Origin of the sequence: Streptomyces sp. SA15 (assembly GCF_002291145.1) — a bacterium.
GTDB lineage: Bacteria > Actinomycetota > Actinomycetes > Streptomycetales > Streptomycetaceae > Streptomyces.
This window is the reverse complement of sequence record NZ_NTGE01000043.1, coordinates 1-41,945: the sequence shown is the minus strand read 5'-3', so window position 1 is coordinate 41,945 and position 41,945 is coordinate 1. Positions and strand designations below refer to the sequence as shown.

General features: G+C 70.7%; 37 protein-coding genes, 1 pseudogene and 1 riboswitch. Of the genes and pseudogenes, 10 read left to right on the top strand and 28 right to left on the bottom strand.

Going from position 1 to position 41,945, the window contains the following annotated elements:
• Both CLM62_RS08365 and CLM62_RS08360 read right to left on the bottom strand, forming a co-directional pair.
• Positions 1 to 269, bottom strand: a pseudogene (locus CLM62_RS08365) (ATP-binding protein); the annotation flags it as partial.
• Positions 270 to 615: 346 nt separating this feature from the next.
• Positions 616 to 1,887, bottom strand: coding sequence for an MBL fold metallo-hydrolase (locus CLM62_RS08360; RefSeq protein ID WP_095749223.1), 1,272 nt, complete (start codon positions 1,885 to 1,887; stop codon positions 616 to 618).
• A gap of 190 nt (positions 1,888 to 2,077) precedes the next feature.
• Here CLM62_RS08360 and CLM62_RS08355 point away from each other — a divergent pair, with 190 nt between their 5' ends.
• Positions 2,078 to 3,256 carry a glutamate dehydrogenase gene (locus CLM62_RS08355; RefSeq protein ID WP_095749219.1) on the top strand — a complete coding sequence of 393 codons (1,179 nt, stop codon included), beginning with the start codon at positions 2,078 to 2,080 and terminating at the stop codon, positions 3,254 to 3,256.
• A 48-nt stretch (positions 3,257 to 3,304) separates the two neighbouring features.
• Entirely contained in the window at positions 3,305 to 3,964 is a 660-nt protein-coding gene (locus CLM62_RS08350) for a TetR/AcrR family transcriptional regulator (protein WP_179382001.1), read from the top strand.
• 211 nt (positions 3,965 to 4,175) lie between these two features.
• Here CLM62_RS08350 and CLM62_RS08345 read toward each other — a convergent pair whose 3' ends face one another.
• The 4 genes from CLM62_RS08345 to CLM62_RS08330 all read right to left on the bottom strand — a co-directional run bounded on the left by CLM62_RS08345 (position 4,176) and on the right by CLM62_RS08330 (position 9,542).
• Positions 4,176 to 4,961, bottom strand: coding sequence for an SGNH/GDSL hydrolase family protein (locus tag CLM62_RS08345; protein ID WP_095749217.1), 786 nt, complete (start codon positions 4,959 to 4,961; stop codon positions 4,176 to 4,178).
• A 144-nt stretch (positions 4,962 to 5,105) separates the two neighbouring features.
• Positions 5,106 to 5,825, bottom strand: coding sequence for a DUF6250 domain-containing protein (locus CLM62_RS08340; protein ID WP_179382000.1), 720 nt, complete (start codon positions 5,823 to 5,825; stop codon positions 5,106 to 5,108).
• A gap of 233 nt (positions 5,826 to 6,058) precedes the next feature.
• The gene (locus CLM62_RS08335; protein ID WP_095749215.1) at positions 6,059 to 7,003 is read right to left on the bottom strand and encodes a LysM peptidoglycan-binding domain-containing M23 family metallopeptidase; all 945 of its coding nucleotides are present in this window, start codon (positions 7,001 to 7,003) and stop codon (positions 6,059 to 6,061) included.
• A gap of 4 nt (positions 7,004 to 7,007) precedes the next feature.
• A riboswitch (cyclic di-AMP (ydaO/yuaA leader) is annotated at positions 7,008 to 7,166 on the bottom strand.
• 306 nt (positions 7,167 to 7,472) lie between these two features.
• Positions 7,473 to 9,542, bottom strand: coding sequence for an alpha-galactosidase (locus tag CLM62_RS08330; protein ID WP_095749214.1), 2,070 nt, complete (start codon positions 9,540 to 9,542; stop codon positions 7,473 to 7,475).
• Positions 9,543 to 9,723: 181 nt separating this feature from the next.
• On the opposite strand from CLM62_RS08330, the gene CLM62_RS08325 reads away from it, so the two are divergent.
• Positions 9,724 to 10,521, top strand: coding sequence for a tyrosine-protein phosphatase (locus CLM62_RS08325; RefSeq protein ID WP_095749213.1), 798 nt, complete (start codon positions 9,724 to 9,726; stop codon positions 10,519 to 10,521).
• Positions 10,522 to 10,557: 36 nt separating this feature from the next.
• Here CLM62_RS08325 and CLM62_RS08320 read toward each other — a convergent pair whose 3' ends face one another.
• The 18 genes from CLM62_RS08320 to CLM62_RS08240 form a co-directional block, all read right to left on the bottom strand.
• Positions 10,558 to 11,976 carry an aspartate aminotransferase family protein gene (locus tag CLM62_RS08320; protein WP_095749212.1) on the bottom strand — a complete coding sequence of 473 codons (1,419 nt, stop codon included), beginning with the start codon at positions 11,974 to 11,976 and terminating at the stop codon, positions 10,558 to 10,560.
• Positions 11,977 to 11,995: 19 nt separating this feature from the next.
• On the bottom strand, positions 11,996 to 13,891 hold the full coding sequence (gene dxs, locus CLM62_RS08315) for a 1-deoxy-D-xylulose-5-phosphate synthase (protein WP_095749211.1): 1,896 nt from the start codon (positions 13,889 to 13,891) through the stop codon (positions 11,996 to 11,998).
• Positions 13,892 to 13,918: 27 nt separating this feature from the next.
• Complete coding sequence (gene ispG / locus CLM62_RS08310; RefSeq protein ID WP_095749210.1) at positions 13,919 to 15,076, bottom strand: flavodoxin-dependent (E)-4-hydroxy-3-methylbut-2-enyl-diphosphate synthase; 1,158 nt, start codon at positions 15,074 to 15,076, stop codon at positions 13,919 to 13,921.
• 4 nt (positions 15,077 to 15,080) lie between these two features.
• Positions 15,081 to 16,103 carry an adenosyl-hopene transferase HpnH gene (gene hpnH, locus CLM62_RS08305; protein WP_095749209.1) on the bottom strand — a complete coding sequence of 341 codons (1,023 nt, stop codon included), beginning with the start codon at positions 16,101 to 16,103 and terminating at the stop codon, positions 15,081 to 15,083.
• Positions 16,104 to 16,108: 5 nt separating this feature from the next.
• Positions 16,109 to 16,750 carry a 1-hydroxy-2-methyl-2-butenyl 4-diphosphate reductase gene (locus CLM62_RS08300; RefSeq protein WP_095749208.1) on the bottom strand — a complete coding sequence of 214 codons (642 nt, stop codon included), beginning with the start codon at positions 16,748 to 16,750 and terminating at the stop codon, positions 16,109 to 16,111.
• Positions 16,750 to 18,747: a squalene--hopene cyclase gene (gene shc, locus CLM62_RS08295; protein WP_095749207.1), complete on the bottom strand. Its 1,998-nt coding sequence runs from the start codon at positions 18,745 to 18,747 to the stop codon at positions 16,750 to 16,752. Before shc ends, CLM62_RS08300 begins: the two co-directional genes overlap by 1 nt.
• 116 nt (positions 18,748 to 18,863) lie before the next feature.
• Positions 18,864 to 19,928 (bottom strand): polyprenyl synthetase family protein, encoded by a 1,065-nt coding sequence (locus CLM62_RS08290; protein ID WP_179382002.1) that lies wholly within the window; start codon positions 19,926 to 19,928, stop codon positions 18,864 to 18,866.
• A gap of 71 nt (positions 19,929 to 19,999) precedes the next feature.
• The gene (gene hpnE, locus CLM62_RS08285) at positions 20,000 to 21,427 is read right to left on the bottom strand and encodes a hydroxysqualene dehydroxylase HpnE (RefSeq protein WP_095749205.1); all 1,428 of its coding nucleotides are present in this window, start codon (positions 21,425 to 21,427) and stop codon (positions 20,000 to 20,002) included.
• Complete coding sequence (locus tag CLM62_RS51240) at positions 21,424 to 21,564, bottom strand: DUF6380 family protein (protein WP_257003734.1); 141 nt, start codon at positions 21,562 to 21,564, stop codon at positions 21,424 to 21,426. The genes hpnE and CLM62_RS51240 overlap by 4 nt, the downstream gene beginning before the upstream one ends.
• Positions 21,564 to 22,514: a presqualene diphosphate synthase HpnD gene (hpnD, locus tag CLM62_RS08280; protein ID WP_095749204.1), complete on the bottom strand. Its 951-nt coding sequence runs from the start codon at positions 22,512 to 22,514 to the stop codon at positions 21,564 to 21,566. Before hpnD ends, CLM62_RS51240 begins: the two co-directional genes overlap by 1 nt.
• The gene (gene hpnC / locus CLM62_RS08275) at positions 22,511 to 23,413 is read right to left on the bottom strand and encodes a squalene synthase HpnC (RefSeq protein ID WP_095749203.1); all 903 of its coding nucleotides are present in this window, start codon (positions 23,411 to 23,413) and stop codon (positions 22,511 to 22,513) included. Before hpnC ends, hpnD begins: the two co-directional genes overlap by 4 nt.
• A 387-nt stretch (positions 23,414 to 23,800) precedes the next feature.
• Positions 23,801 to 24,580: an ABC transporter ATP-binding protein gene (locus tag CLM62_RS08270; RefSeq protein WP_095749202.1), complete on the bottom strand. Its 780-nt coding sequence runs from the start codon at positions 24,578 to 24,580 to the stop codon at positions 23,801 to 23,803.
• Complete coding sequence (locus tag CLM62_RS08265) at positions 24,573 to 25,502, bottom strand: ABC transporter permease (RefSeq protein WP_095749201.1); 930 nt, start codon at positions 25,500 to 25,502, stop codon at positions 24,573 to 24,575. Before CLM62_RS08265 ends, CLM62_RS08270 begins: the two co-directional genes overlap by 8 nt.
• A gap of 93 nt (positions 25,503 to 25,595) precedes the next feature.
• On the bottom strand, positions 25,596 to 26,441 hold the full coding sequence (locus CLM62_RS08260; protein ID WP_095749222.1) for a glycosyltransferase family 2 protein: 846 nt from the start codon (positions 26,439 to 26,441) through the stop codon (positions 25,596 to 25,598).
• Positions 26,442 to 26,491: 50 nt separating this feature from the next.
• On the bottom strand, positions 26,492 to 27,271 hold the full coding sequence (locus tag CLM62_RS08255; protein ID WP_095749221.1) for a CDP-alcohol phosphatidyltransferase family protein: 780 nt from the start codon (positions 27,269 to 27,271) through the stop codon (positions 26,492 to 26,494).
• Positions 27,249 to 28,310 carry an iron-containing alcohol dehydrogenase family protein gene (locus CLM62_RS08250; RefSeq protein ID WP_095749200.1) on the bottom strand — a complete coding sequence of 354 codons (1,062 nt, stop codon included), beginning with the start codon at positions 28,308 to 28,310 and terminating at the stop codon, positions 27,249 to 27,251. The genes CLM62_RS08255 and CLM62_RS08250 overlap by 23 nt, the downstream gene beginning before the upstream one ends.
• On the bottom strand, positions 28,298 to 29,050 hold the full coding sequence (locus CLM62_RS08245) for a sugar phosphate nucleotidyltransferase (protein ID WP_095749199.1): 753 nt from the start codon (positions 29,048 to 29,050) through the stop codon (positions 28,298 to 28,300). The genes CLM62_RS08250 and CLM62_RS08245 overlap by 13 nt, the downstream gene beginning before the upstream one ends.
• The gene (locus CLM62_RS08240; RefSeq protein WP_095749198.1) at positions 29,047 to 30,855 is read right to left on the bottom strand and encodes a DUF5941 domain-containing protein; all 1,809 of its coding nucleotides are present in this window, start codon (positions 30,853 to 30,855) and stop codon (positions 29,047 to 29,049) included. Before CLM62_RS08240 ends, CLM62_RS08245 begins: the two co-directional genes overlap by 4 nt.
• Positions 30,856 to 31,144: 289 nt before the next feature.
• On the opposite strand from CLM62_RS08240, the gene galE reads away from it, so the two are divergent.
• The 3 genes from galE to idi all read left to right on the top strand — a co-directional run bounded on the left by galE (position 31,145) and on the right by idi (position 34,006).
• Positions 31,145 to 32,110, top strand: coding sequence for a UDP-glucose 4-epimerase GalE (gene galE, locus CLM62_RS08235; RefSeq protein WP_095749197.1), 966 nt, complete (start codon positions 31,145 to 31,147; stop codon positions 32,108 to 32,110).
• Positions 32,111 to 32,251: 141 nt separating this feature from the next.
• A complete protein-coding gene (locus CLM62_RS08230) occupies positions 32,252 to 33,202 on the top strand; it encodes a cation diffusion facilitator family transporter (protein WP_095749196.1) in 951 nt (316 codons plus the stop codon).
• Positions 33,203 to 33,412: 210 nt separating this feature from the next.
• Positions 33,413 to 34,006, top strand: a complete 594-nt coding sequence (gene idi, locus CLM62_RS08225; RefSeq protein WP_095749195.1) for an isopentenyl-diphosphate Delta-isomerase — start codon at positions 33,413 to 33,415, stop codon at positions 34,004 to 34,006.
• A 6-nt stretch (positions 34,007 to 34,012) separates the two neighbouring features.
• Here idi and CLM62_RS08220 read toward each other — a convergent pair whose 3' ends face one another.
• A complete protein-coding gene (locus CLM62_RS08220) occupies positions 34,013 to 34,522 on the bottom strand; it encodes an ATP-binding protein (protein ID WP_095749220.1) in 510 nt (169 codons plus the stop codon).
• 175 nt (positions 34,523 to 34,697) lie between these two features.
• Complete coding sequence (locus CLM62_RS08215; protein WP_095749194.1) at positions 34,698 to 35,378, bottom strand: HdeD family acid-resistance protein; 681 nt, start codon at positions 35,376 to 35,378, stop codon at positions 34,698 to 34,700.
• A 66-nt stretch (positions 35,379 to 35,444) separates the two neighbouring features.
• Here CLM62_RS08215 and CLM62_RS08210 point away from each other — a divergent pair, with 66 nt between their 5' ends.
• Positions 35,445 to 36,200 carry an enoyl-CoA hydratase/isomerase family protein gene (locus tag CLM62_RS08210; protein WP_095749193.1) on the top strand — a complete coding sequence of 252 codons (756 nt, stop codon included), beginning with the start codon at positions 35,445 to 35,447 and terminating at the stop codon, positions 36,198 to 36,200.
• On the opposite strand, the gene CLM62_RS08205 is transcribed toward CLM62_RS08210, so the two are convergent.
• Positions 36,187 to 36,822, bottom strand: a complete 636-nt coding sequence (locus CLM62_RS08205) for a DJ-1/PfpI family protein (protein ID WP_095749192.1) — start codon at positions 36,820 to 36,822, stop codon at positions 36,187 to 36,189. The two genes, CLM62_RS08210 and CLM62_RS08205, sit on opposite strands and share 14 nt — an antisense overlap.
• Before the next feature lie 374 nt (positions 36,823 to 37,196).
• A complete protein-coding gene (locus tag CLM62_RS08200; protein WP_095749191.1) occupies positions 37,197 to 38,156 on the bottom strand; it encodes a GlxA family transcriptional regulator in 960 nt (319 codons plus the stop codon).
• A 126-nt stretch (positions 38,157 to 38,282) separates the two neighbouring features.
• On the opposite strand from CLM62_RS08200, the gene CLM62_RS08195 reads away from it, so the two are divergent.
• The 3 genes from CLM62_RS08195 to CLM62_RS08185 all read left to right on the top strand — a co-directional run.
• The gene (locus CLM62_RS08195; protein ID WP_179381999.1) at positions 38,283 to 39,152 is read left to right on the top strand and encodes a hypothetical protein; all 870 of its coding nucleotides are present in this window, start codon (positions 38,283 to 38,285) and stop codon (positions 39,150 to 39,152) included.
• 284 nt (positions 39,153 to 39,436) lie between these two features.
• Positions 39,437 to 39,568, top strand: a complete 132-nt coding sequence (locus CLM62_RS51235) for an LPFR motif small protein (RefSeq protein WP_257003732.1) — start codon at positions 39,437 to 39,439, stop codon at positions 39,566 to 39,568.
• 105 nt (positions 39,569 to 39,673) lie between these two features.
• The coding region (locus CLM62_RS08185; protein ID WP_095749188.1) for a Tex family protein at positions 39,674 to 41,945 on the top strand (2,272 nt) is incomplete at its 3' end.

Genomic DNA, 41,945 nt, shown 5'->3' with positions numbered 1-41,945 from the left:
ATCAGGATGCCCGCGCAGGTCACCGAGACGGCCCCGGCCAGCACGGCCCACAGGGTGAGGCTGGGACGCGCTCCGGTGGAACGGACGGTGAACAGGACGGCGGCGCAGGCGCTGAGGGCGACGGCGACGGGCGGCAGCACGGCGAGACGCAGCAGTTGGGGCCGAATGTGGGTCTCGGGCAGCGCGGGGACGGCACGGGCGGCCGGCCGGCCGTGCCGCCCGCTCTCACGGCGGTCTGCGCGTGCGGCCGGGGCGCGGAGGTGAGACATCGGTGTCCTCGTCGTACTGGTCCGTCGGGCCTGATGGCCGGGGGTCCTCGGGTGAGTCCTGCCGGGTTCGCCGGTCCTGGAGCCGATCATTCGGCCCTGCGTCGCCCGACGGACACTCACAGTAGTCGCACCTGCATCATGTGCGGTGGGCAGTTGACAAACTCATACGGAGAGCTTCCCGCTCTGGTATGAGGTCTCGTACGACAGACCGATAAACCCCTCATCGATACGGCCACCGAAGAACAAGTCATCGATCAGACCTGGTCAGAAGCGGTCACGAAAAACGGCGAGGGTCGGGGAGCTTCTCGTTCCCCGACCCTCGCCGTTTACTGATCTCCGTCCGCGGTCAGCCCGCCGGCACCGTTTCAGGGTCTCCCGTGCCCTCGCCCGCACCCTTCCTGGCGTCACTGTCCGTATCGGCTTTGGCCTGCTCTCCCACCGCCGAGTCGGCCGACTTCTTGATCGCCGCCTCGGTGAGTGCCTCGGCCACCGGCCACCCGCCCACCGGCGCCATGGCCACCCCTCGCCACCACGGCTCGGCCGGGACCGTCTCCGCGGTGGGCTCGAAGGGCTCGCCGGGCCGGGGCAGGGCGATCGGGGCACCCGCCGCGCGGGCGGCCGCGAGCGTGCCCTCGCCGGGCTCCGCCCACGGGTGGGTGGCCAGATTGAAGGTGGCCCAGTGGATCGGCAGCAGCACGCCCTGCGGCTCGCCGCCCTGGAGGTCGAGGTGGGCGCGTGTGCCCTCCTCGGGCGTCATGTGGATGTCGGGCCAGAAGTCGCTGTAGGCGCCGATCTGGATCATCGTGGCGTCGAACGGGCCGTGCTCGGCACCGATGTCCTTGAAGCCCTCGAAGTAGCCGGTGTCACCGCTGTGGTAGATCCGGTGCTCGTCACCAGCGACGACCCAGGAGGCCCAGAGCGTGTGCTGGGTGTTGCGCAGGCCTCGGCCGCAGAAGTGGCGGGCCGGGGTGGCGGTCAGGCTGAGCCCGCCGACCTTCGTCGCCTCGTGCCAGTCCAGCTCCCGCAGCCGGTCGGCGGACACGCCCCAGCGCTCGAGGTGGGCACCGACGCCGAGCGGCACGGCGAACAGCGTGTCGGTGCCGGCCAGCGTTTTGATCGTGGGCATGTCCAGGTGGTCGTAGTGGTCGTGCGAGATGACGACGACGTCGACCGGGCCGAGCGCGGCCAGCGGCAGGGGCACCGGGTGCAGCCGCTTGGGCCCGGCGAAGGGGAACGGGGAGCAGCGCTCGCCCCAGACGGGGTCGAAGAGCACGCGCTGCCCGTCTATCTCCGCGAGCACGCTGGAGTGCCCCATCCAGGTCAGGCGCAGGCCGGTGACGGGGCGCTCGGCGATGTCGGCGAGCGTGGTGGCGTGCACCGGGACCGTGCCCTTCGGAGCGCGGCGGGGCCGCTGGTCCTTGTCGAAGAAGACCTTGGCGAACTCCAGCATCGAACCGGAGGGCCGGGTGCGGGCCGTGCCCCCGGGGTTCTGGAAGACCCCGTCCTTGAAATGGGGCGATCTGCGGATGCGCGCCAGGCGCTCACCGCTCGGGTCCGCGCCGAAGGCCTCGGGCCGCAGCGTACGGAGCCCGGAGCTCGGGGAACGGAAACCGGTCACGGTGTACCTCCAGGTGGAGTTGGTGAGGCATTCCATTATGGGCGGCTCCTCTGACATCCGGATTGCCCCCTTGTGATCGTTCGGCGCGTTGACACGGCGGGACGCCCTTCGGATACTGACTCGTGATTCAGTAATCAGCCTGTGACGGGCAGCCCGTGGCCCCGGAGGCTCGTCGTCCCCGGGAGACCGCATGACCGCCCCGCTGATGTCGCTCACCTGGACGGACCACCTCACCGGTCGCCAGGGTTTCCTGGTCGTCGACCGGCTGGTGCGCGGCGTGTCCAGCGGCGGGCTGCGCATGCGCGCGGGCTGCACGCTGGAGGAGGTCACCGGGCTCGCCCGCGGGATGACCATGAAGGAGGCCCTGCACTACAACCCCGAGGGCCGCTACGTCCCCCTGGGCGGAGCGAAGGGCGGCATCGACTGCGATCCGCGGGATCCGGGGGCGTACGGCCTCCTGGTGCGGTACCTGCGCGCCATGCGGCCGTACATCGAGAGCATGTGGACCACGGGCGAGGACCTCGGCCTGACCCAGGACCTGGTGGACCGGGCGGCCGCCGAAGCGGGGCTCGTGTCGTCCGTCCAGGCCGTGTATCCGCTGCTCGACGACGAGGCCGCGGCACGGCGGCGGCTGGCGGACGCCTTCGCGGTCGAGGTGGACGGCATCGGGCTCGACGAACTGGTCGGCGGCTGTGGGGTCGCCGAGTCGGCGCTCGCGGCCCTGGACCGGGCCGGTGTGCCGTACGCGGGCACGCGGGTCGCCGTGCAGGGCCTGGGCACCATGGGCGGGGCCACGGCACGCTTCCTCACGCGCGCGGGACTCACGGTCGTCGCAGTCGCCGACATCAAGGGCACGATCGCCGACCCGGCCGGGCTCGACGTCGAGGCACTGCTCGCCGCGCGGGACGCGTACGGCACGGTGGACCGCTCGGCCCTGCGCCCCGAGGACCGCGAGCTGCCCGGTGAGGCCTGGTTGTCCGCCGACGCGGAGGTGCTGGTTCCCGCGGCGGTCTCGTACGCGATCGACACGTCGAACCAGGAGCGGATCGGTGCCCGCTGGATCGTCGAGGCGGCCAACATGCCCATCCTGCCGGAGGCGGAGGAGCTGCTGGCCGCGCGCGGTGTCACCGTGCTGCCGGACGTGGTCGTCAACTCCGGTACGAACGCCTGGTGGTGGTGGACGCTGTTCGGGGACATCGGCGCGGACGCGGAGGCGGCCTTCGCCCACACGCGCAGCTCGATGCGCGCCCTGGTCGAGCAGATGCTGGCCCGCGCGGAAACCGACGGCACGACACCCCGGGCCGCCGCGCACGCCTTGGTCGCGGACCGGCTGCCGGTGATCGCCGAGCGGTTCGGGTGGTACCGGTGAGGCGGACCTCCGGGGGCTCCGCCCCCGCCGACGGAATAGGCTGACGACGTGGTGAGAGTGCGGTTGAGCGTGGCGGAGCGGCGTGAGGAGCTGCTGCGGGCCGCCATCGAGCAGATCGAGGCGCGGGGCGTGGCGGCGGTCAGGATCGCCGACGTGGCCTCGGCGCTCGGTGTGAGCAACGCCCTGGTGCTCTATCACTTCTCCACGAAGGAGAAACTGGTCGCCGCCGCGTTCACGTACGCGGCCGAGGACGATCTCGCCCGTCTGCGCAAGCTGCTGGGCCGCCGTACGACGGCGCTGCGCCGGCTGCGCGCGGCCGTGCGCTGGTACGCCCCGACGGGCCGGGCCAAGGGGTGGCGGCTGTGGATAGAGGGCTGGGCGGCGGCGCTGCGGGAGCCCGCGCTGCAGGAGGTCACGCGGGACCTCGACAGACGGTGGAAGGCGGCGATCGCCGAGGTGATCGCCGAGGGCGTGACCGCGGGCGAGTTCCACTGCCCCGACCCGGGCGGCACGGCCCTGCGCCTGACGGCCCTGCTCGACGGGCTCGCCGTACAGCTGACGTCCTACGCGGGTGCCGTGCCGCGGTCGCGGGCGCAGGAGTGGGTGGACGAGGCGCTGGCCCGGGAACTGGGGCTGGGGCGGGAGGCGTTGACGAAGGGGCCGGTGGGTTCCCTGCCCGCCGTCGGTCCGGCCAGTACACCGCGCTGACGCCGACCGTCGCCCGGCCCTCTCGGCATCGGGCCAGGCTCGAGACAGGTTGTCCGTGCGGATGTCCCTCTCCGCCGCACCCTGCTCGCGTACGGCCATCAGCAGCGCGTTCGCCGTCCTGTCTCCGCATCCAGCGCCGGGAGGGCGGAGCCGCCCCCTCGGGACCGGTTGCCCGGCCGGTGCCTGCCGGGCAACCGCAGCGCCCGCGCCCTCAAGCCACCGAAGCGATCCGCGTCTTGATGTCGTCCGGCGACAGCGTGCCCTTGGCCGTCACATGGTCCCCCGACGACTCCCCGCGCAGCCGGCGGCCGATCCACGGCACCAGGTACTCGCGCGCCCAGTGGACGTCGTCCCGCCGCACCTCGAGCGTGCCGCGCTGCGGGAGCGGGGGCCAGGGCTGGTCCGGGTCGGCCGGGATCTCGAGGCCGAGGACCTGCCCGGCGCGCAGCGCCACGCGCGTGTGCCCCTCGGGTGAGAGGTGCAGCCGGTCGTCGTCCCAGGCCCGGCGGTCCTGGATGGTCTTCAGGGACCACAGGTCGAGCACCGGGCAGCCGTACCGGTCGGCGACGGCCCGTACATGCCCGTTGTAGGTGGCGATCTTGCCGCGCAGGTGCCTGAGCACGGGGATGCCACGGGTGTCGAAGCCGGTCGTCACCATGACCGTGCCCGCGACGGCGGTGAGCCGGACGATCGCCCGCTCGAATCGCTCGGCGACCTCGTCGGGGTCGGTGCCGGGCCGGAGGATGTCGTTACCCCCGGCGCAGAACGACACCAGGTCCGGCGCCAGTTCGATCGCCTGCGGGACCTGGTCCGCCACGATCTGGTCGAGCAGCCTGCCGCGCACGGCGAGGTTCGTGTACTTGAAGTCGCCCTCGGGCCGCCGGTCCGCGAGCAGTACCGCGAACCGGTCGGCCCAGCCGACGAACGCCCCGTCGGGGCCGGGGTCGCCGACGCCCTCGGTGAAGCTGTCCCCCACCGCCACGTACGACCCGATCACTGAGCTGTCGTCATTCTTCGAATCGTCTGCCACGTCGGACCATGATTCCCCTCGGATGTGAGCTACGCGACCGTAGGAAAGGGTTGACGCGCGGTGAGATAAGCCACTCTTCAAGGATTGGTCAAGCCTGGAATAGGCCGCTGATCAGCGGTGTTCAGGCATCCATCGCCACACCCGGAAGCCGCTGATCCGGAAATGGCTCCACACCGTCCGGAAGGCGAAGTGCCCTTCCGTGTACGGCTCCGGGTCGGTGTAATCAAAGACGATCCGCCCGTTGTTCCACCACTGGACCGTCGTGCCGTCGGAGACGATACGGACGCGGTGGGGCCGGTTCGCCACGAGCAGCGGCTCGGTGTAGTCGTAGACCAGCGGGCGGACGCCCGCCTCGCCGACGTAACGGCGCAGCCTGGTGGTGGTGTTGTAGTTTGCGCCGTAGCCGGCGTAATACGTCTTCAGGTAGTCGTACTCCTCCAGCGCCCCGCCCCGAGGTGTGGCGAAGAGATCGTCCGGGGAGCGGACGTCGACGGCGTTCCAGAAGTTGTTGAGGTCCGAGACACGGTCGTTGACGCCCCCTTCCGACACCGGCGTGGCTGTGTATTCCAGGACGTACGGCCCTTCGAGTCTCTTCTTGAACCAGACCGTCGCCCCGCTCGGTACGTCGATCTCCAGCACGCCCCGGGAGGCGGTGACGGTGCCGCCGTCCTGCAGTTCGACGGCCCACCTGTCGAGTCCGTGCCGGAAGTCGTCGCGGGCGATGAGCCGGCCGCGTCGGTGGCCGGGCGTCGCGGTCGCCGGCGTGGGGGTGAGGGCCGCGAGGGCGGCACCGGCCGCCAAAGCTCCGAAAGCTCTGCGTGTGGTCGTCACGGGAACCTCCATAGGTCGCCAAAAGGTCGCAGAAAGCGCTTGCATCACTACGGAGTTCACTCTGTTCGCTCCAGCCCCTCCCTGTCGACACTCCGTCACCCCGAAACACCGTCACCCCGACACCGCGACACCGCGACACCGCGACACGCCGACACAGCGACACGCCGAAGGCCGGACCCAGGGATCGGGGTCCGGCCTTCGGCGGCGTGTCAGGCAGGCGGTCGGATGGGGCGTCAGCCGAGGGAGACGCCCTTGGTGCGCAGGTAGGCGACCGGGTCCACGTCCGAGCCGTAGTCCGGGCCGGTGCGGATCTCGAAGTGCAGGTGCGGGCCGGTCACGTTGCCGGTCGCGCCCGAGAGGCCGATCTGCTGGTCCGCGGTCACGGACTGACCGTTCGAGACGGAGATCGAGGACATGTGGGCGTACTGCGCGTAGTAGCCGTCGGCCAGCTTGATGACGACCTGGTTGCCGTACGCACCGCCCCAGCCGGCGGAGACGACGGTGCCCGCGCCCACGGCCTTGAGCGGGGTGCCGGTCGGGGCGGCGAAGTCGACGCCGGTGTGGTACCCGCTGGACCACATGCTGCCCGCCACGCGGTAGGCGGTGCTGACAGCGCCGGACACGGGCAGGCTGAAGCCACTGGAGGTGCTGGTGGCTTCGGAGCTCTGCTTGGCGGCCGTCGAGTTCGACTCCGCCGAGGAGGACGACTTCGACGCCGCAGACGAATCCGATGAAGCAGAAGACTTGGACGAAGAGGACGGCGACTTGGGAGCGGCCGCCGCGGCCTGCTTGCCGAGTGTGAGCTTCAGGCCGGGGTGGATCAGCGACGGGTCGTCGCCGACGACTTCACGGTTGTCGGCGTAGAGCTTCTTCCAGCCACCGCTGACGTTCTGCTCATCGGCGATCTTGGCGAGATAGTCGCCGGCCTTCACCGAATAGGTCTTCACGCCTTCGGTCTTGGCGGCCTGCTTCTTTTCAGCCACCACCTTTTCGGCCTTCTGAGTGGCCGGAACGGACGACTGAACGGCCTTTTCCGAAACGGACTGACCGGTCGCGGCCTGGGCGCCGGTGGCTCCCAGAAGCGGGAGGGCGAGCGCGGCGCCGCCGGTTCCGGCGACGGCTATGGAGCGGGTGAAACGCTGGGACTTGGGGCGGCGGTGCTTACCCTTCGCGGGCATGGCGAATTCCTCTCCGGCGCCTACGAGGTGAGCTGTCGGGTGCGGACTGGAGATGCCCGGCCGCGCCGAAGCACGGCTTTACCCCTAGCCTGTTCCGGAGACCGGAACAGGCGTTTGTGCCTGTGGGTCCCCCGCTCCTGCCGTGTACGGGTGAGTGTGTGCGGGCTCCGGGCGGCGGCAGGATTGGGCGTCCGTCCGGATCGGTGGCGAACGTAAGCGACCAAGACGCACAGGGACAAGTGGCGGTTGCCTGTGAATGCGTCCGAGTTGATCCGTTACGAGAATTCCCCGTCACCCTGCGTGAATTTCCAAACCTCTCCTTTAGTCAAACGCCCTTGAAAACCAGGTAAATTACGTGAACATGACGGGCGACGCTCGGTCACGAATATGACGCTCCTCACGTGACCCCTCTCAGGTCCCTTTATTCCAGAAGGAGTTGGAATGAAGGGCGCTATTTCGGGCAGAAGCCTCAGATGCGACGCAGACGGAGAACTGTCGCATCAAGGTCGCCACGCAGTCCCGTCCGCAACCCGTGATGCAGCAGCACCGCACCTCGGTGAACTTCGCCCGTTTCGCGGCATTCATACGACGCTGTCGGGTCGAGCCCGCGCAGCCGCACCGCCGGAACGGGCTCGCCGTAACGCTGCGCCTGGAGCCAGGCGAGGACGGCCGTCTCGTCCCCGAGCACATACTGCACCGCGCTCAGCCCGCCCTCCGGAGGCCGCAGCCGGTAGAGGTCGCCGCGCTGCACGAGGGGCCGGATCTCCTTGTACAGACCCACCCAGTCGCGGGCTTCGGCGAGCTCCTCCTCGGTCCACCGGGCGAGGTCACCGCCGACCCCGAGCACCCCGGCCATGGCACTGACGAACCGGAAGCGCAGCGAGCTGACCCGGCCGTTGAGCATGGCGTTCGGGCTGTCGGTGACCCAGGCCGCCATGACCCGGGCGGGGTGGACCTGGCTGAATCCGTGCTGGATGGCGAGCCGGTCGAGCGGGTCGGTGTTGTCCGAGGTCCACACCTGGTCCGTACGGCTCATGACACCGAGGTCGATCCGGCCCCCGCCGCCCGAGCAGGACTCGAAGGCGACGCCCGGGTGGGCGGCCCGCAGCCGGTCCAGGAGGCCGTACAGGGCGTGCACGTGGTCGACCCACAGGCGCTGCGGGTAGGGCTCGCCGGGCCAGCCCGCGTCGGTGAAGCAGCGGTTGAAGTCCCACTTCACGTAGTCGATCGGGGCGCTGGAGAGGAGTCCGTCGAGCTGTCCCCAGAGGTACTCCTGGACGTCCTCGCGCGCGAGGTTCAGTACGAGCTGATTGCGGAATTCTGTCCGCTTTCGTCCCGACTGGTGCTGCACCCAGTCCGGATGGGCCCGGTACAGGTCGCTGTCCGGGTTGACCATCTCCGGCTCGGCCCAGATGCCGAACTGCATGCCCAGGGCATGCACGTAGTCTCCGAGGGGCTTGAGGCCGCCGGGGAAGCGGTCCGGATTGGGCGTCCAGTCGCCGAGTCCGGCGCGGTCACTGGTGCGTGCCCCGAACCAGCCGTCGTCGACGACGAACAGCTCGACGCCCATCGCCGCGGCACGCCGCGCCAGTACGCCCTGCTGTTCCTCCGAGATGTCGAACTCCGTGGCCTCCCAGGAGTTGAACAGCACGGGCCGGTCCCGTTCCGCGTCGGGGATGACGTGCGCGCGCTGGTAGGCGTGCCAGGCCCGGCTCGCGCCGCCGAAGCCGCCGTCGCTCCACAGGCCGGCGAAGACGGGCGTGGTGAAGGGCTCCCCCGCCTCCAGACGGAGCAGGCCGGAGTCGTCGTAGCCGGCCCCGCCGGTGATCTGCACGCGCGCGTCCGGGAGTTGGGCCACGGCGATGCGCCAGGAGCCGGACCAGCCGAGGGCACAGCCGTAGACCTCGCCGCGCTCCTCGGTCGCGTCCGTGTCGAGCGCGACCCAGGGCAGGTGCTGGTGCCCCGTGTGTCCGCGCCGGCTGCCGATGACCTTCTCGCCGTAGGTGAGAGGGGCCCGCACGAGCCGGGACTCCGCGGCCCAGCGGCCGTGCAGCTGGGACAGCCGCCAGCCGTCGCGGTCGGGCAGCGTCCAGGTGGCGGAGTCGGCGCGCAGGAGTTCCACGGAGGGTCCCTCGTTGTCCAGGGTCACCCAGCGCTCGACGACGTCCTCCCGCATGCGGTAGTGCAGCGTGATCGCCAGCCCGCCGTCACGGAACCGCAGCCGCAACTCGTCGCCCTCGGTGTCGTACGCCTCGAATCGCCACTCGGTGCCGCGCCCCTCCTCGGCGCGCACCGACAGGGCGGGACGCACGAAGCGGGGGCCGCCCTCGACCGGGTACTCCTCGCGTCCGTCGAGCGGGGACTCGAAGGGCCAGTAGTCCGGCAGCGGCCGTACGGCGAGCGCCTCGGCGTCGGCGAGGGCGATCCGTGGCCCCCAGTGCAGGTGCAGCAGTTCGTCGCCGTCGGTGAGATGGACGGCGTAACTGCTGGTCGGCCCGGACAGAATCCACGTACGGCCGTTCTCGGCGATCTCCAGCATCCAGTCCCTCACAGATACGAACAGACACGAACAGGTGCACTCAAGCCTCAACATCATCAAGGGCCGCGAGCCCGCGGTGCAACGCCTGTGGACAACTCATTGCCTCAGGAATCCATGTCGTATGGTCGAGTGCGTGCCCGCCGCCGAGCCGCGCAGGCGGGATCGAAGGGGAGGAGCTCTCGTGACGCAGCAGGTCCCGTCGACCGAGCCCGAGCTGACCGGAGTGCGCAACTTCCGGGACGTGGGCGGGCTGCCGACCGTGGACGGACGGCGGGTGCGGCACGGAGTGCTGTTCCGCAGCGGCCATCTCGCACACGCGACCGAGGAGGACGCCGCTTTCCTGGCCTCCCTGGGCCTGCACACGATCTTCGACTTCCGCAACGCGGCGGACCAGAAGCTGGAGGGGCCCGACGTCGAGCTGCCGGGCGTGCGCAATGTGAACCTGCCGCTGACCGACCCCGCGGACGGCGCCGAGTTCTGGAAGATGGTCCGCGACGGCGACCTCGACCAGCTGCGGGCGATCCTGTCGGACGGCAAGGCCGCGCACCGGATGATCATCGCGTACCGCACGATCATCAAGGAGCGCACCGCCGAGCACGCTCAGGTGCTGCGCTCGCTCGCCGAGGACAGCGTCCCGGCACTGATGCACTGTGCGGCGGGCAAGGACCGCGCGGGTCTGTCGATAGCCGTGACGCTGCTCACCCTGGGCGTCGAGCGCGAGGCGATCCTCGCCGACTACCTGGAGTCGAACGCCAAGCACCGCCGGTACAAGGTGCACCGCAGCGGCAACTCCCCCTCGGCCTACTCCCCCGAGGTCATGGAGCTGCTCAGCCCCCTGTTCGACGCGCGCGCCGAGTATCTGACGGCGGCCTTCGAGACCATCGAGGAGAGCTGGGGCGGCGTCGAGACCTACCTGGAGAAGGGCCTCGGGGTCACCCCGGAGCTCCGGGAGCGGCTGCGGGAGCGGCTGCTCGACTGAGGGCTCACCGTCTGGGAGGCAAGACTCCACGTCTGGTCAGCGGTTCGCCATCGCCTGCTTGACCAGTGTCTTGCCGAAGTCCCACATCAGCCCGCTGCCGCTGTGCGCGTCGTCCATCACGTCCGTGAAGGCGTCCACGAAGCGGTCCACCTCCCGCTCGCCGACGGTCAGCGGCGGGATCAGCTTGATCACCTCCAGGTGGTCGCCGGAGACCTGGGTGAGGATCCGGTGTCGCCGCAACAGCGGTACGACCACCATCTGAGCGAACAGGCCCTTGCGCGCGGCCTGCAGCATGGACCAACGGCTGCGCAGCTTCAGCGACTTGGGCCGGCCGAACTCGATGCCGATCATCAGGCCCCGGCCGCGGACGTCGGCGAGCAGCTCGTACTTGTCGATCAGCGCCGAGAGCCGGGACTTCAGCTGCTCTCCGGTGGCCCGGGCGCCCGCGACGATCTGCTCGTTCTCCATGACGGACAGCACGGCGAGCCCGGCCGCCATGGCCTGTGCGTTGGAGCCGAAGCTGGCCGAGTGGACCAGCACCCGGTCGATCGAGGAGTAGACCTTCTTGAAGATCCAGTCCTTGCCGAGCGTGGCGCCGACCGGCACATAGCCTCCGGAAAGCGCCTTGGCCACGCACACCAGGTCCGGCTCGACGCCCTCCTCGTGCTGGTAGGCGTAGAAGTCACCGGTCCGGCCGAGGCCCGTCTGCACCTCGTCCGCAATGAGCAGCGCCTTGTGCTTGTGCAGCAGTTCCTGAGCGGCGCGCAGATGTCCGGGCGGGGCCTCGTGCACGCCCTTGCCCTGGATCGGCTCGACGATCAGGGCGGCGACATCGCCCTTCTTCAACTCCCGTGCCAGGGCGTCGAGATCCCCGAGCGGTACGCCCGTATCGGGCAGCAGCGGGGCGAAGCCGTCCCGGAAGCCGTCCTCGCCGTTGACCGACAACGACCCGGTGGTCAGTCCGTGGAAGGCGTGATCGCAGTACAGGATCCGCGGCTTGCCCGTGGCGCGCCGGGCGAACTTCAGCGCGGTCTCCACCGCCTCCGTACCGCTGTTGCCGAAGAACACCCGGTCCAGGTGCGGGCTGTGGGCGAGCAGCTTCTCGGCCAGCAGGCCCGGCAGCGGCTGGCAGTCGAAGCGGGTGAGGTCGGCGAGAGAGGCGTCGAGGACGTCGTGCAGCGCCTTGCGGACCACGGGGTGATGGCGGCCCAGGCCCATCACCCCGAACCCGGCGAGCATGTCCAGGTAGTCGTTGCCGTCCGCGTCCCAGAAGTAGGCGCCCTCGGCACGCTCGTAGACCTTGTCGAAGCCGATGGTGTGCAGCATGCGCGGGAGCTGGTGGTTGAGGTGCCTGGTGTGCAGCTCGTAGCGCTCGGCTCCGCGCTCGGCCAGCAACGCGCCGAGGTCGAACTCCCCGGCCTGCGAGGAGGATGACGCGGATTTGGCGGTGGTCATACCTGGTGCTCCTTGGAGGTCATGCCTGGTGCTCCTTGGACAGCTCTTCCTTGACGGCCAGACTCGCGCTGATCCGCCCGGCGACCTCGACGGGGGTGAGACCGATGTCCGCGAGCACCTCCCCCCGCTTGGCGTGCGCGAGGAACTGCTCCGGGATCCCGAACCGCCGCACGGGCACGTCGACTTCGGCGTCGCTCAGCGCCAGTGCCACGGCGGCCCCGACCCCGGACGCGCGGCTGTTGTCCTCGACGACGGCGACCAGCCGGTGCTCGGCCGCCAGGTCCGGGAGCGCCGGGTCTACGGGCTTGACCCACCGCGGGTCGACGACGGTGCACGCGAGGCCACGGGCCTCGAGCAGTTCGGCGGCCTGCAGGCACACCGGCGCCATGACGCCGACCGCGACCAGCAGCACCTCGGGCCGGTCCCCGCGGTGCAGGACGTCCAGGCCGCCCACCCGGTCGATCGCCGAAATCTCCGGTCCCACCGACTCCTTGGGGAAGCGGACGAGCGTCGGCGCGTCGTCCACCGCGACCGCCTCCCGCAGCTGGGCCCGCAACTGGTCGGCATCGCGGGGCGCGGCGATCCTCAGGCCGGGCACGACCTGGAGGACCGACAAGTCCCACATGCCGTTGTGTGAGGCGCCGTCGACGCCGGTCACACCGGCCCGGTCCAGCACGAACGTGACCCCGCAGCGGTGCAGTGCCACGTCCATCAGGAGCTGGTCGAAGGCCCGGTTGAGGAAGGTGGCGTAGACGGCGACGACCGGGTGCAGCCCGCCCGTCGCGAGGCCGGCCGCCGACACGGCCGCGTGCTGCTCCGCGATGCCGACGTCCCACACCCGGTCCGGGAAGCGGGCCGCGAACTTGCCCAGCCCCACCGGGTGCAGCATGGCCGCCGTGATCGCCACGATGTCGTCCCGCTCCTCCCCGATCCGGACGATCTCGTCACCGAACACCGAGGTCCAGGACGGCCCGCCCGAAGGCGCGAGCGGCTCGCAGGTCAGCGGGTCCATCACGCCGACGGTGTGGAAGTGGTCCTCCTCGTGGGCGAGGGCGGGTTCGTAGCCGCGCCCCTTCTCGGTCAGGCAGTGGATCAGCACCGGTCCGTGGAAGCGTTTGGCGCGCCGGAGCGCCGACTCGACGGCCTTGAGGTCGTGCCCGTCGATCGGGCCGACGTATTTCAGACCGAGGTCCTCGAACATGCCCTGGGGTGCGAAGGCGTCCTTGAAGCCCTTCTTGGCGCCGTGCAGCGACTCGTAGATCGTGTTGCCCACGACCGGGGTCCGCTGCAGTACGTCCTTGCCCCAGGCCAGGACCTTCTCGTAGCCGTCGGTCGTGCGCAGGGTGGCCAGGTGGTTGGCGAGGCCGCCGATGGTCGGCGCGTACGACCGTTCGTTGTCGTTGACGACGATGATCAGCGGCCGGTCCTTGGCTGCCGCGATGTTGTTCAGCGCCTCCCAGGCCATACCGCCGGTGAGCGCTCCGTCGCCGATGACCGCGACGACGTGTCCCTTCTCCCCCTGCACCTGCCGGGCCTTGGCGAGCCCGTCGGCCCAGCCGAGCGCGGTGGATGCGTGGCTGTTCTCGATGACGTCGTGCTCGGACTCCTCGCGCGAGGGGTAGCCGGACAGGCCGCCCTTGCCGCGCAGCTTGGAGAAGTCCTGACGGCCCGTCAACAGTTTGTGTACGTAGCTCTGGTGGCCGGTGTCCCACAGGATGCGGTCGACCGGCGACTCGAAGACCCGGTGGAGCGCGATGGAGAGTTCCACCACCCCCAGGTTGGGCCCGAGGTGTCCGCCGGTCCTGGCCACCGCGTGCACCAGGAACTCCCTGATCTCTTCGGACAGTTCACCGAGTTCCGCCTCGGACAGCGCCTTCAGGTCGCGTGGTCCCCGGATGTTCTCCAGAATCGTCACGTCGGGCCCCCTCCAGGTCCGTGCTGTTCAACTCACGGTGACGGCCGGCTCCCCCGACGCGACGCCGTCCTGCTCCATCTGCTCGGCGATCTTCATCGCCTCCTCGATCAAGGTCTCAACGATCTTCGACTCCGGCACGGTCTTGATGACCTCCCCCTTGACGAAGATCTGCCCCTTGCCGTTGCCGGAGGCGACTCCCAGATCGGCCTCCCGTGCCTCACCGGGCCCGTTCACCACACACCCCATGACCGCGACGCGCAAGGGGACCTCCATGCCCTCCAGACCCGCCGTGACCTCGTCGGCCAGCTTGTAGACATCGACCTGGGCGCGCCCGCAGGACGGGCACGACACGATCTCCAGCCGCCGCTGCCTGAGGTTCAGGGACTCCAGGATCTGGATGCCGACCTTGACCTCCTCGGCGGGCGGGGCGCTCAGGGACACCCGGATGGTGTCCCCGATGCCTCGTGACAACAACGCCCCGAAGGCCACGGCCGACTTGATGGTCCCCTGGAAGGCGGGACCGGCCTCGGTGACCCCCAGGTGCAGCGGGTAGTCGCACTGCTCGGCGAGCAGCTGGTAGGCGCCCACCATCACCACGGGGTCGTTGTGCTTCACCGAGATCTTGATGTCCCGGAAGTCGTGCTCCTCGAACAACGACGCCTCCCACAGCGCCGACTCGACGAGCGCCTCAGGAGTCGCCTTCCCGTACTTCTGCAGCAGCCGCCGGTCCAACGAGCCCGCGTTGACACCGATCCGGATCGGCGTGCCGTGGTCCTTCGCGGCCCGCGCGATCTCCTTCACCTTGTCGTCGAACTGCTTGATGTTGCCGGGATTGACGCGTACGGCGGCACAGCCGGCCTCGATCGCGGCGAACACGTACTTCGGCTGGAAGTGGATGTCCGCGATCACCGGGATCTGCGACTTGCGGGCGATGGTCGTGAGGGCGTCCGCGTCGTCCTGCGTGGGGCAGGCGACGCGGACGATCTGGCAACCGGACGCGGTGAGTTCCGCGATCTGCTGCAGGGTGGCGCCGATGTCCGACGTACGGGTCGTGGTCATCGACTGCACGGACACCGGGGCCCCGCCCCCGACCGCCACCGTGCCGACCTCGATGCGTCGCGACACGCGCCGCTCGGCGATCGGCCGGATGGGGACCTCGGGGACGCCCAGGGAGACGGCGGTCATGACGTCACTCCCGGTTTCCGGAGACGGTCTCGCGCATGGCGCGCAGCGACTCCTTCAGCGATCCCATGGTGGCGAGTACGGCGGTGGGCTCGTAGCCGCAGTGCGCCATGCAGTTGGCGCAGCGCGGGTCCTTGCCGCGGCCGTACTTGTCCCAGTCGGTCTCCTCGATGAGTTCGCGGTACGTCGGCACGTATCCGTCGCTCATCAGGTAGCAGGGGCGCTGCCAGCCGAACAGCGAGTAGTTCGGAATCGCCCAGGCCGTGCAGGGGAAGTCGACCTTGCCCTCCAGGAAGTCCAGGAAGAGCGGCGAGTGGTTCAGCCGCCAGCGGCGCCGGTTGCCGCCCGCGAAGGCCTTCTTGAACAGCTCGCGGGTCTGGTCCACGCCCAGGAAGTGCTCCTGGTCGGGTGCCTTCTCGTAGGCGTAGGCGGGCGAGATCATCATCTCGTCGACCTTGAGGTCGTCGTTGAGGAAGTTGAGCACCTCGATGATGGTCTGCGGGGTGTCGGTGTTGAAGAAGGTCGAGTTGGTGGTGACCCGGAAGCCGCGCCGCTTGGCCTCCTTGATGGCCTCCACGGCCTCGTCGAACACGCCCTCCTTCGCCACCGACTCGTCGTGCCGCTCCCGCAGCCCGTCGATGTGCACGGCGAAGGCGAAGTAGGGAGAGGGCTTGAACTTGTCCATCTTCTTGCGCAGCAGCATGGCGTTGGTGCACAGGAAGACGTACTTCCTCCTCGCCACCAACTGCTGTACAATCTCGTCGATCTGAGGGTGCATCAGGGGCTCGCCGCCCGCGATGGACACCATCGGCGCACCGGACTCCAACACCGCCCCGACGGCCTGGGCCACCGGCATACGCTGCTTGAGCACTCCGGCCGGGTGCTGGATCTTGCCGCAGCCCTCGCACTTGAGGTTGCACGCGAAGAGCGGTTCCAGCTCGACGATGAGCGGAAACTTCTCCCGCTTGCGGAGCTTCTGTTCGGCCAAGTATGTAGCGACCTTGATGGACTGACGCAGCGGCATGGCCATCTGGCTCACCTCCTGGGGAGCAGCAAGGAACGGTGCCATTCGTAGAAAGCAGGAAGGACCGAGCGAAGTACGCGGAAGGCTGATATTCCACCCCGCACCGTGCCGATCCGGACGAGTTCATGTTCTGGAGCGTCCACGACCACCCGGACGGCCGCAACAGGGCGCTCGCCCGCGCGTACGGCGCTCAGGAGCGTGGCCGCGGACTCCATGTCGACCGCGATCGCGCCGGTCGCGAGCAGATCCGACCGTTCGTGACCACGTACGACGTGATCGGAACCGTTGAGCGGTCCGGTGTGGACGGTGCGCCCGGGCACGGCCCGCAGCAGCTCCTTGACGAGCAGGTCGGTGCCGACGCACGGCACGGTGCCGCGCGGGTCCCGGGTCTCATCGGCGACGACCAGGTCGCCGGGGTGCATGCCGGGGGCGAGCCCCGCGCAGAAGCCCGTGGCCAGCACGGCGGCCTCGCCGTACGCCGGGTCGGCCAGGGCCTGGACGACGGACCGCTCGGCCGCCTGCGGTCCCATGCCCGTACGGAGCACGGTGACCGGCCCGCCAGAGCCGCCGCGATCGCCGCTGCGCAGCGCGAGGCGCTCGATGCCGAGCGCGCAGGCGATCAGCAGCGGGGCCGAGGCGGGCTGGGTGCTCATCAGCCCCCCTTGGCCGCGGAGTGCTCGGCGAACGGCTCTCCGTGGACGTACCGGCCGAGGGCGGTGAGCGGGAAGACCTGCCGGTAGAGGTGGTAGTTGATGGAGAAGTCCCACGGGAAGCCGGTGCCGGTGAAGTACGGCTCGTCCCAGGAGCCGTCCTCCCGCTGGGTGCTCGCGAGCCACTCGATGCCGCGCTCGACGGCCTTGGAGTCCTTCTCCCCCGCGGCCAGCAGGGCCATCAGCGCCCAGGCCGTCTGCGAGGCGGTGGAGGCACCGCGACCGCTCCACTTCTTGACGTCCTTGTAGGAGCGCAGGTCCTCGCCCCAGCCGCCGTCGTCGTTCTGCACGGACTCCAGCCAGGCCACGGCCCGCCGGATCGCGGGGTGCGAGCCGGGGATCCCGGCGGCGGTCAGGGCGGGTACGACGGACCCGGTGCCGTAGACGTAGTTGACGCCCCAGCGTCCGAACCACGAGCCGTCCGCCTCCTGTTCGGCGAGCAGCCACTCGATGCCGCGCCGGGTGCGCGGGTCGTGCGCGAGCCCCTCGACCGCGAGCATCTCGACGACGTGCGCGGTGACGTCCGCCGACGGCGGGTCGATGACCTCGCCGAAGTCGCAGAACGGCAGCCGGTTGGGGAACGGGCTGGTGTTGTCGACGTCGAAGGCGCCCCACGCGCCGTTCTTCGACTGCATGCCGAGATTCCAGCGCACCCCGCGCCCGATCGCCTTCTCCACCCGCTCCGGGTCGTGGTGCTTGATCCGGCGCAGCGCGAGGACGACCTCTGCGGTGTCGTCGATGTCGGGGTAGTTGTCGTTGTGGAACTCGAACGCCCATCCGCCGGGCGGCAGTTGGGGCCTGCGCACCGACCAGTCGCCGGGCCGCACGATCTGCTCGCCGAGCATCCAGTCGGCGGCCTTGACCAGTTGGGGATGGTCGGCGGGCACCCCCGCGTCGGCGAGCGCGATGGCCGCCAGGCAGGTGTCCCAGACCGGCGACTGACAGGCCTCGATCATCCGGGCCCCGTCCTCGCGCCACACGGCGAAACGGTCCAGCGACTGAAGGCCCGCGCGCATCACGGGGTGCTCGAGGTCGTAGCCGAGCAGATGCAGGGCGATGACCGAGTACACGGCCGGCGGCTGGATACCGCCCCAGCAGCCGTCGTTCTCCTGCCGCTCGATGATCCAGCGGGCGGCGCTGTTCATCGCGGCTCTGCGCAGCTTGCGCGGCGCGACCTTGCGCAGCGCGTGCAGGGCCTTGTCCAGGCGCTGGAAGGCGCCGTCCCAACTCGCCACGGCCGCAAGGGGTTCGGGCGGGTTCGGCCGGGCCGGATCGGTGTGCAGCTCGTCGAGCGGGAAGGGCGCGGGCCGCACCGGTCGTTTCGCGGAGACGATCGTCAACGGGACGATGGTCTGCCGGGCCCAGCATCCGAAGTCGTAGATGTTGAGCGGCACCCACGTCGGGAAGTAGATGAGTTCCGGCGGAAGTTCGGGCAGATCCTCCCACTTCCACCAGCCGAACAGGGCCAGCCAGATCCGGGTGAACACACGGGAGGCGGCGATCCCGCCCTGCTCGCGGATCCAGGCGGAGGCCTTCGCCATGTGCGGCGCGTCCGGCGCGTCGCCGGCCAGCCGGAGGGCGACGTACGCCTCGATGGTGGTGGAGAGTTCGCCCGGTCCGCCGTAGAAGGTGGCCCAGGTGCCGTCCTCGCGCTGCTCGCCGCGGATGAACAACGCGGCGGCCTGGGTGGTCTTCTCGTCGCGGATGCCCAGGAACTGACGCAGCAGCAGGTCCTCCGCGTCCATCGTGACGTTGGTCTCGAGGTCGCCCTTCCACCAGCCTTGGGCATCCTGCCTCGCCAGCAGGAAGTCGGTGGCGCGCTGTACGGCGTGTACGGCGGCGTCGTGCACCCCGGCCGCCACGGGAGTGTTGTCGGTTTCGCTGGCCGCGGCAGCGCGGGGCCGCAGGGCCCCGGTGCTTCCGTCGGTCGTCGCTGTCATGGCTTCCCCTTCGTGCAGTCGTGCGAGTCGTGCTGCTGTGGGTCCGCCGTCGGCCGGTGCTCGTGATCCCGCGACACCGGCCGGCGACTACGCGAGGGCTATTCGACCGATAGTGATCATCTCTTTCGTACGACGACGAAGTCGGCGAGCGCCGTGAACCGCGCCCGTACCCGGTCGGGCATGTCGATGGCGTCCAGGGCTTCGATGGCGATGGTGTGCTGGCGGCGCGCTTCCTTGGAGGTCCACTCGCGGCCGCCCGCCTCCTCGATCAGGGCGGCACGGGCGGCGAACTCCTCCTCGGAGAAGTTCGCGAAGTCGCTGCTCTTGGCGTCGGCGGCGAGCATCTGCCCGAGCCGCTCGGAGGCGGCACCGCCCGCGGCGAGCGCGGCCACGACCGGCAGGGACTTCTTGCGCTGGCGCAGGTCGCTCCAGGTCTGCTTGCCGGTGGCGACCGGGTCGCCCCAGATGCCGAGGAGGTCGTCGACGGCCTGGAAGGCGAGACCGAGGTGGTAGCCGTACTTCTCCAGGGTGTCGGCGGTGCGGTCGTCGGCGCCGCCGAGCACGGCACCGATGGAGCTCGCGCAGGCGAGCAGGGCGCCGGTCTTGTTGCCCTCCATCTCCAGACACTCCTCGACGCTGACGCGGTCGCGGTGCTCGTAGGAGATGTCCTGCGCCTGGCCGTCGATGAGTGCGCGGGTGGCGGTGGTCAGGCGTCGGGTGGCGCGGCCCGCCTCGACGGTGCCGAGTTCCAGGAGCACCTCGTTGGCCAGGGCGAACAGGGCGTCGCCGACGAGGATGGCCTGGGCGGGACCGTGCACCTTCCAGACGGTGTCGCGGTGGCGGCGCTGTTCGTCGCCGTCCATCAGGTCGTCGTGCAGCAGCGAGAAGTTGTGGACCAGTTCGACGGCCACGGCGCCGGGGATACCGGTCTCGGGTGCGGCGCCGGTGACCTCGGCGGAGAGCACCGCGAGGGCGGGGCGAACGGCCTTGCCGCCGTCACCGGCCGCGGGGTTGCCCTCGGCGTCGATCCAGCCGAAGTGGTAGGCGGCGACAGTGTCCATGGGAGGTGCCAGGCGGTCGACGGCCGCCCGCAGTACCGGTGTGGCCAGGGTCCGGCCGCGCTCCAGGAGCGCGGTCACGTCCACCGCGGTCGCTCGAGCGGCCTTCGAGGCCGGGGGCACAGTGGGCACAGTCTCTCCTCTTGTTGCGGTACCGGAGGTGCGAGGGCCCGCCGTGCCGTGCTGATCGAGCATCACGCAGCCTCCTCGAACGCGAAGAGGCGGCGGGGGCGGGGCCGGCCCAGGGCGCCGAGCGCGACGTCCGCCGCGCTCACACCACTGCGGACCGCACTCTCCATGGTCGCGGGCCACCCTGTGGCGGTCCACGCTCCGGCCAGGTAGAGGCCGGGGGACTTGGTAAGGGCGCCGGGCCGCAGCCGTCCGACGCCGGGGCTGGGAGCGAACGTGGCCGTGCGCTCCCGGGTCACGAAGAAGTCCTTCACTTCGGCCCCCCGCGCGCGGGGCAGCAGCCGCTCCAGCTCCGGCAGGTAACGCTCGCGGAGTACGGCGACGGGCTCGTCGATCTCGTCCTGGGCGGCCGACTGGGACAGGGCGAGGTACTGCCCCTCGTGAAGCCCGGAGGCCTCGGTGCGGTCGAAAACCCACTGCACCGGGGTGCCGATGGCCGTGACGAAGGGCCGGCCGAGCACCTTACGGTCGTAGACGACATGGACGTTGAGGATCGGCGCGGTGCCGATCTCCAGCAGCCGTTCGGGAGCGTCGAGCGCCCCCGCGGGCAGCAGATCGTGGGCCTCGCGCTGCGGCACGGCGAGGACCACCGCGTCCGCCCGAAGGGTCTCGCCGGGAACCTGAACGCTCCAACGCCCGTTTTCGTCAGTAGAGATGGAGGTGACGCGTGTACGGACCTCGGTACGCACGCCCGCGGAGTCGAGCGCCTTGCGGGCCATCCGGTCATGCAGTTCGCCCAGCGGGACGCGCGCCCAGCCGATGTCGGCAGCGCCCGGCTCGGACAGCAGACCGGTCTTGAACACCATCGCGGCGAGCCCCAGCGAGGCGTCGCCCGCGACCGCGTTGAGGGTGGCGACCCCGACCAGGTCCCACAGGGCCTCGACGGCACGCGCCGACTGACCGTGCGCGGTCAGCCAGCTGCCGAAGTCCTGTGTGTCCAGCGTCGGATCGGCGAGGTCGAGCCCCTTGAGCGCGAGCGCGGCACGCCCCAACTTGACCCGCTCGGCGAGCGAGAGATGCGGATAGGTCGCGAGGCTGCGCCCCAGATGCAGGGGCACGGGCAGCGCGTCGCGCCGCAGCCTGCCGAGCCGCCGGCCCTCGGGCCGGGCGACGTCGAGTACGGGCACGTCGAGACGCTCCTGCAGCGGAGCCAGTTCCGCTCCCTCGATGCGGTCGAGGAACCAGCGGTAGGCGGTGCAGCAGCGCAGGTACACGTGCTGGCCGTTGTCGACGGTGAGTCCGTCGCGCTGGAAGGAGAAGGCGAGCCCGCCCAGCCGTGGCCGCCCTTCGAGCAGGGTGACCCGCACTCCGGCGTCGGCGAGCGCGAGCGCGGCGGTGATGCCGGCCAGCCCTCCGCCAACCACGATGGCGTGCTTGCCGGAGTGCCCGGGGACGTCCGCGAGCGGCCCGTCGGGCCGCGTGCCGTCGGTCATTGTGCGTCCTTTCCTACGCGGCCGCCGTGGTGATTCGAACGTGCACGGCCGACCGTCTCAGTCAGGGACGCCGTCCCGCACCGGTGGGTTGCCCGCCGCTTTGCTCCGTTGACATCACCTTCGTCCAGGTTGTCCATCAGGCGCGCCTCCTGACGGTCCGCCGGGTCACATGCCGGGTGTCCAGGCCGGACAGGCCGCGCACGGCGACGTACGCCTTCTCCCGCCCGGGCAGCGAGACCCGGCCGCGCAGCACGGCCTCCGGGTCGCGCTCGATGCGGTCCAGCAGGCGGCGGTAGATGCCGGCCATGGCGGCGACACAGGCGCCGCTGCGCCGGTCCAGCATGGGCAGCAGCCGGTAGCCCTCGGCGAAAAGGGCGCGGGCCCGACGCACTTCGAAGTGCACGAGGCCCGCGAAGTCGGCGCCCTCCGGCGGTTTCGGCCCGCTGAACCCTGCCGAGCAGCCGAACTTCGCGAGGTCGTCGGCGGGCAGATAGGTGCGCCCGCCCTCGGCGTCCTCGCGGACGTCCCGCAGGATGTTGGTGAGCTGAAGCGCGAGCCCGAGCGTGTCGGCGTACTCCGGCGCGCGCTCGGCGCCGCGCGCCCCCGGTTCCGTACCGAACACGCCGAGCGAGAGCCGCCCGATGGCGCCCGCCACGCAGCGGCAGTACACCTTCAGATCGTCCCAGGTCTCGTAGGTCTCGCCGCGTACGTCCATCAGGACGCCGTCGATGAGCTCGTCCAGGCCGCCGAGCGGGATCGGGAAGTTCGCGGCGGCGTGAGTGAGGGCGACGGCCACCGGGTCGGTGTCGTCCTCGTCGACCGAACCGTCGCGCACGCGGGCCAGCATCGCCCGGGTGTCCTCGAGTCTCGCGGCCTTGACGCCGGCGTCCAGGGCGCCGTCGCCGATGTCGTCGACGCGCCGGGAGAACGCGTAGAGCGCCGACATCGCCCGGCGCTTGGGCGTCGGCAGCAGCCTGATGCCGTACGCGAAGTTCCGGGCCTGCTGTCCGGTGACGGCCTCGCAGTAGCTGTAGGCGGCGAGTACCGGTGCGGACACGTGCGGTTCCGACTCCACGGTCCGGATCACCCCTTTCCTCGCAGAGTCACGCCCACCTCGCGCAGCAACTGGAGCTTGCCGGGCTTGGGCGGGCCGGGAAGTACGTCGTATTCGGCGGCGGCGATCGCGTGGATCGCCGCCCTTCCCCCCGCCACGAACCCTGCGAGCAGCAGCTTCAACCTGCCGTGGACGCTACCCACGAGGGGGGCGCCTTCATTCAGGAGATCGCGGGCGCGTTGTGCTTCGTACGCAACCAGTGCGCGCACCGATGCGCCAGCGGTTTTCGTGGCGAGATCCGACTCCTGGACGTGAAAGCGCTTCATGTCCTCGGCGGGCAGATAGATGCGGTCGCGGCCGAGGTCCTCGGCGACGTCCTGAAGGTGCTCGACGATCTGCAGGGCCGTGCAGATGGCGTCGGAGCGGCGGATCCGCTCGGGCGTCGAGGTGCCGGTGACGGCGAGGACCAGGCGGCCGACGGGGTTGGCGGACTGCTCGCAGTAGGCGAGCAGGTCGTCGTAGGTCTCGTACCGGGTGACGAGCTGGTCCTGGCGGTTGGCCGCGATCAGGCCGAGAAAGGGCTCGGGGGTCAGCGAGCGGCGGCGGACGGTCGGCTGCAGGCGGCGCAGCAGCGGGTGGCTCGGGGTGGAGTCGAAGACGCGGTGGAGGTCGGCCTCGAAGGCGTCCAGCATCACCAGGCGGTCCCCGGCCCCCTCGGGACGGACGCCGAGCAGGCGGGCGTCGGCGCCGCCGGGGGCCAGGTCGCCGTCGCCGATGTCGTCGACGAGGCGGGCGAAGCCGTAGACGGCCATGAGGTCGGTGCGCCAGGCCTTGGGCAGGAAGAAGGGGGCCACGGGGAAGTTCTCCGCCGCGGCCTTGTCGAGCGTGCCGCGCTCCGTGACACCGGGGCGCGTCATGCCGGTTCCCGTCACCGCTGACTGCCCGGGGCGGGGACGGCACATGCTGCGTGGAGCTGGAGAGTTTCCGTAGCCATTGCCGTCACATCTCCCGTTCTACACCGACGATCCAATACACACTATTTCGGACACGCCGCCCGGCCGCCCGCGCGGCCGCCCCGGCAGAGGGTGTCGCGCATTATCGCCCTACTTGCCGTGTTTCGGGACCGGTACAGCTTACGTTGTACAACGCGTCGTGGATCGCCGGGGTGTCCTGCGCATCACAAGAACACACCGATTGGCCCCAAGATTCCTAAGGCGGGCCGAAGTTGACGTTTCCTTTGCAGACGCCGGGTCCCGCCGGAGCAGTTCCGGCGGGACCCTGGGAAGCGGGGTGGGCCTTTTCGCCCGGGTCCGGGTGGACTACTTGCCCGTGAACTTCTCGTACTCCTTGAGGACCTCGTCCGTCGGACCGTCCATGCGCAGCTCGCCGCGCTCCAGCCACAGGACGCGGTTGCAGGTGTCACGGATCGACTTGTTGTTGTGACTGACCAGAAACACGGTGCCGGCCTCCTTGCGCAGCTCGCGGATGCGTTCCTCGGAACGCTTCTGGAACTTGCGGTCACCGGTGGCCAGCGCCTCGTCGATCATGAGGACGTCGTGGTCCTTGGCGGCGGCGATGGAGAAACGCAGCCGGGCCGCCATGCCGGAGGAGTACGTCCGCATCGGCAGCGTGATGAAGTCGCCCTTCTCGTTGATGCCGGAGAAGTCGACGATCTCCTGGTAGCGCTCCTTGATCTGCTCCCGGGACATGCCCATGGCGAGCCCGCCCAATATGACGTTCCGCTCGCCCGTGAGGTCGTTCATGAGGGCCGCGTTGACGCCGAGCAGCGACGGCTGGCCGTCGGTGTAGACCTTGCCCTGCTCGGCCGGGAGCAGGCCGGCGATGGCGCGCAGCAGGGTCGACTTGCCGGAGCCGTTGGAGCCGATCAGGCCGATGGCCTCGCCGCGGTAGGCGACGAAGGAGACGCCGCGGACGGCGTGCACCTTGCGTACACCCCGCTCCTCGCCGCGCTTGAGGATGCGGCTGAGGGCGGCGGTGGCGCTGCCCTTGCCGGTCTTGGCGCCGTTGACGCGGTAGACGATGTGCAGGTCGTCCGCGATGACGGTGGGGATGCGCTCGTCGGTCCTGCGCTCAGCCACGGCCGTACCTCTCCTCCGCCTTCCAGAAGTACACGAAGCCGCCGACGGCCAGCAGCACGGCCCAGCCGCCCGCGGCCGCCCAGACGTGGTCGGGCAGGTACTCCGAGCCGTAGTCGTCGATGAGGGCGAAGCGCATCAGGTCCATGTAGATCGCGGCCGGGTTCCACTGCAGGACGTTCGCGATCCAGTCCGGCTTGTCGGCCAGGAAGATCGGGATGGAGAACATCACGCCGGACCCGTACATCCACGTACGCATCACGAACGGCATCAGCTGCGCCAGGTCCGGGGTCTTGGCGCCGGCCCGGGCCATGATCAGAGCGAGGCCGGTGTTGAAGCAGAACTGCAGGACGAGAGCCGGCACGATCAGCGCCCAGGACAGGTCCGGATAGCTGCCGAAGCCGACCACGATGGCGAACAGCACGATCATCGAGAACAGCAGCTGCTGGAGCTGCTGCAAGGCGAAGGAGATCGGCAACGAGGCCCGCGGGAAGTGCAGCGCGCGCACCAGGCCCAGGTTGCCGGAGATCGCGCGCACGCCCGCCATCACCGAGCTCTGCGTGAACGTGAAGACGAACACGCCCGTGACGAGGAACGGGATGTACACCTCGCGGTCCATGCCCCGGTCGGCCTCCAGGAGCAGGCCGAAGATGAAGAAGTACACAGCCGCGTTCAGCAGTGGGGTGACCACCTGCCACAGCTGGCCGAGCTTGGCCTGGCTGTACTGGGCGGTCAGCTTCGCCCGCGAGAACGCGAGGATGAAGTGACGCCGGTCCCAGAGCTGACGGACGTACTCGACGAGGGAGGGCCGGGCGCCGCTCACGGTGAGCCCGTGCTCGGCGGCGAGCTGTGCCGCCGTGAGGCCCTCGTCGGGCGGCGCGGGCGCGCTCACCGCGACCGTGCCGTCGTGTGTTGTCTCACTCACTAGTGGAAACTTTCGTCTTCGAGATGCGCAGCCTGTGCGGGCATGGCATGAGCCCGGAACCTGGCGGCCCCGGTGCTCCCAGGAACGAGCTTGTCAGATGACAGGGGGTCGGCCCAGTCGGGTCAGCCGCCATACCGTACGCCACTTCATGGGCCGGCGCGGCCCGCACGGCGTGCTCCAGCCTTCCCGGAATCCGCCGAACCACGCCCTCAGGGCGCGCCGCGAGGGGCGGCGCACCAGGGTGAGCAGCAGCCATGCGCCGAGGTAGACCGGGATGAGGAGCAGGGGCAGGTTGCGGCGGGCGAGCCAGACGCGGTTGCGGGCGACCATGCGGTGGTAGACCGCGTGCCGCGAGGGCGCGGTCGTGGGGTGGTACAGCACCATGTCGGACCGGTAGTCGATCATCCAGCCCGCGTCGATGGCCCGCCATGCCAGGTCGGTTTCCTCGTGGGCGTAGAAGAATTCGTCGGGAAGTCCGCCGACTTCGGCGAAGACCCGGGTACGGACGGCGTTGGCGCCGCCGAGGAAGGTGGTCACGCGGGAGGAGCGCATCGGGTCGGAGGCGCGCAGCCGGGGTACGTGACGGCGCTGGGTGACGCCGGTCTCCGGGTCGGCGATGCGGAAGCTGATGATGCCGAGCTTCGGGTCGGCCTCGAAGGCCTGGCGGCACTGCTCGGCGGTGTCGTGATGCGCCAGGAGGCCGTCGTCGTCCAGGAACAGCAGAATGTCGACCTCGCGGCCTCCGGCGCCGAAGGCCTCGATGCCGACGTTGCGGCCGCCGGGGATGCCCAGGTTCTCTGGCAGTTCGATGGTCCGGACGCCGTCGGGGACGTCGGGGACGGGTGAACCGTTGCCGACCACGACCACCTCGACCTTGTCGCCGTCCTGCTTGGCGATGGAGTCGAGCAGGGCCCGCAGCTCGTCGGGGCGGTTGCCCATGGTGATGACGACCGCGCCGACCTTCAGTGAGGAAGAAGCCTCCACTGCGCTCACCTCAGCCTGCTCGACGCGAGGATGGACACCAGGTGCAGCAGGGTCTGCAGGAGCGCGATGCCGGCCAGCACCGCGACGCCGAGCCGGGAGAAGAACAGGTCGTCCCTGACCGTGTCCAGGACCGCCAGGACCAGGATCAGCAGGGACGCCTCGATCCCGAGCACCAGCCGGTGGAACTTCAGCGCCGCGGCGGCCTTGCGGGCCAGTGCCATGCCGGACGAGCGGGGCTCGGACGCCGCCTCCTTGACCGGCGGCAGCCCGCCTTGGTGGCGGGCGACGCCGACGAGGTCGGTCTCGGCCTTGATCAGGATCGCGCCGAGGGCGGCCAGCGTGCCGAGGAAGGCCCAGAGCCAGTCGATCCGCCCGGTGCCCCACAGGTCGGCGGCGCGCAGGCCGAAGCCGACGAGGACCGCGGCGTCGGTCAGGTAGGCACCGACCCGGTCCAGGTAGACCCCGCCGAGCGAGAACTGCTGCTTCCAGCGCGCGATCTCGCCGTCGACGCAGTCGAGCAGCAGATAGAGCTGGACCATCAGCACGCCGAGCACGGCGCCCGCGATCCCCGGCACCAGCAGGGCCGGCGCCGCGAGCACGCCGAAGACGGTCATCAGGTAGGTCAGCTGGTTGGGCGTGACCCGCGTGTTCACCAGGTACCGGTCCACCCGCAGCGAGATCTCCCGCATGTACAGGCGTCCCGCCCAGTGCTCACCGCTGCGCCGGTCCTTCACCCCTGCGGGGTGGACGACCGGTCGTAGTTCAGCTACCGATGGCCTTGACATAGTCGGCGTAGATGTCCTTGATCTGGTCGGAGGTCAGGTCGAGGTGTTCGAGGATCGTGTAGCGGCCGGGCCGGGTCTCCGGGGCGAACTCCACGACCCTGACGAACTCGTCCGTCGTGAAGCCGATCTCCTCCGGCAGTACCGGCAGCCCGTGCCGACGCAGCACCTCGGCCATGTACGCCGACTCCTCGTGGGCCCCGCGCAGATACATCGCGAAGGCCGCGCCGAGGCCGCACTGCTCGCCGTGGGCCGCGGCCCGCTTGGGGAACAGCAGATCGAAGGCGTGGTTGATCTCGTGGCACGCCCCGGAGGACGGCCGCGAGTCACCGGACACCGACATGGCGATACCGCTGAGGACGAGCGCCTCGGCCAGCACCTGCAGGAAGCCGGTGTCCCCGATGCCACCCGGGTGTCTGAGCACCGCCTCGCCCGCCTGCCGGGCGATCGCGGCGGCGAGACCGTCGATCTTCTCGCCCTTCACCCGGTTGGCGAGCTCCCAGTCCGCGATCGCGGAGATGTTGGAGACGGCGTCGCCGATACCGGCCCGTACGAACCGCACCGGAGCGTCGCGGATCACGTCCAGGTCGATGACGACCGCGATCGGGTTCGGTACGCCGTACGAGCCTCGGCCGGCGTCGTTGTCGAGGGTCGCGACGGGCGAGCACAGGCCGTCGTGCGCGAGGTTCGTGGGTACGGCGACCAGCGGGAGGCCGACGCGTGCCGCCGCGAACTTGGCACAGTCGATGATCTTGCCGCCGCCCAGGCCGACGACCGCGTCGTAGTGGCCGGCCTTTATGTCGCTCGCCAGCCGGACCGCGTCGTCGAGGGTGCCGCCACCCACCTCGTACCAGGTCGCGCCGGGCAGCGAAGGGGCGATGCGCTCACGGAGTGTGGCGCCGGAGCCGCCGCTGACGGCGACGGCGAGCCTGCCGGAGTGGGAGATGCGCTCGTCGGCGAGCACACAGCCCAGGTCGTCGAGGGCACCGGGGCGGATGTCCACGACGACCGGCGAAGGAATCAGCCTCGTCAGTACTGGCACGCGATCTCCCGTCCGCGGGCGAGATCGTCGTGGTTGTCGATCTCCACCCACTTGACGTCGCCGATCGGCGCGACGTCGATACGGAAGCCGCGATTGACCAGTTCCTGGTAGCCGTGCTCGTAGAACTGCTGCGGGTCGGTCTCCCACACGGTCCGCAGCGCGTCGGCCAGCTCCCAGGCGGCGTCGCCCTCGATGAGGGTGACGCCGATGTACTCGCCGGTGGCCTCGGCCGGGTCCATCAGCTTGGTGATCTTCGTCATGCCCTTGCCGGGGTCGACGACGACCTTCATCTCCTCGTCGGCCAGCGTCTTCACGGTGTCCAGGGCGAGGATGATCTTCTTGCCGTCGCCGCGGGCGGCGAGCAGCGTCTTCTCGACGGAGACCGGGTGGACGGTGTCGCCGTTGGCGAGGATCACGCCGTCCTTGAGGGCGTCACGGCCGCACCACAGGGAGTAGGCGTTGTTCCACTCCTCGGCCTTGTCGTTGTCGATGAGGGTGAGCTTGAGGCCGTACTTCCGCTCCAGGGCCGCCTTGCGCTCGTACACGGCCTCCTTGCGGTAGCCGACGATGATCGCGGCCTCGGTCAGGCCGACCTCGGCGAAGTTGCCGAGGGTCAGGTCCACAACCGTGGGTTCGCCCTCTATGCCCGCGGGCCCCACCGGCACCAGCGCCTTAGGCAGGCTGTCGGTGTAGGGGCGCAGACGGCGTCCGGCGCCGGCCGCCAGCACGAGGCCGATCATGCGGGTTCTCCTTCGTCGTGTACGGCGGGGGCCCCGGAGGACACCCAGAAGCGGATGCTCTCCACGAGCACCACCAGAGCCACAGCCACGGCGAGAACCGTGAGCGCGACCTTGAACTGCGCGGCGGAGAGCGCCGCGGCCAGGACGGTGACGAGCAGCGTCCGTCCTTCGTGCCCCCCGACGGCGCGCACCAGCCAGGCCGGGGGCGCTCCGGCGTTGCCGCGGATGCGGTACACCGTGTCGTAGTGATGGTAGGCGACCGCCGCCACCAGCCCGAAAGCCGCGGGAAGGGCTCCGTTCACCTCGGCTTTGGCCGCCAGGATCAGGACGGTGCAGTACTCGGCGGCCCGGAAGAACGGGGGGACGAGCCAGTCGAGAGCGCCCTTGAGGGGCAGTGCCACGGCGGCGGCCGAGGTGAGCACGTACAGGACGGCCAGGGCGACGGGGAGCGCGCTGCCGTACGGCGCCAGGGCCGCGGCACCGACCACCATCGCGGCGGCGGGCAGCACGAGGAAGGCGCGTGAGCTGAACGGGGGGTGCGCGGGCAGCTTCCGCAGGAGTGTGACGAGGCCCTCTGCGAGCGGCCCGCTGTCCGCCAGGTCCGCCAGCGCCTGCGCCGCCCGGTCCGTGCGCCGTGCCTTGCGGGTCAGCGAGCGCAGCACCCGGCCCGCCGTCGTGTACGTCGCCGCGAAGGCGCACCCGATGAGCAGCGCGTAGAAGGTGATACGAGGAGTCGTGGCCGCCGTGAGGAGGGCGATCATCGCCCAGCGCTCGCCGATCGGCAGGACGATCATGCGGCGTACCCACACCGTCCAGCCGACACTGTCCAGCTTGTCCGAAAGGGCCGCGGTGGGGCTGGTGTTGGCGGTGGCGTCGTGGTTGGCCTCGTTGAAGGAGAAGTCCACGACGTGCCGGCAGGTCTGCAGGACCATCGCGCCCAGCGCCAGGGCCCATACGTCGTCGCCGCCTCGGGCGGCTCCCAGGGCGAGGCCGGCGTAGTAGGCGTACTCCTTGGCCCGGTCGAAGGTGGCGTCCAGCCAGGCGCCGAGCGTGGAGTACTGCAGGGAGTAGCGGGCGAGCTGTCCGTCGGTGCAGTCAAGGACGAAGGACGCGAGCAGCAGGACGCCGGCCGCTATGAAGCCGCCGCGCGTGCCGGTGGCCGCGCAGCCCGCCGCGATCAGGGCGGTGAGGAGCGAGGCGGTGGTGACCTGGTTCGGGGTCAGGCCCCGGCGGGCGCACCAGCGGGCGATGTAGCGGGAGTACGGGCTGATGCAGAAGGTGGTGAAGAAGCCGTCGCGGGACTTCACGGCCGACTTCAGGCGTACGGCCTCGTCGTCGACGGCGGCCACGGCCTGCCGTGCCTCGTTGCGGGCCTGCGGGTCGGCGGGGACCTCGGCGACCAGGCTGCCGAGCTCTGGGCGGTGCACGTCGGCACCGTCGTCGTCGAGGGAGGTGACGATGCGGTCGGCGAGGCTGTCGACGGCGACGACCGTGCCGCCGCCCGCCGAGTTCTCGCGCGCCACCGCTCGCGTCAGGGCCTGGCGGCCGGCCGGCTGGGCCGTCACGGCGCCCGGCACCGCGGCGAGCGGGAAGCGGGGGTCGGTGAGGCCGAGGCGGAGCGCGTGGGCGTGGCCCACGAAGCGGGCATCGACCACGGCGACGCGCTGGTCACCGGGCACCTGGGCGAGAAGCGTCTCGGCGTCGGCGGCGTCGGCGGCGATCCGTACGTCGAAGCCGAGGGACCGCAGATCGCCCTCGATCGACGATCCGGGGACCGGCTGACCGGTGAGGATGGCGGTCGACAACCGAACTCACTCCCTGGGTGCCGACGCACGGCGTCGGTCATGTACATGGTGGGGACGCCCTCCGTGGTGCGGCTTGGCTGCACCAGGCGGGCGGCATGTCGGCAGAGGCTATCGGATCCCCGGAAGGCCGCGTTCACCGCCCGTTCACGGGCCGATCAACACCGCCTCCCCCTGCCGTTGCCGCGATCATCATCAAGGATCCGGTGCCCCGCCCACAAACCGCGCACCACACACCGGGCATCCAGGACATTACGCCGGACGCGGCCGGCTCGACATAGGGTGGGCGACCATGACATGGCTGATCACCGGCGGTGCCGGATATATCGGGGCCCATGTGGCGCGGGCCATGACCGACACAGGGGAGCCCGTCCTCGCACTGGACGACCTCTCGACCGGAATCCCCGAGCGGCTCCCGGCGGACGTGCCGCTCGTCGAGGGGTCGACGACGGACGCCGGCCTGCTGAAACGGCTGCTGGCCGAGCACGAGGTGACGGGTGTGCTGCACCTGGCCGCGCGCAAACAGGTGGCCGAGTCCGTGGCGCAGCCGACGCGGTACTACCGCGAGAACGTGGGCGGCCTCGCCACGCTTCTGGAGGCGGTCGCCGAGGCCGGGATCGAGCGCTTCGTCTTCTCTTCGTCGGCGGCCGTCTACGGCGACCCCGGTGTGGATCCGATCACGGAGGACACCCCGTGCGCTCCGGTGAACCCGTACGGCGAGACGAAGCTCGCCGGTGAGTGGCTGGTGCGGGCGGCGGGCCGGGCGCACGGCATCTCGACGGTGTGCCTGCGCTACTTCAACGTCGCCGGTGCCGCCGCGCCCGAGCTGGCGGACACCGGGGTCTTCAACATCGTCCCCATGGTCTTCGACCGGCTCACGCGGGACGAGGCGCCGCGGATCTTCGGCGACGACCATCCGACGCCGGACGGCACCTGCGTCCGTGACTACATCCATGTCGTGGATCTGGCCGAGGCACACCTGGCCGCCGCCCGGCGGCTCGATGACCGCAGCGGCGACCTGACGGTGAACATCGGCCGCGGCGAGGGCGTCTCGGTGCGCGAACTGATCACGGTGATCGGCGAGGTGACCGGCGACCGGCGCCCACCCGTCATCGAGGCCCGGCGCCCCGGTGACGCGCCGCGCGCGGTCGCCTCGGCCGACCGGGCCGCCGAGGAACTCGGCTGGACGGCCCGGCGCTCGGTGCGCGAGATGGTCGAGTCGGCGTGGCAAGGGTGGCTGCTGCACCGCGGCGGATGATCAGCGGATGATCACCCGGCGCTCTGACCTGCGGATCGTTTCTGCAGGTCAGAGCACATGACAACGGTGTTCAGTGCCGCGTTGCCCTACCCCCCACCCGTAGTTCACTGTGATCCCGAGCGAACACAGGAGGACGCTTTCATGGGGGCTGGCCACGATCACGGGCACGCGCACGGGCATACGCACGGCGCGTCGGCCGGCGGTACGGCGACCGCGGCGTACCGCGGCAGGCTGCGGGTCGCTTTGTCGATCACGCTCACCGTCATGGTGGTCGAACTCGTCGGCGGTGTGGTCGCCGACTCGCTCGCGCTGGTCGCCGACGCGGCCCACATGGCGACGGACGCGCTGGGCCTGGGCATGGCGCTGCTCGCGATCCACTTCGCGAGCCGTCCACCGAGCGACCGGCGCACCTTCGGCTACGCCCGCGCGGAGATCCTGGCCGCCCTCGCCAACTGTCTGCTGCTGCTCGGGGTCGGCAGCTACGTCCTGTACGAGGCGATCCAGCGGTTCATCACGCCCGCCGACACCGAGGGCGGCCTGACGGTCGTGTTCGGTCTGATCGGTCTGGTGGCGAACCTGATCTCGCTCACGCTGCTGATGCGCGGTCAGCGGGAGAGCCTGAACGTGCGCGGCGCGTTCCTGGAGGTGGCCGCGGACGCGCTGGGCTCGCTCGCGGTGCTGATCTCGGCTGTGGTGATCCTGACCACGGGCTGGCAGGCCGCCGACCCGATCGCCTCGCTCGTCATCGCCCTGATGATCGTGCCGCGCACCTGGAAGCTGCTGCGCGAGACGCTCGACGTGCTGCTGGAGGCGGCCCCCAAGGACGTCGACATCGCGGAGGTCCGCGCCCACATACTCGCCCTGGACGGCGTCGAGGACGTCCACGACCTGCACGCCTGGACGATCACCTCCGGCATGCCGGTGCTGTCCGCGCACGTCGTCGTCCGCTCCGACGTCCTCAGCGCGATAGGCCACGAGAAGATGCTGCACGAGCTCCAGGGCTGCCTCGGCGACCACTTCGACGTGGAGCACTGCACCTTCCAGCTGGAGCCGAGCGGGCACGCGGAGCACGAGGCGCGGCTGTGCCACTGACCCGCACGGCCTGCCACTGACGGACACCCGTACGGGCGCCGGGGAGCGCGGATGTGACGGAATGCAGCGATCCGGCACACGGTTGCGTCCTGGTGCTCACAGCCCCGCCCCGGACGGTTCCGTGCCCGCCGCGCCGGGCACGATCAACTGCCGGGAGTGCCGTATTCGTGCGGCACACTTGGGGCGCGAAGACCGATGTGAAGGATGGGTATGCCGATCACACCTGCCACCGCGACGCACAGTCCGTCGAACGGCACCGCAGACGCGATCTTGCTGGAACTGGTCGACGAGAACGGTGTGACGATCGGCACCGCGGAGAAGCTGGCAGCGCATCAGCCGCCGGGGCAGCTGCACCGCGCCTTCTCCGTGTTCCTCTTCGACGAGCACGGCAGACTGCTGCTCCAGCAGCGGGCGGCGGGCAAGTACCACTCCCCCGGTGTGTGGTCCAACACCTGCTGCGGCCACCCTTACCCCGGCGAGGCGCCCTTCGCGGCGGCCGCCCGGCGCACGTACGAGGAGCTCGGCGTCTCCCCGTCACTGCTCGCCGAGGCGGGCACGGTCCGCTACAACCACCCGGACCCGGCCTCGGGCCTGGTCGAGCAGGAGTACAACCATCTCTTCGTGGGGCTCGTCCAGGCGCCGCTCGGGCCGGACCCGGAGGAGGTCGGCGCGACGGCCTTCGTGACCGCCGCCGAGCTGGCGGAGCGGCACGCGAAGGACACCTTCTCCTCCTGGTTCATGACCGTGCTGGACGCGGCCCGCCCCGCGGTCAGGGAACTGACGGGCGCGTCCGCCGGCTGGTGACGAGCGTCACGGCACCTGCGCGGGCTTGAGCGGCAGGGCGGCCCAGATCACCTTGCCGCCGCTCGCGGTGTGCTCGACGTCGCACACCCCGCCCGCCTCCCGGGTGATCTCGGTGACCAGGAGCAGTCCGCGGCCTCCCGTCCGGCCGTGGTCGGCCTCCAGGGCGCTCGGGCGGTAGGGGTGGTTGTCCTCCACGGACACCCGCACCCACTCGGCACCTACGGCGACCTCCACGGCCAGCATCGGCGAAAGCAGCGCCGCGTGCCGCACAGCGTTCGTGACCAGTTCCGAGACGATCAGCAGCAATCCCTGGACCAGGTCGTCGGAGACCGGCACCCCCTGGCGGTACAGCAGGTCCCGTACGGCGTGTCGCGCCTGGGGGACGGAGGCGTCGACGGCGGGAGCGGTGAACCGCCACACGCCCTCGTACGGCAGGGGGTCCGGCGGCACCGCGTCGAGGGGTTCGTCCGTGCCGCCCGCTGGGCGTGGGTCGGGCCCGCGCCCGTGGTTCTCCATCGTCCGGTCGCCACCCTTGCGCTCGATTGTCACCACACGTCGAGTGTTGGCAATCGACCCCTCCGGCCCAGAGCCCTGAACAGAAGTCAGCCGGTATCGAGCACTTCTGACCGTTGGCGTATGACACAGTCAGTTGTTGGACCGCTCCTGTCCCGCTCCGCGCCGACTTCCCGAACTAGTCGGGTTGTACGGGTTTGCCGGCCGGGTTGCCCGATCCGCTCCGTGTGTCGTCGTCCGGGGTGAGCCGGTCGGACACCATGCCGGCGATTCGGCGCCCGCCGAAGCCGGTCGCGACGAGACCGAGCCCGTCGAAGAGCAGGGCGAGGGAGAAGAGAGCGCCGATCACGTACCTGCTGCTCGGCCAGGAGGCCAGCACCCCGATGCCGAGGACCAGGTCGAACGCGCCCTGCAGCAGCGTCCAGCCGAACTGCGGGCCGCGCACCACCAGGCTGCCGACCAGGCGGAACACCCCGCCGGTCAGGAACAGCAGCGCGGCGAACATGGTCAGGGCCTCGGCCGCCGCCTCCGGGCGCCTGATCACGACCACTCCGGCCGCGATGTTCAGGGCGGCCACGACGACGCCGAGCCAGAAGAAGGGGGAACCCCGGGCCTGGACCGCGTGCAGCAGCCCGACGGCGCCGCCGATCAGCAGCAGCCAGCCGAACAGGAGCATCGAGGTGAGCGTGGCCACCCCGGTGTACATCAGCCCGATCAGTCCCGCGATCACCAGGATCACACCGAGCGCGGCCAGCCAGCCGAAGCCGCGGATCAGCCGGGCGACCCCGGCGTTGTTGTTGGCGTTCTTGGCGTTCTTGGCGTTCTTGGCGTTCTTGGCGTTCTTGGCGGCTCTGGCCATCGGCGCCTCCTCGGAGCAGGCCCCTTCTTGATCGTACGGTCGGTGACGGCGGATAGCATCCGCCGCATGGAGCCGCAGCTGCTGCACAGCGTCAACGACTCGGTCGCCACCGTCGTCGTCCAGCACCCGGCCAAGCGCAACGTGATGACGGCCGCGATGTGGCGGGCGCTGCCGCCGCTGCTCGACTCGCTGGCGGCCGATCCGGGCGTACGGGCGCTGGTGGTGACGGGCGAGGGCGGTACGTTCTGCGCGGGGGCCGACATCTCCACGCTCCGGGGGTCGCCGGAGGAGGCGCAGGGGCTCGCCGTGCGCGCCGAGGATGCCCTCGCGGCCTTCCCGAAGCCGACGCTGGCGGCGATCCGCGGTCACTGTGTGGGCGGCGGGGCGCAACTCGCGGCGGCCTGCGATCTGCGGTTCGCCGAGGAGGGCGCGCTGTTCGGGGTGACCCCGGCCAAGCTGGGCGTGGTGTATCCGGCCTCCGCCACCCGGCGGCTGGTGGCGCTGGTGGGTCCGGCGACCGCCAAGTACCTGTTGTTCTCCGGGGAGTTGATCGACACCGGGCGGGCCCTACGCACCGGTCTGGTGGACGAGGTGCTGCCCGCGGGAGAACTCGGCCAGCGGGTCGCGGAGTTCACCCGGGTCCTGGTGTCCCGCTCTCAGCTGACGCAGGCGGCGGCGAAGGAGTTCGCGAACGGCCGCACCGACCGGGACGCGTACTGGTCCACGCAGGCACGCGGCAGCGGCGACACCGCGGAGGGCGTCGCCGCGTTCCTGGAGCGCAGACAGCCGTGCTTCACCTGGAGCGTGCCTACGTCAGGATGAAGCGGCTCTTTCCGCGGATCTCCTCGACCAGATGGGCCGGGGCCTTCTGCGGGGATCCGGCGTCGTAGGGCGGCTGCGGGTCGTACTCGGTCAACAGCTGTACGGCCTGGGCGTGTGCGTCACCCGCGATCCGGCCGAGCAGGGTCAGGCCCATGTCGATGCCGGAGGAGACACCGGCCGCGGTGACATACTTGCCGTCGCTCACCACCCGCTCCCCTGTCGGCTCGACGCCGAACTGCTTCAGGAAATCCAGGGCGAGCCAGTGCGAGGTCGCCCGGCGGCCCTCGAGGAGCCCGGCGGCGGCCAGCAGCAGGGAGCCGGTGCACACCGAGGTCGTCCAGGTGCTGGTAGCGTCGGCGGCGCGCAGCCAGTCCAGGAGCGTGTCGTTCTCCATCTGCGGGGTCTGACCCGGGCCGCCCGGGACGACCACGATGTCGGGGCGGGTCACCTCGTCGAGCGCCTTGTCGGCGGTGAGGGCGAGGTTGCCGGTCTCGTTGCGGACGGGACCGGTCCGCTCGGCGACGAAGACGGTCTCGGCGTCGGGGAGACGGCCGAGGGTCTCGTACGGGCCGACGGCGTCCAGGGCGGTGAAGCGGTCGTAGAGGAGGATGGCGATCTGCATGGGGGGCCTTTCGGTGGCTGGGGCGGGTGTCGGCGGGCGGAGGACAGAGGGTGGGTGCGCCGGGCGTCGGTGGGCGCGTGGTGGGCGCCAGCGGGCCGGTAGCAGAGGTCAGCCGGCGCCTTGCGGGCGCCAGCGGAGCGGTGGCCGAGGTCAGCGAGCAGATGCCGGCCGTCAACGGGCGCCTGGCAGGCGCCGGCCGACCGGCGGCGGATCTCGCGGACGCGTGGCGCGCGCCAGCGGACCGAGGGCGAAGGTCAGCGAGCAGATGGGCGAAGGTCAGCGGGCAGGCGCCGGCCGTCAACGGGCGCCTGGCAGGCGCCGGCCGACCGGCGACGGATCTCGCGGACGCATGGCGCGCGCCAGCGGGTCCGAGGTCAGTGGGTGGGGGCCGGGCGGAAGCGGCGGCGGTATTCGGCTGGGGCTGCGCCGAGCGCCTTGATGAAGGCGCGGCGCATGGCTTCGGGGGTGCCGTAGCCGCTGGCGCGGGAGATTTCCTCGACGCCGTCCCCTGTGTCCTCCAGGAGGCGGCGGGCGTGTTCGAGGCGGACGCGGTCGACGTAGCGGCCGGGGGTCATGCCGGTCTCGGCCAGGAAGGCGCGGGCGAAGTGGCGGGGGGAGAGGCGGGCGCGCTCGGCCAGGGACTCGACGGTCAGGTTGTCGGCGGGGTGTTCGCTGATCCACCGCTGGACCTCGCGGAGCGGGTCGCGTTTGGCGGTCTGGACGGCGAGCTGGGCGCTGAACTGGGCCTGGTTGCCGGGCCTGCGCAGGAAGACGACCAGGTGGCGGGCGACGGTGAGCGCCACGTCCCGGCCCAGGTCCTCCTCTACCAGGGCCAGCGCGAGGTCGATGCCCGAGGTGACGCCGGCGGAGGTGGAGACGTGTCCGTCGCGTACGTAGATGGGTTCGGCGTCGACCTCGATCGCCGGGTGGTCACGGGCCAGCTTGTCGCAGTACGCCCAGTGGGTCGTGGCGCGGCGGCCGTCCAGCAGGCCCGCTTCGGCGAGCAGGACCGCGCCGGTGCAGACGGAGACCAGGCGCTCCGCGCGCGGGCCTTGCTCGCGCAGCCAGTCGGTCAGGCGCGGGGCAGGGCGCCGGGTGCCCTGGCCGCCGGGGACGAGGAGCGTGTGCGGGGCGGGTGCGTCGGCGAGGGCCCCGTCCGGGACGAAGGTCAGGCCGCCGGAGGTGCGCACCGGGGCGCCGTCCAGCGAGGCCGTACGGATGCGGTACGTCCCCGGGGTGTGCGTCTCGGCCCCGGCGAACACCTCCACGGGGCCGGTGACATCGAGGCTCTGGATGTCGTCGAAGAGGACGACGAGAACGGTTCGCTGGGCCATGCCCTCGATTCTTGAGTGAGGGGCGGGTGGCCGCAATGACGAGTTCCCCACCTTTCCTGCCACACCGGCCGGCTGCGGGACACCGACACCTGGATCAGGTACCGACCGGTCGGTAACGTGCGCCATATGACTACCGTCGCCCTGGACCCGCGCGCGGGCCGCCGCTGCCACAACGTGCTCAACTCCCTGCACGCGACGCACTACTTCTCCCCCGACCTGGGCCGGGAGCTGGGCGCGCTCGGCGTCACGCACCCCCGGGCCGTCAACTTCGCGGTGCGGGCGGCCGCTCTGGGGCCGGTCGGGGCCGGCACGGTGACGGCTGCCTTCTACAACTACAAGCACGAACTCGTGGCCCGGCACGTGCCCGCGGTGTGGGCCACGGCCACGCCCGAGCAGATCCTGGCGGCACGCGCGCGTGCCGTCGACGCGACCCTGCGCCGCCTGCTCGGCGACGAGACGCCGGTGTCCGCCGAGATGGCGGAGGCGGCGCGGCTCGCCCTGCGCGCCGCCGAGGCCTGCTCGCGCAGTGCCCGGCCGCTGTACTCCGCGCACGCCGACCTGCCGGTGCCCGAGGAGCCGCACCTGGCGTACTGGCACGCCGCCACACTGCTGCGCGAGCACCGGGGCGACGGCCATCTCGTCGCCCTGATGTCCGCGGGGCTCGACGGTCTGGAGGCGGTGGTGACCCATACGGCAACCGGCAAGGGCATGACGCCCAAGTGGGTGTGCGACACCCGCGGCTGGACCCGGGAGGACTGGGACGCGGCGAGCGGGCGGCTGCGGGAGCGCGGGCTGCTGGACGAGGACGGTGAGCTGACGGAGCAGGGGGTCGCGCTGCGCGAGGGGATCGAGCGGGAGACCGACCGGCTGGACCGGGCCCCGTACGAGCACCTGGGCGCGGACGGCGTCGCGCGTCTGACAGAGCTCGGCACAGGCTTCGCACGCGCCGCCCTCGCCGCGGGCGCCTTTCCGGCGGACCTGCTCGGCAAGCGCTGAAGAGCGGCGCGGCGGAAGCGGGGGCGACGATCCGGGAGTCTCCCGCGCCGTCGCCCTGACGGGCCCTCCGGCCGACACCGCACAACACACCCACCGGGACCTACCGGCAGCGCCGCACAACAACACATCCACCGGACCTACCGGCAGCGCCGCACGGCGCTCCTGGCGGTCTCCCTGTCCTCCGGCTGAATGACCGGCCCGGATGCGACGGCGCATGCCTGGCCGTTGCCGAGGTACCCGGTCCGCTCCCTGCCGGAGTGGCCGGGAGAGGAAAGGGGAAACTCGTGTTCCGTGCGATCGCAGATGTTCTGCGCCAGATCGGTGGCGCCGTCGCCACCGTGGTGACGCTGCCCTTCCGGGCCCTGGCCCGGCTCTTCGGCGGCGCCTCGCGCTCGACCCGCAGCCGCAGGGTCTGATGCGCCCACCCACGCCGCCCCGCCGGTTGTCGCCCTGATCCCCGGTTGTCGGTGCCACCTGCCACAATTGCCGCGCAACCTCAGTGGAGAAGGCGGTACGGGATCGTGACGACACCCCTCGTAGGGTCCATCGAAGGCAGGATCGCCGAGGAACTCGGCGTACGGGAGCGGCAGGTCAAGGCTGCCGTGGAGCTGCTCGACGGCGGTTCCACGGTTCCCTTCATCGCCCGCTACCGCAAGGAAGCGACCGAGATGCTCGACGACGCGCAGCTGCGCACGATCGAGGAGCGGCTGCGCTATCTGCGGGAGCTGGAGGAACGGCGGACGGCGATCCTCGACTCGGTGCGCGAGCAGGGCAAGCTCACCGAGGAGCTCGAGGCGCGGATCCGGGCGGCGGAGACCAAGGCGCGCCTGGAGGACATCTACCTGCCGTACAAGCCCAAGCGGCGCACGAAGGCGCAGATCGCGCGTGAGGCGGGCCTGGAGCCGCTGGCCGACGGGCTGCTCGGTGATCCGACCGTCGAACCGCTCGCCGCGGCCGCCGCGTTCGTCGACGCCGACAAGGGCGTGGCCGATCCGCAGGCCGCGCTCGACGGGGCCCGGGCGATCCTCACCGAGCGGTTCTCGGAGGACGCCGACCTGATCGGCGAGCTGCGCGAGCGCATGTGGGTGCGCGGGCGGCTGGCGGCGAAGGTGCGGGAGGGCAAGGAGGAGGCGGGCGCCAAGTTCGCCGACTACTTCGACTTCGCCGAGCCGTTCACCGAGCTGCCCTCGCACCGCATCCTCGCCATGCTGCGCGGCGAGAAGGAGGAGGTCCTCGACCTGGTCCTTGAGCCCGAGGAGCCGACGGACGGTCCTTCGTCGTACGAGGGCATGGTGGCGCACCGCTTCGGGATCACCGACCGGGGCCGTCCGGCCGACAAGTGGCTGCAGGACACGGTCCGCTGGGCCTGGCGCACCCGCATCCTGGTGCACCTCGGCATCGACCTCAGGCTGCGCCTGCGTACGGCGGCGGAGGACGAGGCCGTGAACGTCTTCGCGGCGAACCTGCGCGACCTGCTGCTCGCCGCCCCGGCCGGCACGCGCGCGACGCTGGGCCTGGACCCCGGCTTCCGTACGGGCGTGAAGGTCGCCGTCGTCGACGCGACCGGCAAGGTCGTCGCCACGGACGTGATCTACCCGCATGTCCCGGCCAACAAGTGGGACGAGGCGATCGCCAAGCTGGCCCGGCTGGCGAAGGAGCACGCGGTCGAGCTGATCGCGATCGGCAACGGCACGGCGTCCCGGGAGACCGACAAGCTCGCCGGTGAACTGATCACCAAGCACCCGGAGTTGAAACTCACCAAGGTCATGGTGTCGGAGGCGGGCGCCTCGGTGTACTCGGCCTCCGCGTTCGCCTCGCAGGAGCTGCCCGACATGGACGTGTCGCTGCGCGGCGCGGTGTCGATCGCCCGCCGGCTCCAGGACCCGCTGGCCGAGCTGGTGAAGATCGACCCGAAGTCGATCGGTGTCGGCCAGTACCAGCACGACCTGTCCGAGGTGAAGCTGTCGCGTTCGCTGGACGCGGTGGTGGAGGACTGTGTGAACGGGGTGGGGGTCGACGTCAACACGGCGTCGGCGCCGCTGCTGGCCCGGGTCTCCGGCATCACCTCCGGGCTCGCCGAGAACATCGTGGCGCACCGGGACAGCAACGGCCCCTTCAAGTCGCGCACGCAGCTGAAGGGTGTGGCGCGGCTCGGCCCGAAGGCGTACGAGCAGTGTGCGGGCTTCCTGCGCATCCGCGGCGGCGACGACCCGCTGGACGCGTCCAGCGTGCACCCGGAGGCGTATCCGGTCGTGCGGCGGATGGTGCAGACGTCCGGGCAGGAGGTCGCCTCGCTCGTCGGCAACACCGGTGTGCTGCGCTCGCTGAAGCCGCAGGACTTCGTGGACGAGACGTTCGGTCTGCCGACGGTGAGCGACATCCTCAAGGAGCTGGAGAAGCCCGGGCGCGACCCGCGGCCCGCGTTCAAGACGGCCACCTTCAAGGAGGGCGTCGAGAAGATCTCCGACCTGTCCTCCGGGATGATCCTGGAGGGCGTGGTCACGAATGTGGCGGCGTTCGGGGCGTTCATCGATGTGGGTGTCCACCAGGACGGTCTGGCGCACGTCTCCGCGATGTCGAAGACGTTCGTCAAGGACCCGCGGGACGTGGTGAAGCCCGGCGACATCGTCAAGGTGAAGGTGCTGGACGTCGACATTCCGCGCAAGCGGATCTCACTGACGCTGCGGCTGGACGACGAGGCCGCGCCGCAGGAGCGGCAGCCCTCCGGCGAGCGGCGGCAGCGCGGTGGGCGTCCGCCGCAGCAGCGCCAGGGGGGCCGGGGCGGTGGCGGCG

What these genes read in the sequence shown, in the direction of transcription:
- CLM62_RS08355 (WP_095749219.1), top strand. Translation starts at nt 2,078, where the DNA reads ATGACCGCCCCGCTGATGTCGCTCACCTGGACGGACCACCTCACCGGT.
- CLM62_RS08335 (WP_095749215.1), bottom strand. Translation starts at nt 7,003, where the DNA reads ATGCCCGCGAAGGGTAAGCACCGCCGCCCCAAGTCCCAGCGTTTCACC.
- CLM62_RS08330 (WP_095749214.1), bottom strand. Translation starts at nt 9,542, where the DNA reads ATGCTGGAGATCGCCGAGAACGGCCGTACGTGGATTCTGTCCGGGCCG.
- CLM62_RS08320 (WP_095749212.1), bottom strand. Translation starts at nt 11,976, where the DNA reads ATGACCACCGCCAAATCCGCGTCATCCTCCTCGCAGGCCGGGGAGTTC.
- ispG (WP_095749210.1), bottom strand. Translation starts at nt 15,076, where the DNA reads ATGACCGCCGTCTCCCTGGGCGTCCCCGAGGTCCCCATCCGGCCGATC.
- hpnH (WP_095749209.1), bottom strand. Translation starts at nt 16,103, where the DNA reads ATGGCCATGCCGCTGCGTCAGTCCATCAAGGTCGCTACATACTTGGCC.
- CLM62_RS08300 (WP_095749208.1), bottom strand. Translation starts at nt 16,750, where the DNA reads ATGAGCACCCAGCCCGCCTCGGCCCCGCTGCTGATCGCCTGCGCGCTC.
- shc (WP_095749207.1), bottom strand. Translation starts at nt 18,747, where the DNA reads ATGACAGCGACGACCGACGGAAGCACCGGGGCCCTGCGGCCCCGCGCT.
- hpnE (WP_095749205.1), bottom strand. Translation starts at nt 21,427, where the DNA reads ATGACCGACGGCACGCGGCCCGACGGGCCGCTCGCGGACGTCCCCGGG.
- CLM62_RS51240 (WP_257003734.1), bottom strand. Translation starts at nt 21,564, where the DNA reads ATGGACAACCTGGACGAAGGTGATGTCAACGGAGCAAAGCGGCGGGCA.
- CLM62_RS08260 (WP_095749222.1), bottom strand. Translation starts at nt 26,441, where the DNA reads ATGGGCAACCGCCCCGACGAGCTGCGGGCCCTGCTCGACTCCATCGCC.
- CLM62_RS08255 (WP_095749221.1), bottom strand. Translation starts at nt 27,271, where the DNA reads ATGTCAAGGCCATCGGTAGCTGAACTACGACCGGTCGTCCACCCCGCA.
- CLM62_RS08245 (WP_095749199.1), bottom strand. Translation starts at nt 29,050, where the DNA reads ATGATCGGCCTCGTGCTGGCGGCCGGCGCCGGACGCCGTCTGCGCCCC.
- galE (WP_095749197.1), top strand. Translation starts at nt 31,145, where the DNA reads ATGACATGGCTGATCACCGGCGGTGCCGGATATATCGGGGCCCATGTG.
- CLM62_RS08230 (WP_095749196.1), top strand. Translation starts at nt 32,252, where the DNA reads ATGGGGGCTGGCCACGATCACGGGCACGCGCACGGGCATACGCACGGC.
- idi (WP_095749195.1), top strand. Translation starts at nt 33,413, where the DNA reads ATGCCGATCACACCTGCCACCGCGACGCACAGTCCGTCGAACGGCACC.
- CLM62_RS08220 (WP_095749220.1), bottom strand. Translation starts at nt 34,522, where the DNA reads ATGGAGAACCACGGGCGCGGGCCCGACCCACGCCCAGCGGGCGGCACG.
- CLM62_RS08215 (WP_095749194.1), bottom strand. Translation starts at nt 35,378, where the DNA reads ATGGCCAGAGCCGCCAAGAACGCCAAGAACGCCAAGAACGCCAAGAAC.
- CLM62_RS08210 (WP_095749193.1), top strand. Translation starts at nt 35,445, where the DNA reads ATGGAGCCGCAGCTGCTGCACAGCGTCAACGACTCGGTCGCCACCGTC.
- CLM62_RS08205 (WP_095749192.1), bottom strand. Translation starts at nt 36,822, where the DNA reads ATGCAGATCGCCATCCTCCTCTACGACCGCTTCACCGCCCTGGACGCC.
- CLM62_RS08200 (WP_095749191.1), bottom strand. Translation starts at nt 38,156, where the DNA reads ATGGCCCAGCGAACCGTTCTCGTCGTCCTCTTCGACGACATCCAGAGC.
- CLM62_RS08195 (WP_179381999.1), top strand. Translation starts at nt 38,283, where the DNA reads ATGACTACCGTCGCCCTGGACCCGCGCGCGGGCCGCCGCTGCCACAAC.